This is a genomic window from Streptomyces sp. NPDC039480 (assembly GCF_055597165.1).
This window is the reverse complement of record NZ_JBVITX010000007.1, coordinates 1-55,840: the sequence shown is the minus strand read 5'-3', so window position 1 is coordinate 55,840 and position 55,840 is coordinate 1. Positions and strand designations below refer to the sequence as shown.

Sequence of the window (55,840 nt, the reverse complement as noted above, 5' to 3'; positions counted from 1 at the left end):
CCACGCCCTGGCCGAACTGCGGTCCCTGGAGCGGCGGATCAGGATCGCCGAGTCCTCCCTGGAGGGCGCGGACCCGGCCGCGTACGACCGTTATGCCGCCCTGGTCGCCGAGTTCGAGGCGCGCGGCGGGCACGACGCGGACCGGCGGGTCGAGGTCGGCCTGCGCCGCCTCGGCGAACGCGGCCCGCTGGACCGCGCCCGCCCGCTCGGCACGCTCTCCGGCGGCCGGCGCGCCCGCCTCGCCCTCGCCGGGACCCTCGCGGCCGCCCCGGAGCTGCTGCTCCTGGACGAGCCGACGAACGACCTCGACGACGAGGCCGTGCGCTGGCTGGAGGACCGGCTGCGCGCCCACCGCGGCACGCTGGTCGCCGTCACGCACGACAGGGCGTTCCTCGACCGCGTCATGACGACGGTCCTGGAGGTCGACGGCGACACCCGGACCGTGCGCCGCTACGGCAACGGATACGCCGGGTACCTGACCGCCAAGGCCGCCGAACGCGCCCGCCACGAGCGCGAGTACGAGGAGTGGCGCGCCGAGGTGGCCCGGCAGTCCGCGCTCGCCGAGTCCAACATCGGGCTGCTCTCCGCGATCCCCCGCAAGGCACCCGCCGCGTTCAGCGGCGCCGGTGCCTTCCGTGCCAGGTCGCGGGCGCACGGCGCGATGAGCCGCATCCGCAGCGCGCGGGAGCGGCTGCAGCGCCTCACCGAGCAGCCGGTGCCGCCGCCCCCGCGGCCCCTGCGCTTCACCGCGCGGGTCCGGGGCGAGGCCTCCGGGGCGGTGGAACTGACCGACGTACGGGTGCCGGGGCGCCTCACCGTGGACGGCACGCTGCGGATCGGCGCGGGCGAGCGGCTGCTCGTCACCGGGCCGAACGGCGCGGGCAAGTCGACGCTGCTGCGGCTGCTCGCCGGGGAGCTGACACCCGCGAGCGGGGAGGTCCGCCGGCCCGCGCAAGTCGGCCTGCTCCGGCAGGACAACTCCCTGTGGCAGGAGAGCCGTACGGTGATGTCAGTCTTCGGCGACGAACACGGACACCGCGAGGAGTGCCGCGACGAGCTGCTCTCCCTCGGGCTCTTCCGCGAGGCGGACCTCGACCGACCGGTGCGCACCCTCTCGGTGGGCCTGCGCCGCCGCCTGGAACTCGCCCGACTCGTGTCCCGCCCGCTGGACCTGCTGCTCCTGGACGAGCCGACGAACCACCTCTCCCCCGCCCTGGTGGAGGACCTGGAGGCGGCGCTCGCCCAGTACCGGGGCACGCTGGTGATCGTCAGCCACGACCGGCGGCTGCGGGAACGGTTCGAGGGCAGTGAACTGGCCCTGCGGGACGGCCGATTCGTGTCCTGAAGCCCCTGACGTGTTCGTGCCCTAACGCCCGATGCCGATCCCGGCCCCCGCGATCCGCACCCGGATGCCCTCCTTCTCCACCGTCACGTCGCGCAGCGCCATCGACCCGGTCCCCGGCAGCTTCGGCAGCTGGAAGGCGAGGGTGAGGCGGTCGGCGAGGACGGGGCGGGTGAGCTGGGAGAGCCCGTTCAGGAGGGCGGGGTCGAGGCCCAGCTTCTTGAGGAGCTCGGGGTGGCCCATCGCCACGTCGATGAGGTTGAGGCCCATCACGTCGTCCACGAACCGCGGTGAGCCGGTGAGGTCGTTGAGCTTCTCATCGCTCTTCAGGGCGCCGCGCACCACGTCCTTCGGGACGCCGAGCCGCTCGACGATCGCCGGGACGGAGAGCAGCGCCTTCGCCTTCGCCGTCTCCTCGGCGACGCGGTCGGCGGAGCTCTTCGACAGGTGCAGGCCCTCCTTCTCGCGCGTACCCGGGCGGTAGGTCGCCAGGTCGCCGAGTTGCAGGCTCATGCCGTCGATGTCGGTGGAGATGCCGCGGTCGCCGTTGCGCTGGATGCGGGCGTCGGCGCGCACCTTCAGGTCGTGGCCCGCGACGGGCAGCGTGCCGCGCGCGAGGACCTGGTCGGTGCCCCGCCCTGTGAACGTGACCTGGGAGGCCCCGAGTTCGCGGTTGAGGTCCTCGAAGGAGAGCAGGACCTCGCCGTCCATCTGCCCGATGGTGGCGCCGGTGATCGAGGTGGGTCCGTCGCCGTCGATGGTCACGTCCGACGCGGTCGCGGAGACCTTGGCGAGCGAGACCCGGTCGGCCGCGACGTCGGGGACGGTCACCTTCACCTTGTCCACGCGCTTGTCGAAGACCTGCGTGAGGAAGGGGAACCCTTCGATCTCGACCTCGGGCGCCGCGCTCAGGTTCAGCTGGTCCTTGAGCTTGTCCGCGGCCTCGTGCTCGGCGTAGAGCAGGGCCCAGCGGTCACCGAGTGCGAGGAACGCGGTGGCGACGAGGACGGCGACCACGGCCTTCGCGGCGAGCGGCAGACCGGCGAAGCGGTTGCGACGGCGACGGCTGCGGTTACGGCTGCCGCGGCGGTGGTTGGGCGGAGTCCAGGGAACGTCCGCGTCAAGCCCGGCCTTGTCTCTGTCCTCCTGGAGGAACTCCTCCAGCGGGTTGGGCGCGAGGGCGCCCAGTTCGTCGTACGGGTTGGTGTACGAGGTGACCGGTGGTTGTGGTTCCGAAGGCGGCGTGGCTATGCGGTGGGGGGAACGCATCGAGTGATCTCACCATACGTTCACACCCCACCCCAAGCCTTACACCCGGTAAGAACCGATATCGGCGAGTTCTTTAACGCGCTGTTTTCACTTCACTACGGTAATGCGGTCGGCCTTCGGCGGCGCGATCGGCCTGTCCGCCGAGGAGTTGGCGGCCAGATAGTCGTTGAACGCCTTCAGATCATCCGCGCCGACCAACGGCTTCGTGCCCTTGCCCAGCTCGGGGAGGCCGTCGCCGCCGCCCGCGAGGAAGGAGTTCAGGGCGACGCGGTAGGTGGCCGCCGGGTCGAGCGGCTTGCCGTTCAGCTTGATGGAGTCGGTGACGACACGGTCGGCGCCGGCCTTCGTCATGTCGAGGGTGTATGTCAGCCCTGCGGACACCTGAAGGATCTTCGGCGAGGCCTGGTTGGCCCCGCTGACCTGCTGCTTCAGGGCGGTGACGAGCTGCGCGCCGGTCAGGTCGACCAGGTTGACGGTGTTGCTGAAGGGTTGCACGGTGAACGCCTCGCCGTACGTGACGACCCCGTCCCCCTCGCTGCCGCTCGCCTTGTGGACGAGGTCGGAGCGGATGCCGCCGGGGTTTATCAGTGCCAGGTCGGCCTCGGGGTCGAGCGACTTGGCGTGCGCGAGCTGCGCGTCGGCGATCAGGTCGCCGAGCGGGGACTCGGGGGTGGTGGCGCCGCGGCCCGGGATGTCGGCGGAGATGTACCCGACCGCCTTGTTGGCGACGGGCGCGGCGAGCTTGTCCCAGCGCGAGATGAGCGACGTCATGTCGGGCGCCTTGGCCTGCTCACGGCTGACGACGTGGTTCGCCGACTTCACGCTGGTCCGCACGATGTCCTTGGTCCTGCGGTCGTACGTCAGCGTGGTGTCGGTGTAGAGCTTCCCGAAGGACGACGCCGAGGTCACCATGCGGGGCTTGCCCGACGGGTCGGGGATCGTGCAGACGTACGCGGCGTGCGTGTGCCCGGTGACGAGCGCGTCGACCTTGGGCGTGATGCCCTTGGCGATGGTGGTGATCGGCCCGGAGATCCCGTCGCCGGCGCCCGGAGAATCGCAGTCGTAGTTGTACGCCTGGCCGGCCGGGGCGCCGCCCTCGTGGATGAGGGTGACGATGGACTTCACGCCCTGCTTGTCGAGGATCTTCGCGTACTTGTTGACGGTCTCGATCTCGTCGTGGAACTTCAGCCCCTTGACGCCCTCGGCGGAGACGATGTCCGGAGTGCCTTCCAGGGTCACTCCGATGAATCCCACCTTGACGCCCTTTTCCTTCCACACCCAGTAGGGCTTCAGGATGGGCTTGCCGGACTTCTCGTTCGTGACGTTGGCGGCGAGATAGGGATAATCCGCGCCCTCGAACTCCTTCGGCTCCCCCTCCCGGTCCTTCTCGAAGCACCCGTCCTTGGGGTGACAGCCACCGTTCTGCATACGGGCCAGCTCGGCGGCCCCCTCGTCGAACTCATGATTACCGACGCTGCTGACGTCCAGGCCGAGCTTGTTCATCGCCTCGACGGTGGGCTCGTCGTGGAAGAGCCCGGAGAGCAGCGGGCTGCCGCCGATGAGGTCGCCGGCGGCGGCGGTGACGCTGTAGGGGTGGCCCTTGCGGGCGGTACGCAACGACGTCGCGAGGTACTCGGCCCCGCCCGCGTCGATCTTCTTCTCGCTCCCGTCGGCCTGCTTCTCCGTGACCTGCCCCGAAGATCCCGCCGGGGGCTGGAGATTCCCGTGGAAGTCATTGAACGACAACAACTGCACGTCCACGGTCCGCTTCTTGCCACCGTCCTTCCCGCCGTCCACCCCGTCCTGCCCCGCACTGGCGGGCAGCGAAGCGACAAGCGCCCCCACGGTGGCGAGCCCCGCCGCCACGGCGAGAACGCGAGTGGTACGGCGTCTGGGCCTTCGGTGCTTAGCTATGGCGGGCACGCGCTCCCCCGGGGAAGGTCTAAGAAAACGGGACGGCCCGAAGCCTAGAGTCAACGCGCGTAGCGCAACAGAGGTTCGCGGGTTACATCCTGATTGCTCCTCAACCAACATTCGACCTGCGCTTGAGGACGGGGCGGGAGGCCGGCTCGTCCTGGTGCGGGGGTTCCAGCCCGTCCGGCGTTTGAGGACGAGCGCGCAGCGCGACAACCCACCACCCGCCGCGGGTGGCAACGCACGGCAAGCCAAGAGATCAAGCCCGTCCGGCGCCTGAGGACGCGAGCGCGCAGCGCGATGCCCCACCCCCAAAGGCGCCCCGCCAGAATACGCTCGGGTCATGACTGACGACCGCCCCGCCGAGGCCTCCCCCACCCCCCTCCGCAAGATCGACACCCTCACCTCCCTCACCCCGGCGCAGGCCGACGCCGTGCTCGGGCTGCTCGCCGAAGCCGCCCGTACGGACGGCCAGCAGGCAGTCTCCGAGCAGGGTCGGCTGCAGCTCCGGGGCGACGCCCGCGAAGGCGTCCGGCACCTGCTGCTCACCGTCGACGACCAGCTCGTCGGATACGCGCAGCTGGAGGACACCGACCCCGTGGAGGCACCCGCCGCCGAGCTCGTCGTACACCCCTCGCGGCGCGGGCACGGGCACGGCAGGGCGCTCGGCACGGCGCTGCTGCACGAGTCGGGCCGGCGCCTGCGCGTGTGGGCGCACGGCGGACACTCCGCGGCCCGCCACCTGGCACAGGTGCTCGGCCTCGCCCTGTTCCGCGAACTGCGCCAGATGCGCCGCCCCTTGACGGACCAGACCCTGGACCTGTCCGAGCCGCCCCTCCCCGAGGGCATCTCCGTCCGCACCTTCGTGCCGGGCCAGGACGACACGGCCTGGCTCGCGGTGAACGCCGAGGCCTTCGCGCACCACCCCGAGCAGGGCTCCCTCACCCAGCGCGACCTCGACGACCGCAAGGCGCAGCCGTGGTTCGACCCGGCGGGCTTCTTCCTCGCCGTGCGGGAGAGCGACGGCGAGCTGGTCGGCTTCCACTGGACGAAGGTGCACGCGGAGGAGCGCCTCGGCGAGGTGTACGTCCTGGGCGTACGGCCCGGCGCCCAGGGCGGCGGCCTCGGCAAGGCCCTGACCACGACGGGCCTGCGCCACCTCGCGCAGGCGGGCCTGCCCACCGCGATGCTCTACGTGGACGCGGACAACAAGGCGGCCGTCAGCGTCTACGAGCGCCTCGGCTTCGTCACGTACGAGACGGACCTGATGTACCGCACGGAGACCTGAGCCCGACCGACGGAGTCCGGCCGACGGAGTCCGAGCCAACGAAAGTTCCGGGGCGGCGTCGCTTGACGCCGCCCCTTTCTTGCACCACCCTTTCACTACTCAATTAGTGAAAGGGTGGTGCAAGGCAGTGGTCGAATACCGCATCGACCGGCGCAGCGGCGTCGCCACGTACCTCCAGATCGTCCAGCAGACCCACCAGGCCCTCCGCCTCGGCCTGCTGGAGCCCGGCGACAAGCTGCCCACGGCCCGCGAGGTCGTCGAGGCCACGGCCATCAACCCGAACACGGTCCTGAAGGCCTACCGCGAGCTGGAGCGCGAAGGCCTGGTGGAGGCCCGCCGCGGCCTCGGCACCTTCGTCCGCAGAACGCTGGGCAGCGCGCCCGCCGACTCACCGCTTCGGGGGGAGCTCGTCGAGTGGACCGCGCGGGCCCGGGCGGCGGGCCTGGAGAAGGACGACGTGGCGGCGCTCTTCAACGCCGTACTGGAAGACCAGTTCGACCCACCGACCACAGCACCCGCACAGACCCCAGCAACCACCACACCCGCAGCACCCGCAGCAACCAAGGGGGACCCCGTATGACCGACACCGCCATCGAGGCGCACGCCTTGTCCAGACGCTTCGGCCGCCGCCAGGCCCTGCGCGACTGCTCGTTCCGCCTGCCGGTCGGGCGCGTCTGCGCGGTCGTCGGACCCAACGGCGCCGGCAAGTCCACGCTGCTCTCCCTCGCGGCCGCGCTCGACCGGCCCGGCGGCGGCACGCTCACCGTGCTCGGCACCAGCCCCGCGAAGGCCCGCCCCCGCGTGGCGTACGTCGCCCAGGACAAGCCGCTCCACCCGCGGCTGACCATCACCGACACGCTGCGACTCGGCGCCGAACTCAACCCCGACCGTTGGGACATGGCCGTCGCCGAACGCGTCCTGGCCGGCGGCGACCTCGATCCCGGCGCCCGCGTCCGCACGCTCTCCGGCGGTCAGCGCACCCGCGTCGCGCTCGCTCTCGCGCTCGGCAAACGCGCCGAACTGCTGCTCCTCGACGAGCCGATGGCCGACCTCGACCCTCCCCCAAGCTCTTAAGGAGCAGGGGGGACCCCCATCCCGCCACCAGCTCATGGGCACGCTCATGGCGGAGGCCGCCGAACACGGCACGACCGTCGTCATGTCCTCGCACATCGTGGGCGAACTGGCCGACGCCTGCGACCACTTGCTCCTCGTCTCCGAGGGCCGCATCCGGCTCGGCGGCGGCATCGACGACATCGTCACCTCGCACGCCCTGGTGACGGGCGCGCGCCCGGCCGCCGACCTCGCCCGGCACACCGTCATCGAGTCCCGCGCCACCGGGCGCGGCCTGACCGCCCTGATCCGCCCCGAGGGCCCGGTCGGCGACGGCTGGGACGTACAAGAGCCTTCCCTGGAGGAACTGTTGCTCGCCCACCTCCGCTCCCCGGATGCCCCACCCCTACTGACACCGAGCACGACCGCCACGTCCCAGCCGGGGGTGACGGCATGAGCCTGCCGACTCTGCGGGGCCCGCGCTGGGTGGACGTACGGGTGCACCGCACCGCGCTCCTCACGGCCGGTGCCGTCCTCGTCCTCGCGGTCGCCTACTCCGGCTGGCTGCGCTGGGCCGCGAGCGCCTATCCGGTCGCCGACGACAACTGTGTCGTGGGCGAGGCCTGCGACTCCTTCCTCGGCTTCGCCAGCGCCAAGGACCTGCTCGACGCCAGCATGGAGAGCGGCTCCATAGGCCTGCTCCTCGTCCCGCTGCTCATCGGCGCGTTCGTCGCGGGCCCGTTGGTGGCACGCGAGTTGGAGAGCGGCGTCCACAAGGTCTCCTGGACGCAGTCCGTCTCACCCGCGCGCTGGCTCGCCGCCAAGCTGAGCACGGCCGCCGCGCTCGCCGCGTTCGGGACGCTCGTCCTCCTGGTGGCGTTCCGGCTCGGGGCCTCCGACGTGCTCGGCGGCCGTTCGCCCCTCCACTGGGCCGACCGGGGCGTCTACGAGGCGATCGGCCCCGCCCTCGTCGCGTACTCCCTGTTCGCCGTGGCGCTCGGCACGCTCATCGGGTTCGCCGTACGCCGCACGCTGCTCGCGATGGCCGCCACCGGGGCCATCACCGGGCTCGTCCTGTGGAGCCTCGGCAGCATCCGCTGGCACCTGGTGCCGGTGGACACCGCCTCCGGGCCCGCCACCAAGGACAACACCTGGCCCACCAGGTTCCCGTGGGGCTCCTTCAGCATGGACCAGGGAGTCACCAACGCCGCCGGTGACCGCTTCATCGAGCAGGCGTGCATCCCGAAGCCGGACCCCGGCTTCTCCTGCCCCACCGACACTAAGGTCACCGGCTGGTACATGGACTACCACCCCCGATCCCACTTCTGGCACGTCCAGTTGATCGAGACCGGCATCGTCCTCGCCCTCGCCGCCCTCGCCACGTACGCCGCCTTCCGCCTCCTCCGCCACCGCACGGCCTGAACCGTACGACCGCCCGAGCGCCCTGAACCGTACGATCGACCAAGACCCCCGGCCCTGTAGACGCCCGGGGGTCTTCGGCCGATGTCCCGCACGTCATGTCGCCGTAACCACTGATTCAGACAGCCTTGCGACGCTCGCTCAATGCAGCCCGCCGCGCCCGACCCCGCCCCGGAGAACGGGAGGCTCCGCCTCACTCCCGCGCTCTCCGACGCGCCCATCGTCGTGCCCGGGCGGAACAATGGAGCCATGAGCCAGCAGAACACGCAGGGACGAGTCCAGCACCCCCAGCCTTCCGTGGGTTCCATCGCCGCGCACCGGCCCGCCACCATCGCCGCCACCGTCTCTGACCTGGACCCCGACATCGACGCGGATCTCGACGCGTACGACGAGGACGCCGCGGTCGGCCACGACGGCGCCGAGCTGCCGCAGGGGCGGTTCCTGGACCGGGAGCGCAGCTGGCTCGCCTTCAACGAAAGAGTGCTTGAACTCGCCGAGGACCCGCACACCCCCCTCCTCGAACGGGCGAATTTTCTGGCGATCTTCGCGTCGAACCTGGACGAGTTCTTCATGGTCCGCGTCGCCGGCCTGAAGCGCCGCATCGCGACCGGCGTCGCCACCCGTTCGGCCTCGGGCCTGCAGCCCCGTGAGGTCCTCGACCTCATCTGGAACCGCTCCCGCGAGCTCATGGCCCGGCACGCCGCCTGCTACCAGGACGACGTCGCGCCCGGCCTCGCCGACGAGGGCATCCAGCTGGTGCGCTGGCACGAGCTGACCGAGAAGGAGCAGTCCCGGCTCTTCACCCTGTTCCGGCAGCAGATCTTTCCCGTCCTGACCCCGCTGGCCGTGGACCCCGCGCACCCCTTCCCGTACATCTCGGGGCTCTCCCTGAACCTCGCCGTGGTCGTGCGCAACCCGGTCTCAGGACACCAGCACTTCGCACGCGTGAAGGTCCCTCCGCTGCTCTCCCGCTTCCTGGAGGCGTCCCCGCAGCGGTACGTCCCCATAGAGGACGTCATCGCCGCGCCCGCGCACCTCCAGGAGCTCTTCCCGGGCATGGAGATCCAGGAGCACCACATGTTCCGGCTCACCAGGAACGAGGACCTGGAGGTCGAGGAGGACGACGCGGAGAACCTGCTCCAGGCCCTGGAGAAGGAGCTCATGCGGCGCCGCTTCGGGCCGCCCGTGCGCCTGGAGGTCGAGGAGACCATCGCCCCGAACGTCCTCAGCCTCCTCGTGCGCGAGCTGAAGATCAGCGAGGCCGAGGTCTACCCGCTGCCGGGACCGCTCGACCTCACCGGCCTCTTCAGCATCGCCAAGCTGGACCGGCCCGAGCTGAAGTACCCCAAGTTCGTGGCCGGCACCCACCGCGACCTCGCCGAGGTCGAGTCGGCTTCCGCCCCCGACATATTCGCGGCCCTTCGCGAACGCGACGTACTCCTGCACCACCCGTACGACTCGTTCTCCACGTCCGTGCAGGCCTTCCTGGAGCAGGCGGCGTCCGACCCCGACGTCCTCGCCATCAAGCAGACGCTGTACCGCACCTCGGGCGACTCCCCGATAGTGGACGCGCTGATCGACGCCGCCGAGTCCGGCAAGCAGGTCCTCGTCCTCGTCGAGATCAAGGCCCGCTTCGACGAGCAGGCCAACATCAAGTGGGCCCGCAAGCTGGAGGAGGCTGGCTGCCACGTCGTCTACGGCATCGTCGGCCTGAAGACCCACTGCAAGCTCTCCCTCGTGGTGCGCCAGGAGGGCGAGACCCTCATCCGCTACTCGCACGTCGGCACCGGCAACTACCACCCCAAGACCGCCCGCCTCTACGAGGACCTGGGCCTCCTCACCTCCAACGCGGAGGTCGGCGCGGACCTGTCCGACCTCTTCAACCGGCTCTCCGGCTACTCACGCCGCGAGACCTTCCGCCGGCTGCTCGTGGCCCCCAAGTCCCTGCGCGACGGCCTCGTCTCCCGCATCAACAAGGAGACGCAGCACCACCGCGCGGGCCGCCCCGCCTACGTCCGCATCAAGGTCAACTCGATGGTCGACGAGGCAATCATCGACGCGCTGTACCGCGCTTCGCAGGCGGGCGTCGAGGTGGACGTGTGGGTGCGCGGCATCTGCGCGGTGCGCCCCGGCGTCGAGGGCCTCTCGGAGAACATCCGGGTACGTTCCGTCCTCGGCCGCTTCCTGGAACACTCCCGCGTCTTCGCCTTCGGGAACGGCGGCGAACCGGAGGTGTGGTTCGGCAGCGCCGACATGATGCACCGCAATCTCGACCGCCGCATCGAGGCGCTGGTCCGGGTCCAGGACCCGGCGCACCGGGCGGCCCTCAGCCGGCTTCTGGAGACCGGCATGTCGGACACCACCGCTTCCTGGCACCTGGGCGCGGACGGCAACTGGACCCGCCACTCGGTGGACCCGGAAGGCCAGCCGCTGCGGAACGTGCAGGAGATGCTCATAGACGCCCGGAGGCGCCGGCGTGGCACAGCAACACCATGAGATGACGGGTACGAAGACGGCCACGGCCCCCGGCACGGGTATCGCTACCGGTGCCGGTGGCGGTGCCGCGGGCGAGGTCCTCACGGCCTACTTGCAGGAGCAGGCCACCGACTTCCTCCGCTCGCTGCGGCTGCACCGGGAGTCCACGACGGACGCGCAGGGTGCGGAGGAGTCCCTGGAGGCGGCCTGCGCCCTGCGCCGCGCGGCGCGCCGCATCGGCGGCACGCTGCACACGTTCCGCCCCCTCCTGGACCCGGACTGGGCCTCCTCCCTGCGCGCCGAACTGGCCTGGCTGTCCGGCACGTTGGCCCAGGAACACGCCTACGCCACCCGCCTGGACCGCCTCTCCACAGCCCTCCACCGCCTCTCGGGCCCCCCACAACTCCCGTCCCCCAGCGAACCGGTACATGCCGATTCTGCTGTGGGCAGGCGTTCCGCACGGCGATTGGGGCGTCCCCTGCTCGAGCGCAGCCGAGAGCTTGGGGAAGGGTGGGCACAGCCCCCGGTGCCGGGTACCGAGAACGGAGGCACCACCCCGCGAGGCCTAGCGGTAGGCGCAGCCAAGGCCGCCGCGCTACTGGAACGGCAACTCACCCTCGCCAAGACCCGAGCCCACTCCACCGCCCTCCAAGCCTTCGGCTCCTCCCGCTTCCACGCAGTGGCGGACAACGTAGCCGTACTGGCCAGCGAGGTCCCCCTCCGCGACGCCGCGAGGGACGACCTCAAGGCCCTCGCGGAACAGGCCAGGACCACCCTGACCGAAGCCGTCACCACGCTCCCCCTCGGCCAGGCGGGCCACCCCTACAACGCCGGCGCCCTCGCCCACGGCCTCGCCCCCACGGACACCGCCCCGGACGCCCAGGACGCCCCGTGGCTTAAGGTCCGCTCCCTGCTGCGCCTGCACCGGTACGCCCAGGAGGTCCTGGGCCACGCGCACGCGGAGCCCCGTGTCGCGGAGGCGAGCCACGCCCTGAACGTCCACCGCGAGGCGGCATCCGCGGCGGCCGCTGCGGCCCACGCGGCACGGACCCCGCGGATCGCCCCGGCCACGGCGTACGCCCTCGGCGTGCTCCACGCCGACCAGCGCCACGAGGTGGAGGCGGCACGTTTCGCCTTCCATCAGGCGTGGCTGCGCGAGGAGGCGAGGACCCGATGACGTACGACGAGGAGAGCCGGCCCGGCGAGGAGGTCGTCCACGCGGCCGGCTGCGTCCTGTGGCGGCCCGCCCCCACCGCACCGCACGGCATCGAACTCGCCCTGGTCCACCGCCCCAAGTGGTCGGACTGGTCCCATCCGAAGGGCAAGCTCAAGCGCGGCGAGACGTCGAGAGAGGCGGCCGTGCGGGAAGTGCTCGAAGAGACCGGCATGACGTGCGAGCTCGGCCCGGAGCTCCCCGCGGCCCACTACAGGGACGCGCAGGACCGCCCCAAGGAGGTCCGCTACTGGGCCGCCGAAGCGCGCTCCGGCACCTTCGTCCCCAACTCCGAGGTGTCGCACCTGCGGTGGCTGGACCCCGACGCTGCCCGCCGCCGCCTGACCCGGGACAGAGACGCGGAACTCGTCACGGATCTGCTGGCCGCACTCACCGCGCGCTAGGCAGCCGTATCCCGCCGCTCGCGAAGAGCCTTGCAGAACTCCAGGCAGATCCAGACGCCCACGCCGGCGACGGTGAGCAGAACAGTCGTGCCCAGAAGGAACGGATAGATCATGCGCTGATCGTATCCCGCGCACTGGACCAGGCTCCTTCACCCTGCGTAGTCTGAGCGCTACTTTTTGTAGCGCATCGCCTAACCAGGCCGACCGCCGAGATTCACCCCCCGTTCACTCGCGTCCATCGGCCGCTTCACCTGCCCTGCCTAATTTCGGCCTTACAACACGACGCAAGTCATCGCGCGCCGCCAGCAAAGGGTCGGCGGCTCCCGGAAGGAAGACCCGAAAGTGAAGCTTCAGCGCAAGAACCGGCTCCGCGCCCTCTCCCTCGGCGCCCTCGCCGTCTCCGGCGCCCTGGCCCTCACGGCGTGCGGCTCCGACGACACGAGCTCGGGTGATGGCGGCAAGGAGACGAACGCCAACGCCAACATCAAGTGCGACGACGCCAAGGGCCAGCTCGCGGCCTCCGGCTCGTCCGCGCAGAAGAACGCGATCGACGCCTGGCGGAAGGTCTACACGACCAACTGCAAGGACGTGCAGCTGAACTACAACCCGACGGGCTCGGGCGCCGGCATCACCGCGTTCGTGCAGGGCCAGACCGCGTTCGCCGGTTCCGACTCGGCGCTGAAGCCCGAAGAGGTCGAGAAGTCGAAGAAGGTCTGCAAGGGCAGCCAGGCCATCAACCTCCCCATGGTGGGCGGCCCGATCGCCATCGGTTACAACGTCCCCGGCGTCGACGACCTGACCCTGGACGCCAAGACCCTGGCCGACATCTTCAACAACAAGATCAAGAGCTGGGACGACAAGGCGATCGAGAAGCTCAACCCCGACGCCAAGCTCCCCAGCACCAAGATCCAGGCCTTCCACCGCTCCGACGAGTCCGGCACCACGGACAACTTCACCAAGTACCTGAAGGGCGCCGCCCCGAGCGCCTGGCCGTACGAGCCGGGCAAGTCGTGGGAGCCCAAGGGCGGCCAGTCCGCGAACGGCTCCGCCGGTGTCGCGGGCCAGGTCAAGCAGACCGCGGGCGCCATCTCGTACTTCGAGCTCTCCTACGCCGGTGAGGGCGTCAAGACCGTCGACCTGAAGACCGAGGCCAAGGAGCCGGTGAAGGCCACCGTCGACAACGCCTCCAAGGCCATCGCCGAGGCGAAGGTCGTCGGCAAGGGCAAGGACCTCGCCCTGGAGCTGAACTACAAGCCGACCGCCGAGGGCGCCTACCCGATCACCCTGGTGACGTACGAGGTCGTCTGCGAGAAGGGCAACAAGCCCGACACGCTCGCCGCCACCAAGTCCTTCCTGACCTACATCGCCAGCGAGGACGGCCAGAACGTCCTCAAGGAGAACGACTACGCGCCGATCCCGGCCGAGATCATCTCCAAGGTCCGCACCACCGTCGCGGGCCTGAGCTAGCTGAACCGAGTGCGGCCGGCCCCGCAAGGCCGGGCCGGCCGCACCGTCCGGTGCACCGCCGCCACGGAGCGCCTGCGACACCCGCACGGCGCCTCCGCAGACCGGAGAACCCCATGGACATACCAAGCAATACGACCGCACCCCCGCCCGTCGGCGACGCACAGCCGACGGCCCCGGTGAGCAAGGCAGCCGCCCGCGGCGCCACCCGCCCCGGCGACAAGATCTTCCTCGGCCTCTCCCGGGGCTCCGGCATCGTGCTCCTCGTGATCATGGCCGCCATCGCGGCGTTCCTCACGTACCGCACGGTCCTCGCCCTCGCCGACAACACGGGCAACTTCCTCACCACCTTCGAGTGGGACCCGGCCGGCATGAGCACCGGGGGCAAGCCGTACTTCGGCATCGCCGTCCTGGTCTTCGGCACCGTGGTGAGCTCGATCATCGCCCTCGCGATCGCGGTGCCCGTCGCCATCGGCATCGCGCTGTTCATCTCGCACTACGCGCCGCGCAGGCTCGCCTCCCCCATCGCTTACGTGATCGACCTGCTGGCCGCCGTGCCCTCGATCGTGTACGGCCTGTGGGGCGCCCTCGTGGTCGCGCCCAACCTCACCGGCTTCTACAGCTGGCTCGACGACTACCTCGGCTGGACCGGCGTCTTCGAGTACGAGGGCGGCGCCCCGCGCTCCCTGATGACCGTCGGCATCCTCCTCGCGATCATGATCCTGCCGATCATCACGAACGTGAGCCGCGAGGTCTTCCTCCAGGTCCCGAAGATGCACGAGGAGGCCGCGCTGGCCCTCGGCGCCACGCGCTGGGAGGTCATCCGCATGTCGGTGCTGCCCTTCGGCCGCTCCGGCATCATCTCCGCCTCGATGCTGGGCCTCGGCCGCGCGCTCGGCGAGACGATCGCCGTCGCCACCGTGCTCTCCCCGAACTTCCTCATCAACGCGTCCGTGCTCGACTACGGCGGCGGCACCTTCGCGCAGAACATCGCCAGCAAGTTCAACGAGGCCAGTGAGTACGGCCAGGACGCGCTCATCGCCTCCGGCCTGGTGCTCTTCGTCATCACCCTGCTGGTCAACGGCGCGGCACGCCTGATCATCGCGCGCCGCAAGGAGTACTCGGGGGCCAACGCATGAGCACCACGACACCCACCCCGCCCGCGCCGCTCGCCAAGCGGCCGTCCACCCTCAAGGCCGCGACGCTGCCCCGCTGGTCGCCGCTGGCCGTCGCCGCTGGATCGGCCGCCGTCGCCGTCGGCATCGGCGTCGCGGCCGGCCTGGACAGCCGCATCCAGTGGGGCCTGATCGCCGCCGTCCTCTTCATCGTCGGGTCGTACGCACTCGCGGTGGCCGTCGAGGGCAGCCGACAGGCCAAGGACCGCCTCGCCACCTCGATGGTGTGGGTCATGTTCCTGCTCGCCGTCGTCCCGCTGGCCTCGCTGATCTACGAGACCGCGAAGCGCGGCATCAAGGTCTTCGACGTCTACTTCCTGACCCACTCCATGGGCGTCGTCGCCGACGAGGAGACGGGCGGCGGCATCTACCACGCGATCATCGGCAGCCTGCAGCAGGTGCTCCTGGCCTCCGTGATCGCCGTGCCGATCGGCCTGCTCACCGCGGTCTACCTGGTGGAGTACGGCCGCGGGAAGCTCGCCAAGACCGTCACGTTCTTCGTGGACGTCATGACCGGCATCCCGTCGATCGTCGCGGGCCTGTTCGTCCTCAGCTTCTGGATCCTGATCCTCGGCTTCGACTTCTCCGGCTGGGCCGGCGCCATGGCGCTCGCCATCCTGATGATGCCGGTGATCGTCCGCTCCACCGAGGAGATGCTCAAGCTCGTCCCGAACGAGCTGCGCGAGGCGTCGCTCGCCCTCGGCGTGCCGAAGTGGCGGACCATCCTCAAGGTCGTCCTGCCCACCGCGATCGGCGGCATCACCACGGGCGTCATGCTCTCGGTGGCCCGCATCGCCGGTGAGACCGCGCCGGTCCTGCTCCTGGTCTGGGTGACCCCCCTGATCAACACGAACCCGTTCGACGGGGCGCAGGGCTCGCTGCCGCTGTACATCTACCAGCAGTACGCGGCAGGCACCGACGCGTCGTACGACCGCGCCTGGGCCGCGGCCCTCGCCCTCATCGGCTTCATCATGATCCTCAACCTGGCGGCCCGCGGCGTAGCCCGCTGGAAGGCCCCCAAGACGGGCCGCTGAGCGGCCAATCAGCGACCCTCGCCATTAAGCCCCGAAAGAAGCAGTGATCCCCATGGCCAAGCGAATCGACGTATCGGGCCTGACCGCCTATTACGGCTCCCACAAGGCGATCGACGACATCTCCATGACCGTGGAGCCGCGCTCCGTGACGGCCTTCATCGGCCCGTCCGGCTGCGGCAAGTCCACGTTCCTGCGCACCCTGAACCGTATGCACGAGGTCACCCCCGGCGGCCGCGTCGAGGGCAAGGTGCTCCTGGACGACGAGGACCTGTACGGCAGCGGCGTCGACCCGGTGAACGTCCGCCGCACGGTCGGCATGGTCTTCCAGCGCCCGAACCCGTTCCCCACGATGTCGATCTTCGACAACGTCGCGGCGGGCCTGAAGCTCAACGGCTCGTACAAGAAGAGCGAACTGAACGACGTCGTCGAGAAGTCCCTCAAGGGCGCCAACCTCTGGAACGAGGTCAAGGACCGCCTGAACAAGCCCGGCTCCGGCCTCTCCGGCGGTCAGCAGCAGCGGCTGTGCATCGCGCGCGCCATCGCCGTCGAGCCCGACGTCCTCCTCATGGACGAGCCGTGCTCGGCCCTCGACCCGATCTCGACCCTCGCCATCGAGGACCTGATCGGCGAGCTGAAGGAGCGCTTCACGATCGTCATCGTGACGCACAACATGCAGCAGGCGGCCCGCGTCTCGGACCGCACCGCGTTCTTCAACCTGGCCGCCGTCGGCCAGCCCGGCAAGCTCGTCGAGATCGACGACACCGAGCGGATCTTCTCCAACCCGTCGGTGCAGGCGACCGAGGACTACATCTCGGGCCGCTTCGGCTGAGCCACCCCCCGACTCCCCGCGGTGCTGCATGGCGGTGCCACCGCAGGGACAACAAGAGAGGCCCGCCCCTGGCTCCCGGGGGCGGGCCTCTCCTATGTGTGACTGCGGGGGGTGCGCCCCGTAAGGGGCGCGGGGAACTGCGCGGCCAGCCACAGCGGGCCTGCGGCCGAAAAGCTACAGGAACGCGAGGTTGACCACCCAGAAGCTCACCGCGGCGACAAGCGCCGCCGCCGGCATCGTGATGAACCAGCCCAGGATGATGTTCTTGGCAACACCCCACCGCACCGCGTTCACCCGCTTCGTGGCGCCCACACCCATGATCGCCGAAGTGATCACGTGCGTCGTCGAGATCGGCGCGTGGAACATGAACGCGGTGGTGAACATGATGCCCGCGCCCGTCGTCTCCGCGGCGAAGCCCTGCGGCGGGTCCAACTCGATGATCTTGCGGCCGAGGGTGCGCATGATGCGCCAGCCACCCGCGTACGTACCCGCGGAGAGCATCAGCGCACAGGCGATCTTGACCCAGATCGGGATGGGCGCGTCCGCGCTCTGCACGTCGGAGATGACGAGGGCCATCACCACGATGCCCATCGTCTTCTGCGCGTCCTGGAGGCCGTGGCCGAGCGCCATGCCCGCCGCGGAGACCGTCTGCGCGATACGGAAGCCGCGCTTGGCCTTGTGCGGGTTGGACTTGCGGAACATCCACATGATCGCGCACATCACCAGATAACCGGCGACGAGGCCGACCACCGGCGACAGGAACATCGGGATGACGATCTTGTCGAGGACCCCGGACCAGATGACCCCGATCCCGCCGGCGAGCGCGGCGCCGACCATGCCGCCGAACAGCGCGTGCGACGAGGACGAGGGAAGCCCGAAGTACCAGGTGATGAGGTTCCACACGATCGCGCCGATCAGGGCCGCGAAGAGGATCCACATCCCCTTGTCGCCGTGCGGGGTCTCGATGATCCCCTCACTGACGGTCTTGGCGACGCCGCTGCCCATGAAGGCACCGGCGAGGTTCATCACCGCGGCCATGGCGAGCGCCGCGCGAGGCGTCAGCGCGCGGGTGGAGACGGATGTGGCGATGGCGTTCGCGGAGTCGTGAAAGCCGTTCGTATACGTGAAACCGAGCGCGACGCCGATCGTCACGATCAGAGCAAAGGTGTCCATGGCGAGGCCTCAGGACTCCTTGACCGCGATGGTCTCCACAGTGTTCGCCACGTGCTCGAAGGCGTCGGCGGCCTCTTCGAGGACGTCGACGATCTGCTTGAGCTTCAGCACCTCGATGGCGTCGTACTTGCCGTTGAAGAGCTGCGCGAGGAGCTTGCGGTGGATCTGGTCGGCCTGGTTCTCCAGACGGTTGACCTCGATCCAGTACTCGGTGAGGTTGGACATCGTCCGCAGGTTCGGCATGGCCTCCGCGGTGAGTTCGGCGGCTCGCGCGAGCACCTCGATCTGCTGCTCGACGCCCTTGGGAAGCTCCTCGACCTGATAAAGGACGACCAGGTCGACGGCCTCCTCCATGAAGTCCATGATGTCGTCCAGGGACGACGCGAGGTTGTAGATGTCCTCGCGGTCGAACGGCGTGATGAACGAGGAGTTCAGCTGGTGGAAGATCGCATGCGTCGCGTCGTCTCCCGCGTGTTCCGCGGCCCGCATACGCTCTGCGATCTCGGCCCGTGCGGAAGAGTCCGCTCCGAGCAGTTCCATGAGGAGCTTCGAGCCCGTGACGATGTTGTCCGCGGATGCGGCGAACATGTCGTAGAAGCTCGTCTCCCTGGGGGTCAGACGAAAGCGCACGTGGGGTCCTCGGGGTGCTTTGGATGCGGTCAGGCTGATGCTAGGCGCATCATCCGGCCACGGCTAACCGGCCGCCCCCCAGTGTCGCCCATCAGGCACAGTGATCAGCACACCCCCCGGGAAATCGGCTATCCTATACCCACCGGGGGTATACGGATCGGGTATATGGATCCACCGACCGGAACCACCGACCAGGAGGAGGACGCGATGACGACCACCGAGGCGGCCGACGCGGCCGTGCCGACCCCGGAGGCGCCCGAGGCGCCCTCCGACCACGAGCACGGCGTGCACGGCTACCACAAGCAGAAGGACGAGCACCTCAAGCGCCTGCGCCGCATCGAGGGCCAGATCCGCGGCCTGCAGCGCATGGTCGAGGAGGACGTCTACTGCATCGACATACTCACGCAGGTCTCGGCGAGCACGAAGGCCCTCCAGTCTTTCGCGCTCCAGCTCCTGGAGGAGCACCTGCGGCACTGCGTCGCGGACGCGGCGGTCAAGGGCGGCCAGGAGATCGACGCGAAGGTCGAAGAGGCCACGAAGGCGATCGCCCGCATGATGCGCACCTAGCGTCCGGCCGGCCCCGGGCGTCCGGCCCCGCGCCGCCGAGGGTCCTGGACAGGGCCCTCAGCGGCGGGCGTCGTCGCCGGGGGCCCTGCCGCCCTCCGGCACGTCGGTGGCCTTCAGGACCTCGTCGATCCGGTCGAAGCTCAGTCGCTCGGCCGCCGCGCTCGCCGCGATGATGAGTTCGCCGCACAGTTCGATCTCGGCGAGGGCGACGTGGTCCTGAACCGCCGTACCGCCACGCGTCGGAGCCACGTTCATCACCTCTTCCTGATGCCGACTTCCCAGGGTAGGGAGCGGTGCACGCGCCGCGCATGGCACGGACGGACCATTTCCACCAGTCGTACGCGACTACTGCCCGGCAATCTTTCCGGCGAAGATGTCCTTGTCGGCCGGAAGTCGCACCTTCGCGGGCACCCCGAAGTCGTAGAGCAGTGTGGTCGATGCCACGTTCGCCTCGGACACGGTGAACTGCTGCCGCAGCTTCCGCACCCGCCCCCGGTCGTCGAGATAGACGTCGAACGGCACGCCCCCCTTGCTGAACCCTTTCGCCGCCGCGACCCCCAGCGCACCGCGCTGACCTGCGGAGGCGGCCCGGGCCGCGGCGCGCAGGTCCGCGACGCCGCGGTAGTGCCGCACCTCGGTCCCGCCGACCCGCTCCTGCCCCACGAGCCCCACCTTGCGCGCCCCGCGCAGTAGTTCCGCCGCCGCGAGGGGGTCCGTGGCGCCGCCGGTGACGAGATTGCCGTCGGAGAGCGAACGTGTCTCGATCCGCACCCACTTGTCGGCGGGCACTCCGGCCCCGCGGTTCTTCATGTAGAGCGCGCCTGCGGTCATCAGCTCGGTGATGGGCCGGTGCTCGTCGGCGCCCGCGGGGTCGGGCGGCAGCACCACCTCGAACCGTCCGAGCTGCCGCCGGAAGTCGTAGACGCCCTTGCCGCGGATGGTGACGCGCGTCCCTCCGCTGGCCATCTCCATGGACGTGTTCGCCTTCGAACTGCCCGCCCTGACCAGCGCGTCGGCGGACCGCCGCACCACGTCGCCGGGATCGCCCGCGCCGCTGCCGTCGGCCGCGGCGCCGAGGTTCGAACACCCGGCGGTGACGGCCATCAACCCCATCACGGCGACCACGGCGGCCGCTCCGCCCGTGCGCCTGTGCCGCAGCACCATCGCCTGTGTACCCCCAAGCGTTTTCGCGCCTGACCGTTCCCCCGTCGTTCCGATAACGACCAGTACGTTGACCCGTCACGCGAGGTCGGTACGGTGACCGCGTGGCCGATCAGCAAGACCCCGCACCCCACCGCACGACGACGGTCGAGAAGGGGAGGTTCGTCGCGGCGCACTGCACCTGCGGCTGGCGCGGCCCGGCCCGGCGGGCCCGTAGCAAGGCCCGTACGGACGGGGCCGAACACGAGGCGGCCCCCTGACAGCCCTCGCGTACGGAACCCGGGTGCCCCGCACACCGTCTCGTTCTCCGGGAAGCGACGGGAGGCATCATGGAACGACGTACGTTCATCGGTACGACGGCGGCCACACTGGCCGCCGCCACGGTCGCGGGCTGCAGCAGCGGCCCGGACGGCGGGACGGGCGGCATGGCCTCACGCAGCGGCAGCGGTGACACCGCGGGCGGCGCCGGCACCTCCGGCGGCACCCCGATCAGGACGTCGAGCGCCTCGGCCTCCGCCCCCGCCACCCTGAAGGCCCTCGCCCGCGACCTGGACGGCACCCTCGTCCAGCCCGGCGAGGCCAAGTGGGCGGCGGCCCGCCAGCTGTACAACACGCGCTACGACAACCTGAAGCCGACGGCGGTGGCGTACGTCGCACACCCGGACGACATCCGTACCGCCCTCGCGTACGCCCGCGCGCACCGCACCCCCGTCGCGATACGCAACGGCGGCCATTCGTACGCGGGTTGGTCCTCCGGCAACGGCCGGCTGATCATCGACGTGTCGAAGCTGAACAGAATACGGTCGAGTGGTCGCACGGCCACCATCGGCGGGGGCGCCAAGCTCATCGACGTCTACCGCTCGCTCGCCGCGAAGGGCGTCACCATACCGGCGGGCTCCTGCCCGACCGTCGGCATCTCCGGGCTCACCCTCGGCGGCGGCCACGGCGTCGTCTCGCGAGCGTACGGCCTGACCTGCGACAGCCTCACCTCCGCGAAGATCGTCACGGCGGACGGCAAGGAGCTCACGGTCTCCGGGTCCGAGCACAAGGACCTGTTCTGGGCGCTGCGCGGCGCGGGCAACGGCAACTTCGGCATCGTCACCGAGCTCGGCTTCCGCACGCACGCCGCGCCCCAGGGCGTCTCCGCGTACATGACCTGGCCCTGGTCCAAGGCGGCGGCGGTCATCAAGGCCTGGCAGACGTGGGGCCCCGACCAGCCGGACGAGATCTGGTCCTCCGCCCACCTGGCGAACACCCCGGGCGGCACCCCGACCGTCTCCGTCGCCTGCTTCTCCCTCGGGACGTACGGCGAGCTGCAGAACGCCGTCGACCGTCTCGCCGACAAGATCGGCGCCCCCGCGCGCAGCGTCTCCCTCAAGAGGCGTACATACGAGCAGGCGATGGAGGTGTACGCGGGCTGCTCGTCCTTCGCGACGGACGCCCAGTGCCACCTGCCCGGCACGACGCCGGGCCGCAGCCCGCAGGGCGCCCTCAACCGCGAGACGTACGCGGCGAGTTCCGACTTCTTCGACCGTTCCCTGTCGGCGGCGGGCATCCGCGCGCTGCTGTCGCAGATCGAGAACGTGACGGGCGCGAGCGCCGGCAGCATCGCGCTCACCGCGCTCGGCGGCGCGATCAACCGCGTCGACCCGACGGCGACGGCCTTCGTGCACCGCCGCTCGCGGATGCTGGCGCAGTACATCGCGTCGTGGCGCGCGGGCACGTCGGGGACACCGGCACGCGCGTGGCTGAAAAAGGCGCACGGGGCGATGGGGCGGTACGCGTCCGGGGCGGCGTACCAGAACTACACGGACTCGACGCTGACGAACTGGCGCGAGGCGTATTACGGGGACGCGGCGCCGCGCCTGAAGAAGCTGAAGAAGCAGTACGACCCGGGGAGGTTCTTCGACTTCCCGCAGGCGCTGTAGCCGGTGGGGGCGGCGGGCGCCGGGCCCTGGGTGGGGCCTGAGGGCTCTGGGGTCCTGGGGGCCCGTTCCCACCCGTTCGGCCCCGCCGGCGCGCCCTCAGGTGGCCCGCCTCGCCGGACAGCGCTGCGCTGAGGGAATGACCCCTCTGCGCAGCACCTCTCGAATAGCCACCGGCACGGCGACGGCGGCGGCCGCTCTGGTCCTCGCCCTGACGGCCCCGGCCCCGGCCGCCACGCACCACCCCGTACACCATCCCCCGCACGTCACGGCCGAGGACGAGCATCCCGAGGCGGGCCCGCTGGCACTGGCTTCCGCGGCCGTGGTCGGGGCTTCGGCGGGCGTCGGGGTCTGGCTGCTGCGCCGCCGGGCGCGGGACACGGACGACAGCTGAGGACGGCTACGGTCGACAGCTGAGGACGCCTGAAGAAGACGAGTGAGCGCTACGCGGCGAGGTCCCGCTCGTCCGGGTCGGCCGAGGCGGCGCCCGACGGGGACGCGGTCCCGTTCAGCGGTGCCGCGACGGGACCGACTTTCCGGTCCCACACCAGCCGGCCCGCGCGCCCGGACGACCGCCCGATCATCTTGGTCAGCGGCGTGAGCAGCGCCATGGCGAGCGGCGAGAGGAGCAGGGCGACGGCGGTGCCGAGCGCGAAGCCGCCGACGACGTCGGTCGGGTAGTGCACGCCCATGAAGACGCGGCAGAAGCCCTCCAGGGCGGCGAGGCCGAGGCCGACGAGCCCGAACTTCCGGTTGGCGACGAAGAGTCCCGCGCCGATGGCCATGGCGAGCGTGGCGTGGTCGCTGACGAAGGAGTAGTCGTTCTTGCCGTCGACGAGGAGCTCGATGCCGCGGTGGTCGCGGAACGGGCGCGGCCGCTCCACGAAGCTCCGGATGGGGATGTTGACCAGGACGGCGATGCCGGCGGCGAGCGGTGCCCAGACGACGGCGGCGACCGACGACGCGGCCTCGTCGAGCGTGCCGCGCTTGCGCTGGCCCCGCCAGCACCACACCACGAGAAGGACGAGGGCGAGCAACAGGCCGTACTCCCCGACGAACGCCAGGGCGCTGTCGAACCAGGACGGGGTGTCCTTGGCGAGGCCGTTGATGTCGTAGAGCAGGCTGACATCGGGGTTCGACCCGGTTTCATCGAGTCCAGCCATGGCGCTGCGGCCCCTTGTCTCTAGCCCATGGGCACACCTTCCGTGCACCCTCTCCATCAACCCCCGTTGTCGGTCCAGTCAAGGGAACGCCCTGTCCCCTCTCCTACGTTCCACCCTCCACCGAAAGATCACTCAGACGTTACCGAAGAGAGATACATCGCCGCAGCTCAGGGGAGTGTTTTAACGGAGGGTTCAAGCCACATCACGCCACGCGCACGCGCCCACGTACCCCCGCGCGGGGCGCCTCAGACCTCCGACCGCTTGGCCGGCACGGCCTCGGCCCCGTCCTCGGTGACACGAGTCGCGCCAAAATAGTCCGGGGTGTCGATGGGGTCGAACCGAATCACGGCACCCGGCCGCGGAGCGTTGATCATGTAACCGCCGCCCACATAGATCCCGACGTGCCGGATGGCCCGGGAATTGGTGAGGTCGTCGGAGAAGAAGACCAGGTCGCCGGGGAGCAGCTCATCTCTCTTGGGGTGCGGACCCGCGTTGTACTGATCGTTCGCGACGCGGGGCAGGGTGATGTCGACGGAGCGGTAGGCGGCGAGGGTGAGGCCGGAGCAGTCGAAGCGGCCGCCCTGGTCGGCGGTTCCGTTGCCACCCCACAGGTACAGGGTGCCGAGCTTCTTCTGCGCGTAGTAGATGGCCCCGGCGGCCTGCCGCGAGGGCTCCACGCGGCCCACGGGCCGGGCGAAGCTCTTCGACAGGTCGGTGATGGTCTTCACGTAGTTCTGCGTCTCGCGGTAGGGCGGCACCCCGCCGTACTTGATGACGGCGTAGGCCCCCGCGTTGTACGCGGCGAGCATGTTCTTGGTCGGGTCGCCCGGGGCGTCCTTCACATACTTTGCGAGCTTGCAGTCGTACGAGGCGGCGGACGGGATGGCGTCCTGCGGATCCCAGACGTCCCGGTCCCCGTCCTTGTCCCCGTCGAGCCCGTGCGCGGCCCAGGTGCCGGGGATGAACTGCGCTATCCCGTGGGCGTTGGCCGGGCTCTTGGCCCGCGGGTTGAACCCGCTCTCCTGATAGAGCTGCGCGGCGAGCAGCGCGGGGTTGATGGCCTTGCAGAGGTTGCCCCACTTCTGCACGAGGGGCTGATAGGTCGCGGGCACGGCGCCTTTGGCGAGCCCCACGGACCCGCTGCTCCCGCCGCTCGCGATGCTCCCGGCCGCCATGTACGTCCCGACGACGAGCAGCGCGATGAAACTGAGGGCACCACCGATCCCGACGGACGCGACCAGCCACGTCTTACGCACCGTCAACCACCCCTCACCCGCCGGTAGTCCACCGGCGCTCAGTGTAGAGGCCGCGTACGACATCGAGAGGGGTCACCGCACGATCACCGCACAGTCACCGCACAGAGGAGAGGGATCACTGGCAGCCGTTATGAACCTATATAGAACACCATTCGACGAACCTCCCATTGGAGCCGACCAGCACTCCATCGATAGCTTGGTTCACTCCAGCGAACCCTCCCCCCTCAGGAGCCGACCGTGAACCGCCGCCCCGCCCTGCTCGCAGCTGCCGCCCTGACCACGGCCGCGACCCTGACGCTCTCCGCCTGCGGAGGAGGCGACGGAGGGTCCAAGGACAGCGAGAAGATCGCGGGCGCGGACTCGGGCACCCAGAGAGACAAATCCCCCTCCCCGAAGGCTTCGGACGACGGCATCGACCGCCCGGAGATCAAGCTCCCGAAGGACGTGAAGAACGTCTTCGAGGGCGAGAAGACCGGGGATCCGAAGAAGGATGCGGTGCTTGCGGACAATGAGCGGTGGCTCGACGCCCTGATCGAGGCCACCGTCGTCGAATCCGGCGACCACCCGGGGCTGAAGTTCTACGGGTCGGGCGACGCGCTTTTGTCGGCGGCGGACTACATCCAGGGGTTCCGGAAGAAGAACACGAGCTTCATCGGGACGATTCGGTACTACGACCGTCAGGTCACCTTCCTCAAGGATGGCGTCGCAGCGGTGTCCTACTGCAAGGACGGAACCAAGACGTACCCCAAGGACCTCAAGACCGGCAAGGTTGACCGGTCCATCCCGGAATCGGCAGCTGATTACGGCTTCTACAACACCCGTGTGCGGAAGAACGCCAAGGGCGTCTGGCAGACGGAATCCGTCACGTACGTGGAGGAGGCGACCAAGAAGTGCATGTGAGTGCGCCGAAGTCGTCCGCTCGCTGGGCCGCTCCTGTTCTCGCCATAGCTGTAACGCTGCTTCCTGGTACTGCCTATGCCGCCGGAGGCGATACCGATGGCGGCGGAGCCTTCGCGGGCGAGCAGCAGTCGAAGGGAACCCGCACCGGGAGGAACCTCGGCATTCAGACGAGGATCCAGACGAGGGTCGAAGGCAGCCCCCAGTCCGCGAAGACCGGCACGCTGACCCCCGCCAACAGCAACTGGGACCCGCCGGCCTGCTGGTACGAGCCCGCCTACACCCCGAAGCAGATCGAGGCCACGGTCAAGGCGATCCGGAAGATCGGGTTCTTCGGTCTCGGTGACGCGGTGGGCAACGTCTTCGACTCGTACTTCAAGGAGGGCAAGCCGTACAAGGACTACAACCTCGACAAACAGGGCGAGGGCCAATTCTGGGCAGCGGCTGTCGACGACGACCGCAAGGACGAACCCGGGGCGAAGGCCTGCGACAAACTGCCGTTCTGGGTGGATAAGAACGAGACCCCGAAGGAACCCCTCGCGGTGACGCCGAGGATCCTCGCCGAGTACGCGTACGGCCAGCTCCCCGTCCCGGACACCGAGGTCGAGATGGCGCCCGAGGGCGAGACGAAGGTCAACCTGCCCACGTGGGCGTGGCTGGACAAGGCCAGGTTCAAGGAGATCTCCGTCACCGCGACCCTGCCCGGGACGGGCCTCTCCGCGACGACGACCGCCAAGCCGGTCTCCCTGAAGATCGACCCGGGCACGTCGGACGCCGAGACGTACCCCTCGTCCGGCGAGTGCCCCATCGAGGACGGCCGCATCGGCACGCCCCGGGCGAAGGGCACCCCGGCGGACACGGACCCGCCGTGCGGAGTCCGGTACCTGCGGTCGTCGCGCGACGGTTCGTACGAGCTGAAGGCCACCCTCACCTGGGAGGTCAGCTGGACGAGCACGAACGGCCAGGGCGGCGGCCTGCCCCCCGGCGAGTTCGGCACGACGCAGGACGTCGTCGTACGCGAGATCCAATCCGTCAACCGCTGACCGCGCCGCGACCACGCACAGAAGACTGGAACGACAACATGAGCGACCTCCGTCTCGACGGAACGGTCTTCGAGAGCCTCAAGAAGACGTTTTCCTCCGTCAGCGACCGCATGGACGCCGCACGCCGGACCCTCAAGAACACGGATGGTTCGGTCGTCGGCACGGGCAAACTCGCCGAGGACGTGCAGGAATTCGCCGATGAGTGGGGTTACGGCGTCAAGCAGCTCGGCAAACACACGCAGGGTGCCGTGAAGATGATCGACAAGATCGACGAGGAGTTCAGCAAACTGGACCAGGCCCTCGCCGAATCGCTGAAGACGGCCAAGAAGAAGTCCGCGGAGAAGAGGGGCGGGGGTCACTGACGTGGGGACCAAACGGCCCGCTTTCCCCCACATAGGCTGGGACCCCACGCCGGGCGACGTCGAGGACACCCGTGAGCTCGCGAAGAAGCTGGGCGGACTGGCGACGGAACTCGGCACCGCGGTCCGGGACCTGGAGCGGATCGAGTGCGGGGCGTGGAAGGGCAAGGCGGCGCTCGCCTTCACCGAGTACATAGGTGAGGACGTCACCCCGCTCATCCGCAAGAGCCACCAGTCCTTCGACAAGGCGTCGCGCGCCCTGCACCGCTGGGCGCGGGAACTCCAGGAATTCCAGGACGAGGCCGACCGCCTGGAGAAGAAGGCCGGCGAAAAACTGGACGCCCGCTCCGAGGCGAAGCCGGACAGCAAGGAGTCCGCCAAGGCGTCGGGCGACGTCGACGGAGTCATCGGCGACGTCCACGACCTGGAGGACCGCTACAGCAAGGCTGCCGGGGCGATCAGCAAGGAACTCGACAAGGCGGGCGACATCGCGCCGGACGAGCCGGGTTTCTGGGACAAGCTCACGAAGGGCGTCAAGGAGGCGTGGGACGCGACCGGGGAGTGGCTGAAGGACCACGCCGACCTGATCAAACTCATCGGCGACCTGCTGAGCGACCTGACAGCCGTCCTGGGCCTCCTCGCCATCGTCACGCTCCCTTTCCCCCCTCTCGCGGCGGTCTTCGGCACAGCAGCGCTGATCACCAGCGGGCTGGCGCTGGGGGCGCACGGTCTGGCGAAGATGGGCGGGGCGGATGTGAGTTGGGCGCAGATGGGGCTGGACGCGGTGGGGCTCATGCCGGGGATCGGGATGTTCGGCAAGGGGATCAAGGTGGCCGGCAAGACCCCAAAGCTGGCGTTGAAAGCAGCCACCAGCAAAGCCGACGAACTCGGCAAGGGTTTCCAGGCAACCAGCATCGGCAAGTCTCGCTTGCTGCTGGCCACCGGAGAGCAGGCCGGCCTCGTCAAGGGAGGCGTCAAATTGCTCCCCGGCAAGGTCGTGCTGGGCGGCACGGCCGACAACGTCTACGAGGTTTCCCACGCCACCAGCGGTCTGGCCTCACGCATGGGCGGCCTCGCCAACCAGGGCTACCACTCCGGTCAATGGATTGGTTCCAAAGGCGCCAACTTCATTCCGGGCGTGAACATCAACCCCATGGGCGCGGGCATCGCCATGGACGCCGGACTCAAAATCTTCCCCAAGGTCACAAGCATCCACCAGCATGTGGGGGAAGCGCTCTTTCCCGGCGACCAGTTCGAGAAGTCCGCCTCAGGCGGCTGATATTTCCGATCAAGGGGCCGGCTGAGCTCACCACAACGGCGATGACACCCGATCCGCCGCACAGGAAGACGTACTCGGATATGGACATCTGGCAGCCCGAAGCAGGCGAGATCCTGCTCAGCCGCACCCTGATCACCTTCGCCACCGGAGCGGCCACACCTGTCCGGGGCATGCGGTGGTTCCGTGACACTGAGCGCAACGACATTCAGGGCGAGCTGCTGGGCTGGCCCGAAGGGCCCGAGTACACCCGTCGATCGACGGGGCGTTCGCTGGTACGGAACATCGGCAAGGGGGGAGCCGTCGCTCTGTACGCCGCCACCATGGCTGTCCTCACCGGTGGCGGCGGCAGCGGCCCCTCCTCCTCTGCATCCGGCACGGACACGCCCGATGAACCCGCCAACGAAGTAGAGGACTTCCCCGTCATCTGGGCTGCCCCGGGCACCGTCGCCCGCACCCTGCCCTGGCAGCTGGACCCCGGGCGCTCAGACGAGGACCATTACCGCACCCATGCGATCGTCACCGACCGCCGACTGGTCATCGTTGGGTTCCCGTATTCCAAGCGGAATGATGCGCTGATCGAGGACGAGGTTCTCTGGGAAATCCCACGCTCCCAGATCAGCCAGGTCGAACCGAAACCGTTCAAGGACGGAAACGACGTCAAAGTCGTCTTCATCGACGGCTCATGGTGCAGGCTGCGAGCCGTCACCCGTGAGAAGTTCGCCCGGTACCTACTGCGCCCTCTCGACCTAATCCCACGGTCTGCTCTCACTCCGGCACAGCGGACAACTGCCGATCAATTCGCTGCCACTTCGGGCGGGCCCGGCCAGCCGAATACCGGATCTCCTGTCGTCACCCGAAACGCTTGCGGTCACTATCGAGTGCAGCTCTTGACACCGGAGCAAGTCGACTCCTTTTTCGGTCTATCCGAAAACGACCTCATCATGGATGCCGACGGCAGAGAAGTGGAACCCGCGGATTACCACTCCGAAGACTTCTGACCCGCATAAGCACGAGCCCAGGGACGCCCCCATGACCTCCCCGACCAGCCTCCCAGCACCTTCGGTAGACCAGCTGGACCCCCCGCCCCTCTGGTTCAACGTCCCCGAGGGTTTCCACGCCCTCCCCCTCGCCCCCACGCCGGCCGAGCGCACCGCACGGGCCCACGAGTTCGTCCGCGGCCTCTACTCCCGCGGCGACGAACGCATCTGGGAACCCGCCGCCCCCTACTACGCCGGCCTCGCCGAACTCATGGCGGACACCGGCGTCTCCTTCTCGGCGATGGGCCTCTTCTCCACGGCGGAAGACACGGAGCAGGACCAGGACCAGGACCAGGACCAGGGGCAGGGGCAGGGGCAGGCAGGCGCATCCGCCGGCGTCGCCCAATGCGCCCTCACCGTCGCAGCCGTCCCGACCGACCAGGCATCCGGCGACACCGAAACCGTCGCCCAGGGAATCCTCACCCTCCTCTCCAGCACCCCGCACAACGACGCCCGCTGGCTGGACCTGCCCTGCGGCCCCGCGGTCTCCTGCGTCACCCTCACCGAGTACAAGCTGAACCCGGACATCACGGCGACCGGCGAACCGACGGAACTCCTCACCGGCCAGATACAGGTCCATGTCCCGTTCCCCACGGGCCCGTTCACCGCGATCTTCACGCTCCACACCGCGTCCACGGACTACTGGACCGAGTTCTGCAACATGATGGTGGCCATCCTCCAGACGGTCTCCTTCACCGAACCGACCGAGGACACGGACCGCTGACTCGGCCCCCGACCACGACCACGACCACGACCGCACCCCGCGCGCCCACCCCGGCCCCCACCCACAGAAGCGGCAAATGACCGACAACCCCCGCCAGGCCCCCCGCCCCGGAATCCCCACCGACCTCGACTGGATCCGCGCCGCCCCCGAGGGCGAGCAGGGCCCCGGCCCCTGGATCGAGATCGCCTTCGGCAAGGACGACGCCGTCCACCTCCGGGAGACCAGCGACCCGGACAACGTCGTCACGACCACACGGAAGAAGTGGGACGCCTTCGTACTCGGCGTACAGGCGGGCGAGTTCGACCACTTCGTGGAGGGCGTAGAGGGTGTAGAGGGCCTAGGAGACGTAGAGGGCGGCAACGGCGCCTGAGTTCATCGCCACCGCCACCACCGCCACCACCGCCGCCACCGCCACCACCGCCGCCACCGCCACCGCCCGCGCTACAGGGACATCTCCCCCACAACCTCGTCCCCGCTCATCTCCCCCGTAGGACGAAATCCGAGCCCGAGATAGAACCCCTCCGGCCCGCCCTCTCCCTGCGTCCACGTCACCGTCACCACCGACTCACCCCGCCGCCGCAGCTCCTCACACACAGCCTCCACGGCGAACCTCCCGTACCCCCGCCCCTGCCGCCCCGCCGCCACGTTCAACCGCCAGAGACCGGAGCGGCGGCGGTCGCCGGGTACCTCCGGGTTGAACTGGACCCCGAGAAACGCCATGACGAAGCCCACCAGCTCCTCCCCGTCGAAGATGAGCCTGGGCCAGGCGGCGTCCGGCGAGGCGTAGGCCTGGGCGAGCGACTTGGCGACCGGGGAGACGAACTTTGCCTGGTCGGGCCGGACTTTGATCTCGACCGCGGCCTCGACGTTGTCGGGCGTGATTTTCTCCAGGCGGAGGCGGGACGTCGTCATCCACGCACCCTAAACTCCGCCTGCCCACCCCCCTGTTACCGTCCGCCCATGCCCCACACCGGAAACTCCGCCGCCCGCGAACCCGCCCCCGTCACCGCCGAGGACGTCACCGCCGCCGTACGCCTGGCGGTCGCCACCCTTCGGGAAGCCCCCGTCGACGCCGACTGGAGCGTCAAGGCGGGCGGGCTCGAGTGGGACTGCTGGGAGACGGTCGAGCATCTCGCGGACGACCTCTTCGCGTACGCCGCCCAGCTCGGCCCGGAGAAGCCGCCGCTGGACACCGAGGTGCCGTTCCTCTGGTACCGCCGCAGGGACGGCGGCCCATCCAACGTCACCTTCGCCGACCGCGAGTCTGGCGTCGCGGGCCTGCTGCAGGTCCTGGAGTCGTGCGGCGCCCTGCTCACCGGCATGGTCGCGACCACGCCGCCGACGGTCCGCGCGCACCACGGGTGGGGCGCCTCCGACCCGGAGGGCTTCGCCGCGATGGGCATCGTGGAGACGCTGGTCCACACGTACGACATCACGGGCGGACTCGGCATCCGCGACGCCTGGAACCCGCCCGCGGATCTCTGCGCCCGCGTCCTCGACCGCCTCTTCCCGGACGCTCCGACAGACACGGAGCCGTGGCCCACTCTCCTGTGGGCGACGGGCCGCGGGGACCTGCCGGGCCGCACCCGCCCGGCCAAGTGGCGGTGGTACGGGGCCCCGAAGAGCGAGCGCTGAGCTGAGTCGAATTGAGCTGAGCTGAGCTGCCCCGCCGGTTCCCCCGGTCCCACCGGTTCCGCCGGGTCCGCCTGGTCCCCCTAGCCGACGAACTCGTCCGTCAGCACGCAACCCTCCACCAGCGCCGGCGCCGTCGCCACATCCCCGGTCGGCCGGAAGTTCGGGTTGCAGTTTAGGACCAGCAGGCCCGACGCCGACAGGTCGCGGATCGACCGTTCGTCGGGCGCGATCACGGCGAAGTCCTTGCCGATCGCGAAACCGCCCTTGATGGCGGCGCGCTCGTTCGTCTTCATGCGCTCGGCGACGTCCGCCTTGTAGGCGGTCTGGAACTTCTTCATGTCGCTGGTCTTGAAGACGCGGATGTAGCCGCGCGCCCCGTCGTCGCACGTGCCGCGGAACTGCACGCCCCACGTCTCGTCGAACTTCTCGTCCATGGGGTAGTAGCGCTCGTCCGACGGGTCGATGCTGTAGCGCTCGCAGGTGGTGAAGCGCTGGACGTACTCACCTGCCGCCATGACCATGCCGGCCTCCGGCATGTTGTCGAGCATCATCTTCTGCCGCACCTCGGGACCGCCGCTGGCGCCACCGTTACGACCGGGGTTGGCGTCGCCACCCGTCGTCGCACCCGGGGACCCCGAGGACCCTGACGAACCGGACACACCCTTCGCCCCGTCCTCGCCGTCCTCCTCCTCACACCCGGAGAGCGACAGAGCGAGAGCGCCGACCGCGACGGCGGCGGTGAGCATGCGGAGGGGTCGACTGGGTGCGCGCAGGGTCATGTTCATGATCGTAGCGTCCCATTGCGGCGTTCCAGGGAAGGGGCGTTTCAGCAGGTCAGAGGCCATGCGGGCGTTCCAGCGTCCCTGATCGTCCGGTACTCCTTGCCCCGCCCCGAGGGCACCCGCTTCGCTGTTCACCAGGCCGGACGACACGGCCTCGTACGGCCCACAACCCACGGCCCACCTCACCTCCACACCACACCTCACGGGGACCCTCATGAAGCACACGCACGCCACCAAGACGCTCCTCGCCGGCCTCGCGCTGATCAGCACCCTCGGCCTGAGCGCGTGCAACGGCGACGACACCGCGGGGTCGGGCACGGGGCCCGCGGACTCCGCGTCCAGCGCCTCGGCGGGCGGCGGCACCGGAGGCGGCTCGTCCGCCAACGGTGCGGGCGGCGACAACGGCACCGGCGGCAGCAGCAGCGGCAAGGGAAGCAGCGGCGAAGGCACCGCGGCCGGCACCGGCACCGGCTCCGGCTCCGGCGAGAACGGCAAGGCCGGCATCTGCCGCAGCGACGAGCTGGAGGTGTCCGCCGTCGACAACTCCACCGACAAGTCGGAAGGTGTCGTCACCGTCGTGTTCAAGAACGGCGGCGGCCGCGACTGCACCATCAACGGTTACGCGGGCGTCGACCTGAAGACGTCCGCCGGCGACAGCCTGTCCGTGAACCGCACCGGCGAGAAGGCCACCCCCTCGGTCATCAAAGACGGCGAGTCCGCCGCCTTCAACATCACGTTCCCGGCCAACAACAGCGGCGGCTCCGGCGTGCGCATCGCCAAGATCCTGGTGACGCCGCCGAACGAGACGAAGACCGTCACCATCCCCTGGCCCGCCGGCTCCCTCCCGGTGGACAACCCGGACGCCCCGTCCGGCGCGAAGCTGTCCATCAACCCGGTCGGCAAGGTCAGCGACTCCCCGGCGGGCTGACCCTCCCCGCTCGACCTCGCCTCTACGAGGCCGTCCGCTGCGGTACGACCCTGATCCCGAACTCGTACGACCCGATCGCCTGGGCCACGCCCATGAACAGCAGCGCGAAGTGTTCCTGCCCGCGCGCGGTACCGATGCCTCCCAGGTCCAACTGGGAGGCATCGGGCCATCCCAGGTCGGTGAGGAGCCCCTTCGTGGTCGCCTTGGCGGCGGCGTCGTCACCCGACAGGAAGATCGAGGCGGGCCCCTCCAGGCTTTCCGGCGCCGTCATCACGACGGAGTCCACGGTGGCGAGCGTCTTGACCACCCGCACCTCCGGGAACGCCGCCTGTATCTCCTCACTGAGGCTGTAGTTGGGGTGCGTGAGGTCCCTGTCCTCGGTGAGGCCGACACCGATGTCGACCAACACCTTCCCGGCGAGGTCGGCCGCGTCGACCGCCCTCAGGACGTCCACGGACGCGGCACCGGGCGTGGCGTTGACCAGCACCTCACCGTGCGCGCCCGCCTCACCGACCCCGACGAGCGTGAACCCCTTCAGCTCGTCCGCTTCCCGCCGCTCCTTCGGCGAGCGCGATCCCAGCACGACGTCGTGCCCCGCCTTGCTCCAGCCGGCCCCCAGCGCACGGGCCACATGTCCGGTCCCCACAATTCCGATTCTCATGGCCAGGACGCTAAGCGCCCACGCTCGACAAGGGAATCGGTCCCGAGCTCCACTCCGCATGGGCCCACCGACGTAGTCCGAAAGCCGGTCCGCCCCACGCCTGCCCCCTGCCACTTCGCACCCGCGAATCCTGCCGAAGTCCCGGCCCCCGCCCGTCACTGACGTCACGATGGACATCGAGCCCGAGACGACAGGTGACCGACCGAAGGCGGGGACAGCAGTGGCCGAGAAGCTCAGAGTCGACGCGGTCGAACTCGAACAGTTCATGAAGCTGCTCGACGGGTCCGTCACGTCCTTGAAGGGCCTGCGCGGCGCCCTGGCCGACGCGACGGTCGGCGGGCTGGGGACGGACGAGCTCGACAAGGCCTGCGAGGACTTCCAGGAGGACTGGAAGTACGGCGCGGAGCAGATCGGGGAGCAGACGGAGGATCTCTCCAAAATCATCGAGCAGAACAAGAACGCCTTCATGGAAGTCGAAGAGGCGCTGACCAAAGCCATGAACAAGGCCGGGAAGACCAAGAACGACACGGTGGAGATCCCGAAGTGACGAGCGCCGCCGCGTACCCGGACCTCGGCTTCGACCCCACGCCCGGCGACTGCGACACCGTAAAGGCCCTGTACAAGAAGTTGGACAGCTGCGTCACCGTCCTCCGTGACACCCGCAAGGTGGTCACCAAGCTGATGGACGGCAGTTACTGGGAGGGGGACGCGGCCGTAGCTTTCCGCGAGGCCATCGACGAGGGGCCGCTCTCCCTGAACCTCAAGAACGCCGCACGCTCCATCGAAAAGGCCGCAAAGCAGCTGGAGCGCTGGGAACGCGATCTCGACGACTTCCAGCGCCGGGCGAGGGAGCTGAACGGGAAGGCCAAGGACGCGCGAGAGGCGCTGAAGGCCGCGAAGGGGCACGCCGATACTGTCGGCGGCGATCCCGACCTGGACAAGAAGGGCAAGAAGCAGGACTACGCGAAGAAGGCCCTGAAGCTCGCCGACGGAAAGGTCGAGGACGCGCAGGCGGAGCTCGACCGGATTCTGGGCAGGGCGCGGAGTCTGCAGAGCGAGCACGGGGAGCGGTCGAAGTACCGCGCGGAAAAGATCCGCGACGCGACGGACAAACTGGCGCCGCACGAGCCGGGTTGGTTCGAGAAGGCGTGCGAGTGGGTCAAGGAGAATCTGCCGGACATTCTCAGCGCGGTCGCGGGGGTTCTGGCACTGGCAGCGATCATCGCCACCGGCCCGTTGGGGCTCGGGGTGGCGGCTGCGCTGATGCTGGCGGCGGCGGCCACGAGCGGTGTGGCGCTGGGGTTCCGGCTCTCGGAGCCGACGGTGCGGGCGTCCTTGCGGGACGGGTTCACCAAGGGCGAGTTCGACTCCGACTTCTTCGGTAATCTCGTTTCGGTCGGAGCCGACGCCGTAGGAGTGGTGCCCGGACTCGGGGCCGTCGTGAAGGGTGGCCGCACTGGCACGCAGGCGGTGCGGGCAGGAACTGGGGCCTTGAATCTCGGGCAGAAGATGGCCACCTACGGCACACACACCCTGGATGCGGGCAAGGACATCGCCCGGCTGGGAAATCCTTTGATCAACGCATTCGTCACCAGCGACGTGGCAGCTACCAACGTGGCCGCCACTTCAGGAGCTCTTGGAGCGGGGACCGCCGGCTACGGACTCATCGACGATGACGAAGGCAGGGCCGAGGCATCGACCAAGGTTGACGGAGGGCGTCTGCTGCTCGACTTGCCGGGCATTCCGACCATCGCACGTTTCGCCTTCTCTTAACCGTTCCCTGGAGAAAGAAGCGCCCCCATGAACCCTGCCGACTACCCCACCGCATGGCAGCATCCGCCGACCCGTCGCGCCTGGTTCCTGCTCATGGTCAAGAATGTGGCCGGACTCATCGGGTGGATCGGCGTCTGGATCGCACTCCTCGGGCTCTCCACCGAGAGTGACTGGGTGCTATGGATCTTTATCCCTTACACCATCTACGGCAGTTGGCGACTGTTCGTCCAGGTATTTGGCTACTTCCCCAACGCCATGCGCAAGCTCCGCGTCTTGCGCACATATCCGTGGCAGGTTCTCCGAGGAGTTCCGCACGGCCTGGACACCTGTCCCGATATTCAGGGTGATCAGTACGGTTGGTTCAAGTTCCCCAACCCCGCCCACCGCGAGCAGCAACTCCCGCTCGTCATCTCCAACCACCTCAGGGTGGGCTGGTGGCACCGCCGGATGGCACCCCGCGCCAAGCAGGAACTGAAGGCCCAGATCGAGACGATCTGGTTCGCCGGTGACCCCCGCATGATCGGCATCCTCGCCGCGCCGACACCGAGCGGTCAGGCGCCTCGCCGTTTCAAGATCCTCAGGCAGCGTCTTGCCGGGGCCGAGCACGCCCTCACCACCGAGTGGGGCGCCACCCCCGAGGATGTGCACCTCGGCCGTCAGGCCGGGTTCGCCCCCTACGTCGACCCGCGCAGGCCGAAGGCGAAGGCCCTGTGACCGCCACCAGGTTCATTCTCGATGCGTCGGCGCACAACCCTGACGCCGACATGTGGTTCGCCCAGCCCGAGGGCTTCACCACGATCCCCTTCCGTACGTTGCTGAATCCGCCGGGCTCCGCCGGAGCCGAGGCTCTGCGCGAGGCCCTCGCCCCCATCCTGGACTCCCTCAACGACGACCTCGCCCGCCAGCGGTTCCTGGCCCACCTCGGGCAGGGGCAGCACCTGCTGGCCGCTCTGGCCGAGGTCGGCACCACCCGCTGCGCCATCGGCCTGCACCGCGACGACATCTCCACCCCCGGCGAGGGCGGCGGAGGGTTTCTGTTCTCCCTCTTCACCGTGTCCTGGCGGGACATCGCCCCCGCCGCACCCGCCGTCACCGCCGCCAGGGCCGTCGCGGGTGCCGAGGGGCACACGAATGTCGAGTACCTCGAACTCCCCTGTGGCCCGGCATCCTTCAGTGAGACCGTCCGCACCCCGAACGCCGACTCCGGCCTCCCCCAGGACCCCGTACTCCAGGTCTTCGCCCACCTCCCGCACCCGGACGGCAAGCGCCTGGTGGTCCTGACGCTCGGCACCACCGCCGTACGCCGGCGCGCCGAGTACCGCAGCCTGCTCCACCAGATCGCCGAGAACGTCAGTTTCGAAGACCCCTTCCTCGAAATGGAGGCCCTCGCCGAAGCGGATGATGGCAGTCGACCCCCGCGCGGTTGACGCGTGTCCGACTTTCCCCGACCGTGAGGGAATTGGGCGCAATACGTCGCCCTGCATGCGGCGGCTGGGGGGAGCCGAAGATGCAACCTGGGGACAAGCACGACGCGGTACCGGGCGACGACGACCGAGTGACCGGCGCGTCTCAGCGAGGGCAGTTCGGGCCGCCGCCCTCCCATCCCACAGTCCCCCTGCCACCCCTCCCCCCAGGGCCACCCCCAGTAGCAGCCCCAGCTCCAGCAGCCCCCGACCCCCTCTCCACCGCCCTCCTCAACCTCAGTGGGCTCGGGATCGGGTACGTCCTGTTGAAGCGGTGGCTGTTGGCCGCGGTCTGTTGGGGCGCGACCGGCGCGCTGTTGTTCGTGGCGTTGCCCGCCGACGTGGACGGCGTCCCCGGCGGCGTCGTGATCGGGTACGTGGTCTTCCTGGTGATCGTGGCGGTCGACGGGGCGCGGCGCGCCGCAGGAGCTCCCGGAACCAGGCTGCGCCCGCTGCGCGCGCCCCTCGCCATCTCGCTCGGCGTCGTCCTGCTGGCCGTGCCCGTCGGCGGTGCCTTCGCGTACGAGGCCGCGCAGGACGAGGCCGTCGAGGAGATGCTGCTCGACCGCCTCGACAGGGCCGACCGTATCGTCGTCGGCCTCGACGGCCGCCCCTTCGGCGGCTCGACGGAGGAGCAGTACAGGAAGGCCCTCGGGATCTTCCGCGGGCTCGCCGAGGACCACCCCGGCTCGGACGCCGCCGACCGCCTGCCCGACAGCCTCGACGCCTACTACAAATCCGTCGCCGCCCCCTACGCCGCCGAGCGGTACTGCGACGCCGTCACCCCGCTCAAACACCTGCGGACCGTCCCCGGCACCCTCGGCACCGCCGGCGAGGACCGGCTCGGATCCCTCGCCGGCTGGCCCGACGACCGTCTCGCCACCTCGCTGTACGAGTGCGGGGCCGCCGCACTCGGCAAGGCCGACGCCAACGACCCGCTGAGCGAACTCCTCCGTACGTTCCCCGAGTCGGACCAGGCCGCCAAGGTCGAGCCCGCCCTGCGCGCCGCCATCGACAACCGGGCGGCCGCGCTCAAGGGCGCCGACCCCTGCCCCGGCGTCGTCGCGCTCCGCGCCCTCGGCGCGACCGCCGACGCCCTGCCCGGCGACACGGTCGACGCCGGCCCGCTGCGTGCCGCCACCGACCGCGCCGTGGAACGCGGCGTCTACGCCTGCGGTGTGGACGAGTTCAAGGACGCCGACTTCGCGCAGGCCGCCAAGACCCTGAACGACTTCGCCCGGCAGTACCCCGGCAACGACAAGCGGGACCGCGCCAAGGACATCGCCGTCCGCGCGGAGATCGCCGTCGAACGCCCGAGCGCGGGCCGCGGCCTGCCCCCCGCCCGCTCCTCCGGTGGCGGCACGGTCGAGCTGGTCGTCGCCAACCTCGGGCCCGGCGACCTCGAGGTCCTCTACACCGGCCCCACCACCGGCACCGTCAATCTCAAGGACTGCCCGTCGTGCCGCGTCTACGCCACCAAGTCCCAGGGCGACGCGGCCTGCCGAGCCGGCGTCGGGAAGTACCCCAAGACCACGCTCCGGCTGCCCGCAGGCGAGTACCACTTCCTCTACAAGCGGGCCACCGTACGCAATCGAGCCGACGGCGCGAAGCTCAGCACCGCCTACCGCTACACCGACTGCTCCTTCGTGACCCGCGGCACCGCCGGGCTCGGGCTTACTTAACACCTGGTCAGGGGCACGCCGGGCCGTCATTGCCCGGCGTCGTACCGCGTGATACACAGAGTCACCAGACCTCGCGTCCGAGGAAACGTACGAAGTCGGCCAACGAATGGCGCCAAGGCGACATGCGCGGACCCGTTTGTCGGCGACAATGAGCTGTCCTCTGCACCGAGGTGGGCAGAGGTGGCAGAACAACCCACTAGGGGCGGTGAGTTACACATGCTTATGGCAGCCGAAAAGGGCGATATCACCACCATCATCGGCGGGATCGCCCCCGACTGGGGTCCCTTCGGGAGCCTGGGCAACGAGGCACGCGTGATGATCGAGGTCGTGATGGCGATCGCCATCCTCCTCTGTCTCGGCATTGCGATCTGGGGCGCGGCGAAGCAGCGCATCGGCGCGACGGCGCTGCGCGACACGTTCAGCGCCGAGCAGGGCAAGGGCCTGATCATCGCGGGTCTGACCGGCGTCTTCATCATCGGATCGCTGGGCACACTGTTCACGATCGTCTACGGCATGGCGGTCTAGCGGTCCCACGCCGACCTCCGCCGTTCCCTCCCACGTCCCCCTCCCCCTGTCCCCCTTCTCCCCCACCCGTCCGTCGTGCCCACCGGCTGAGGTAGCAACTCCCTGATGTCGAGTCACCACACCGCGCCCGCGCGGGAACCAGCAGGGCTACCGTCATACGTGTCCTACGTGACGGTCCAGCGAGAGGTTGAGGGGGCGTACTCGGCATGAGCCTCGACGACGAGCGGGACGACGGCCTCTTCGGCGGCTCGGGTGAGACCCGGACACGGCTTCCCGAGGGGGAGGGCGGGGGCGACGACGTCTACGGGGCGCGCAGATCCACCCGGCCCGGGCGGACGTCCCCGCGCAGCCTCGTCACGGTCGTGGGCGTCGTGGTCCTCCTGATCGCGGCGATCGCCTTCGCGAACCGGGGAGGGGACGACACGTCTGCGACGGGCACGGACGCGAAGAAGCCGGACGCGGCGGCAACGGCCCCTACGGGGGAGAAGCCGGTCGGGGACAAGAGCGGAGGGATCCCTTCGGGGTTCGCCCGTGACGAGCAGGGGGCGCAGTCCGCAGCGGCGAATTACGCGGCTGCGCTGGGTTCTGACGGCATGTTCAACACTGCGCGTCGGCACGAGATCGTGAAGGCTATTGCTACCCCCAGCTCACTGGACAAGCTGCAGCGCGGTTTCGATGCCGACTACTCGCAGGCCTTCCTGAAGCGGATCGGGCTGAAGGAGGACGGCAGCGCGCCGGCAGGCAGCACATTCGTGAACCGCACGCTGCCCACAGGAACCAAGGTCAAAGACTTCAGCCAGGGCAGCACCACTGTCGAGGTCTGGTGCAGCGGGCTGTTCGGGCTCACCGGCGAGAACACCACCAATCCGGTGACGGGCAGCTGGTTCACCGTGACCATGGAGCTGGCCTGGAGCAACGGCGACTGGAAGGTTGTCAAGTCTCATCAGGAGGCCGGGCCCACCCCTGTGAGTGGCGACAACCCCATCTCCGGTGCCGAGGAGATCGGCAAGGCGGTCAAGGAGTTCGGAGGGTTCACGTATGCCCGGTAGTCCACGCCGCGCACTACGACTAACCGCTGTCGTCGCGGCCACACAGACAGCAGTAGTCCTCCTGAGCACGCGCGCCTTCGCCGCTCCGGAACCGAAGGATCCGGACGACCCGTGCAGTCTGATCGCCGGCCCCGCCAAAAAGTACTGCGAAAAAGGCCAGAAAGCCGAAGACAGCGGCGACGACAGCAAATACCCCACCGATAGTCCCTTCGGCGACTCCCCCGACCCCCTGAGCTCCCTGGCCAAGGGCTGTGCCGAAGCCGCGTCCTGGACCGTCGACAAGCTGTCCGACGCCGTGAAGGAGACGGCGAACGTCGACTTCACGAACCCCACGTTCCTCCAGCAGTACGCCGTCGTGTTCGCCGCGTCGACCATCCTGACCCTGCTCCTGTGGCTGCTCGCGGTCGCCAAGCGCGCCGTGCGCGGCGTCCCGCTGACCACCGCGATCTCCGAGGCCATCGGATTCCTGTGGCTCACCGTGCTTGCCTCCGCCTTCACGCCCCTGATCCTGTACACCGTCGTCTCGGCGACGGACGGCGTCACGGACGTGATCGCGAAGGCGACGGGCGGTGAGACGGACACCTTCTTCGGGAACTTCTCCGGTGCCCTGAAGAAGGGCGAGGACATCGGCGGCGGCCCGATCATGCTGATCGTCGTCTCGCTCGTGTCGATCCTCGCCGCGGGCGTCCTCTGGCTGGAGCTCGTGATCAGGGCGGCGCTCCTCTACGTAGGAGCGCTCCTCGGCACCGTCGTGTACGCCGGCCTCGTCGACAAAAACCTGTGGTCCCACGTCCGCCGCTGGGCGGGCATCATGATCGCCGTCATCCTCGTCAAACCGATCATCGTCATCGTGCTCGGCCTCGCCGGAGCGCTCTCCGCCGACGACGGGCCCGACTCCTTCTCCGCGGTCGTCTCCGGGCTGTCGATCATCCTGCTCGCCATCTTCGCGAGCGCCATGATCTACCGCTTCGTCCCCGGCTTCGGCGACGAGATCGCGGGCTCCCGCAACAACCGCATCATGCGCGGCGCCGAGAACAAGGCCGCCGCCGTGATCAGCTCCCCCGCCTCCCTCGTCTCGCAGGGCATCAAGACCCACAGTGCCCGCGGCAATGGGAACAGTGGAGGGGGCGGCCAGGGCAACAGCCAGGCGCGGCCCGCCAATCCCGCGAGCAGCGGCGTCGCCGCCCACAGCGGCCGCGGCTCCGGCCACGGCGCCGGCCCTGGATCCGGCGGCGGATCCGTCCCCTCCGCCGCCCCCGCGCCACGCAGCAGCAGCGCGACGAACACGCCGCACGCGGGCAACCGCGGCGGGTCCCGCAACATCAGCAACAGCAGTACCAACCGCACGGGAGGTGAAGGGCGTTGACGACCCAGTCCCACGTGTCCCAGCCGGTCGCGCCCCGCCGCACATATCTGATCGGCCGCGCCCGGCCGAACGCGATCGTCGGCAAGAACCGCGAGACGGGGGAGATCGCCCTCATCATCGTGGGGGCGTTCCTCGGCATGATGTGCGGACTCCTCGTCCCCGTCCTCTCCCTGCGCATCGTGCTGCTCACCGGCCTCCCGATGCTCGCCATCGCGGCGGTGTACGTCCCGTACAAGGGCCGGACGTTCTACAAGTGGTACGAGATCAACCGCAGTTACAAGCGCTCCCTGAAGCGCGGCACCGCCTACCGCTCCGCCGCGCCCGAGGCAGGCATCCGGCTGGACGGCAGGGAGGTCGAGGTCGGGCCGCCGCCCGGCATCGGCCGCATCAGCTGGCTGGCCGCGCCCTTCGGTCCGGACGAGATCGCCGTGCTGCTGCACGCGGACCGCCGCACCGTCACCGCCGCCATCGAGATCGAGGGCCCCGGTGTGGGTCTTCGCGACTCCGAGGACCAGGAGGCCCTCGTCGACCGGTTCGGGACGCTGCTCAAGCACGTCGCGAACGGCGACGGGTTCGTCACCCGCCTCCAGATGCTCGCCCGTACGCTGCCCGCCGACCCGGACGCGCACGCCAAGGACGTCAGCCAGCGCGGCGACGACCGTGCGCTGCCCTGGCTCAAGCAGTCGTACGACCAACTCCAGTCGATGGTGTCGACCAGCAGCGAGCAGCACCGCGCCTACCTCGTCGCCTGCATGCACTACTCCCGCGACCTGGCCGCCGAGGCGCAGGCGATGGCCCGCGCGGCCCGTCCGGTCGGCGGCAGGAAGCTCGACAAGGACGCCGGGCTCGCCGTCGTCATGGCCCGCGAGCTGACCGACATCTGTTCGCGGCTGCAGGAGGCCGACATCCGGGTCAGGCAGCCGCTCGGCCAGGGCCGGCTCGCCTCCCTCGTCCACTCCATGTACGACCCGGACCACCCCATCGACCACATCCAGGCGATGACGAAGCGCAACGCCTGGCCCGCCGAGCTCGACGCCATGGAGGCCACCTACCTCCAGGCGAAGACCCGCGAGTCCTCCACCCGCGCCCCCTGGTGCCACGCCACGGCCTGGGTGAAGGAGTGGCCGATGACGCCCGTCGGCGTCAACTTCCTCGCGCCGCTGCTCGTCCACACCCCGGACGTCATCCGCACGGTGGCCGTCACGATGGACCTCGAACCCACCGAGGTCGCCATCGAGCGGATGCTGACCGAGAAGACCAACGACGAGGCCGAGGCCAGCCGCCAGGCCAAGATGAACCGCACGGTCGACCCCCGTGACATCGCCTCGCACTCCCGCCTCGACCAGCGCGGCGAGGACCTGGCGAGCGGCGCGGCGGGCGTGAACCTCGTCGGGTACATCACGGTCTCGTCCCGTTCCCCGGAGGCCCTGGCGCGCGACAAGCGCACCATCCGCGCCTCCGCCGGCAAGTCGTATCTGAAGCTGGAGTGGTGCGACCGCGAGCACCACAGGGCCTTCGTCAACACGCTGCCGTTCGCGACCGGCATCCGACGCTAGAGCGCAAGAGTGCGAGCGCGCCATTGCGCTTGACGGTATCGACGTAGAGGCAGGCTGTTGTGATGCGGGATCCGCTGACCGTCCTCACGGACGCCTTCACCTCCTTCCTCTTCGGGAAGGTGGAGACGACCAGGCTTCCGGTGCGTACGTCGACGGGGCAGGCCCAGGCGGTCTACCTGCCGACGGCCGCGCCGGGCCTCGGCGACTCGGGCGTGATCATCGGGCGCGAGGTGTACTCCGGCAAGGGGTACATCTACGACCCCTTCCAGCTGTACGGGCAGCAGCTGCCGGCTCCGCACTGGCTGGTGCTCGGCGAGTCCGGCAACGGCAAGTCGGCGCTGGAGAAGACGTACGTCCTGCGGCAGCTGCGCTTCAAGGACCGCCAGGTCGTGGTCCTCGACGCACAGGGTGAGGACGGCGTCGGCGAGTGGAACCTCATCGCGCAGGAGCTGGGGATAACTCCCATCCGGCTCGACCCGACCGCCGCCCTCGACATGGGCATCCGGCTGAACCCGCTCGACCCCGCGATCACGACCACGGGCCAGCTCGCGCTGCTCCGGACCATCATCGAGGTCGCCATGGGGCACGGGCTCGACGAGCGGTCGGGCTTCGCGCTCAAGGTCGCGCACGCGTACGTGAACGAGACGATCGTCGACCGGCAGCCGGTCCTCACCGACATCGTCGAGCAGCTGCGCCACCCGGAGCCCGAGTCCGCCGAGGCGATGAACGTCGCCATAGACGACGTACGGGCGTGGGGTCTGGACGTGGCGCTGGTCCTCGACCGGCTGGTCGACGGTGACCTGCGGGGCATGTTCGACGGCCCGACGACCGTCGGCGTCGACCTCGACGCTCCCCTGACCGTCTTCGACCTCTCCCACATCGACCGGAACTCCATCGCCATGCCGATCCTGATGGCGATCGTCGGCGTCTGGCTCGAGCACACGTGGATCCGGCCCGACCGCAAGAAGCGCATCTTCCTGGTGGAGGAGGCGTGGCACATCATCAACTCGCCGTTCGTGGCACAGCTCTTCCAGCGGCTGCTGAAGTTCGGGCGGCGGCTCGGTCTGTCGTTCGTGGCGGTGGTGCACCACCTGAGCGACGTGGTGGACGGCGCGGCGGCCAAGGAGGCCGCGGCGATCCTGAAGATGGCCTCCACCCGGACCATCTACGCCCAGAAGGCCGACGAGGCGCGGGCCACGGGCCGGGTCCTCGGGCTGCCCAGGTGGGCGGTGGAGATCATCCCCACCCTCACCCCCGGCATCGCGGTCTGGGACGTCAACGGCAACGTCCAGGTCGTCAAACACCTGATCACCGAGACGGAACGGCCGCTGGTCTTCACCGACCGCGCCATGACCGAATCGTCGGCCGACCTCCCCGACGACACACCGGCCGACGACGCGCTGCGGGCGGCCGAGCTGGAGGCGGAGGAGCGGGCGGCGTACATGGAGCAGCATGCGGGATGAGTGGGAGGACCGTCGCAGGCGCCCCGAACGGGGCGTTCCGGACGGCCTGTTGGTGGGCTTCCTCGCCCTGCTGATCGGCGCCACGGTGCTCGTCTGGTCGGCCACGAACCTCGCGGGCCGCTTCGCGCACGGCTCCTGGCCGGAGGGCATCTCCTTCGGCCATACGCCTCCGGCGGTACGCCATCTGATCGGTGACCCCCAGGACGTGGCGGGCGCCTGGCCCCAGACCCCACCGGACCAGCTTTCGGGCTACGGCCTGTTCTGGGGCCTGTTCATCGGCCAGCTGATGATCCTCGTCGTGCTGACCGTCTTCGTGCTGGGGACGGTGACGCGGTGGCGGGCGGTACGGAGGGCGCAGCGGGGTGCGGTGGGGGCGGCGGCCGGGCCGGATGCCGGAGGCGCGGAGCCGGAGGTAGAGAGGGCGGGTGGGCGGGAAAACCGCGCCGAAGGCGCGGTGAACAGCACCCCGGCGCCGGGCACGGAGCACGAGGCACCCCGCGCCGGAGGCGCGGAGAACGTCGCCCCGGTGCCTCCGGTGACACCCCCCGTCCCCACCCCCCGTACGCCCCTGATCCTGGGCAGCCCCACGACCCGCCGCCCCCTCGCCGTGCAGGCCGTCCAGGACGCCGAGGGCGCGGCCCTGGTCCTGACCTCCGACCCCACCCTGTGGGCCGAGACGAAGGACGCCCGGGCCAAGCTCGGCCCCGTCCTGCTCTACGACCCCTCCCACCTCTGCGACACCCCGGCCCGCCTCCACTGGTCCCCCCTCTCGGGCTGCCAGGACAAGGCGACGGCGCACGACCGCGCCACCGCGCTCCTCGCCCCGATAAGGCCGGCCGCGAAGCTGGACGTCGCGGTCGCGGACACGGCTCAGACGCTGATGCGCAGCTTTCTGCACGCCGCCGCGGTGGCGGACAAGCCGATGAAGATCGTGCACCGGTGGGCGCAGGGCACGCAGGTCCAGGAGGCGGTACGTATCCTCCGTACCCACCCCAAGGCCGCGTCCGGCACCGCCGGTGAGCTGGAGGCCGCCCTCACCGCCCATCCCGAACGGCGCGACATCGCCCAGGAGTTGACCGCCCGAGCCCTCTCGGCCCTCTTCACGGTCCACGTCCGCGAGTCCTGCACACCAAACCGAACTGATGCGCTCTCCCTGGATTCCTTCGTCGATGAAGGGGGCACGCTTTTTGTGGTGGGTGAGGCGATCGAGGATCCCAAGTCCCGCCAGGGCCCGGGTGCCATGCCCCTGTTGACGGCACTCGCCTCCAGCGTGGTCGAGCACGGCCGGCGCATGGCCGCACGGTCATCCTCCGGTCGGCTCGACCCACCAATGACGCTCGTCCTGGACGACGTCGCCGCGGTGGCTCCGCTGCCCCAGCTGCCGGAGCTGCTCTCCACCGGGGCGGACCGGGGTCTGCCGACCCTGGCTCTGCTCCGGTCCCGGGAGCAGGGCAGATCCCGCTGGCCGGACAGCGAGCTGCCGGTCCAGTAGGGCCGCCCGACGCCCCCATCTCAGCGCTTCCCGCCGTCCACATCCAGCGTCGTCCCCGTGGTGAACGAGTTCTCCATCAGGTACGCCGCCGCGTGCGCGACCTCCTCCGCCGTGCCGGGGCGCCCCACCGGCAGGCGCCCCGCGATCTCGTCGCGGTAGGCGCGGTGTTCGGCGGGGCTCATCAGGTGTGCGTGCGTGTCGGTGGGGCCGGGCGCGACCGCGTTGACGCGGAGCGGCGCGAGCTCCATGGCGAGGGACTTCACGGCGGCCTCGACCGCTCCGTTGACGGCGGCGAAGGCGAAGTAGCCCGGGTCGGCCTTCCGGTAGAGGTACCCGGAGACGAGCGTGACCGACCCCGACCCCGACCCCGACCTCGGACCCGACCCCGGCCCCGGACCGGAATCCGCCCCCCGCCCCGTCGCCATGTACGGCAGCGCCGCCCGCAGGCACCGGTACTGCCCCCACCACTTGACCTCGAAGAACTGCCGTACCTCCGCCTCGGTGAGCTCTTCGAAGGGCGCGATGACGCTGCCGGACGCGCAGGTGAAGAGGTGGTCGATGGTGCCGACCGACGCCATGGCCTCCTCGACCGCGTCGCCGTCGGTGACGTCGAGCACGCGGAACTCGGCGCCGGATCCGGTCAGTCCGGCGATGCGCTCGGCGTGCGGGCGCACCACGTCCGCGCTGCGGTCGGTGAGGACGACGCGTGCGCCGCGCCGCGCGACGAGCTCGGCGGTGGCAAGGCCGATACCGCTGCCCGCGCCGGTGATCACGACGGTGCTTCCGGCGAGATCCATATGAACCACGCTCCCTTACTTCCTTTGATTCCCAAGCCCGTGCGGCCAGTCATCGCTAGTCTCACAGCGGGAAGCCGCTCCAACCTTGGAAATGCCGGTGCATAATCGTGCGATGCACGATGACGCACAGGGTCCGGATTCCGGCTGCCGGTGCACCGACACCGCCCAGGCGCCCTGCGCCGAAGGGCTGAGCCGCTACCGGGCCGCCGTCGTCAAGGGCTGCCTGCCGCGGGCGACGGCGCCCCACTGCCTCGTACACCTCGGTCTGCTGACGCCACCGCCGGACGACCCCGAGGTCCTCGTGCCGGTGTCGCCGAACGTCGCCGAGTCGGAGATCCTCCATCCCGTACGGGAGTTGCTGGACGCCCAGCGGGACCGGCTGCGCTCGATCAGTGCCGGGTTCTCCCCGGTCCACGCGATCTACCGGGCGGCCCGCCGCGAGTCCCAGGACTGGCTGACGGTCGTCGACGGCGCGGACGCCGTCCCCGTACTTCTGGAGCAGGCCGTGCGGGGCTGCCGCGCGGAGCTCATGGCCGTCCAGCCGGCCGGCGGGGCCCCGGTCCCGGCCGGCGTCACGCACCGGGCCCTCTTCCCGCACGCGGCCCGTACGCACGCCGCGCACTGGCGGCGGATCCAGGACATCGAGCGGGCGGGCGGCAACGTGCGCACCCTGCAGCAGCTGACCGGCCGCCTGCTCCTGTGCGACCGCAGCGTCGCCTACCTAGTCGACCAGGGCGTCGTGGAGATCCGGCAGCCCGCCGTCGTCGCGCACCTCGCCGCGGTCTTCGACGACGCGTGGGAGCGGGCCAGGCCGGTGGCCGAGCCGGCCGCCGCCCGCGTACGGGAGCCGCTGATCGTCGACGAGGTCCGCCGCGCGGTCATGAGGCTGCTGGTCTCGGGCCTCACGGACGACGCGGTCGCACGCCGCCTCGGGGTGTCACGGCGTACGGTGGCGGGCCATGTGGCCGCGATCTCCCGCGACTTGGGCTCGCAGTCCCGGGCACAGCTCGGCTACCTCATCGCCCGGTCGGAACCGGACCTTTAGGCTCCGCCCGGCTCCTTCCCCCCGTACAGCCGCAGAAAGATCCCGACCCCTTCCCGCACGAGTTCCTCGGCCTCTTCACGCGCCAGAGGCAGCGCCCCGAAGTACGTCTCGGTCGTCACGCTGCCGCCCACCAGGAACGCGTAATGGCGCGCCGCCTTGCGCGCGTTCGTCTCGTCGACGGCGAGCAGGCCCTGCCGCCCCAGTTCGAGCAGCCAGTGCCCCAGCTTCTCCTGGGACGCCCGCGGCCCGATCCGCTGCCACTCCTCCAGGACGTCCGCGGGCAGCCGTCCGCCCTCGGGGATGATCTGCCGTACGACGGAGAAGTGCCCGGAGTGCTCCTCGCTCTGCATCACCCATTCACGGGCCAGGTCGAGAAGGTCCTCCTCGACGTCGCGGACCTTGCGCAGGTGCTTCTCGAAGAGCACCTCCGCGGCCGCCGTCACCGAGGCGGCGCTCTCCAGCAGGACGGCGCGGAAGAGGCCCTCCTTGTCGCCGAAGTGGTTGTAGATGGTGCGGGTGGAGACGCCGGCCTCCGCGGCGATGGCGTCGATGCTCGCCCGCGTGTACCCCTCGCGCCCGAAGACCGTGCGGGCGCCGCTCGTGATGGCCCGGCGCTTCTCCACCATCCCTTTGCGCAGGGGCTTGTGCCCCTCCGTGTCCTGTTCCGTACCGCTCGCCATCTCAGCTCTCCCAGGAAAATTACAATGACCGTTGTAATTACTACAACGCACGTTGTACTTTACTCGCATGCCTCCCGAGTCCGCTCCGCAGGCCCCGCAGCCCGTCCGCAGGGGCCGACCCGTCCTGACCCTCCTCGTCGTCCTGCTCGGCATGTTCACGCTGCCGATGGCGATGTCCGGGACCACCGTGGCCCTGCCCCGCATCGGCTCCGACCTCGGCGCGTCCGGCGCGTCCCTCCAGTGGGTGGTCGTCGGCTACTTCCTCGCCGCCTCCTCCTTCATGCTCGTCGTGGGCTCGCTCGGCGACATCTTCGGCCGCCGCCGCGTCCTCACCGCAGGCGCCGCGCTCTACACAGCCGGCACGCTCGCCTCCGCCCTCGCCCACCACATCCTGCTCCTGGACGCCGCCCGGCTGCTCTCGGGCATGGGCGCCGCGGGAGTCATGGCGAGCGGCGGCTCCCTGCTCGCCGCCACCTTCACCGGGCCTGCCCGGACCAGGGCGTTCGCCGCGCTCGGCACCACGGCGGGCATCGGTCTCGCCATCGGCCCCACCTTCGCAGGACGGCTGGTCGACGGCCTCGGCTGGCGCCCCACGTTCCTCGTCTTCGCCATCGGCGGCGGCCTCGTCCTCACCGGCACGCGCTTCCTCACCGAGTCCCGCGCCGATGTCCCGCCGCACGTCGACAAGGCCGGTGCCGCCACCTTCATCGGCGGCCTCTCCTTGACCCTGTTCGCCATCACGCAGGGCTCCAAGTCCGGCTGGCTCGCCGTCGGTTCGCTCCTGCCGCTCACCGTCGGCCTGGCGCTGCTCGGCACCTTCGCAGGCGTCGAGAAGCGCCTCGCCGCGACCGGCGGACAGCCCATCCTCGACCTCTCGCTGGCCCGCGACCCCGCCTTCCTCGGCTGGTCCCTCGGCTCCTTCGGGCTCGCGGCGGGCACCACCGGCGCCCTGGTCTTCCTGCCCACCTACCTCCAGGGCACCAGCGGCACCACGGCGAGCGAGGCGGGCCTGATCCTGCTCCTGATGACCGTGCCCGTCCTCGTCCTGCCCCCGCTCGGCGCCCGCCTGGTCAACCGCGGCGTACCCGCCCGCCGGCTGCTCGTCCTCTCCCTGCTCCTGATCGCCGCGGGCAACGCCTGGCTGACCACCCTGCACCCCGGCATCCCCGCGGCCGCGCTCGCCGGTCCCCTGTCGACCATCGGCGTCGGCCAAGGCCTGTCCCTCGGCATCATCGACGCCCAGGCGCTCGGCATGGTCGAGCCCGCGAAGGTCGGCATGGCGTCGGGCTTCCTCAACACCGTCCGGGGCGGCACCGGTGCCGTCATGCTCACCCTCTTCGGCGCCCTGCTGCTCGCCCTCGTGGAGGCCCGGGTCGGTTCGGCGGAGCTCGCGGGCCGCGTCACGGCCGGTGCAGTCGGCCACGCCGACGCGTTCACCGAGGCCTGGCGCATCACCCTCTGGACCGTGGCGAGCGTCGTCGTCGGACTCACGCTCCTGGTCCACCGGTTGCTGCGGCCGCGTACGACGAAAGCGGAAATTCTGGCCAGCACGTCACCGGGCCTGCCCGAGCCCACTGCTGTCCAAGCGCGCTGAAGCACCCCAGCACACAGCACCCAGCAATCGAACCCCGTCACCGTCACGTCAAGGAGTACCCCCATGTCCAACACCCCCCTGCGCCTCGCCGTCATCGTCGGCTCCACCCGCGACGGCCGCTTCGGACCCACCGTCGGCGCCTGGTTCACCGACCTCGCAGGACGGCACACCGGCTTCACGCTGGACGTCATCGACGTCGCCGACCTGGAGCTGCCATCGGCCCACCCGGACTGGGGCACCGAGCGCCCCCCAGCCCTCACCGCCCTCGCAGAGCGGGTCGACGCCGCCGACGCGTACGTGGTGATCACCCCGGAGTACAACCACAGCTTCCCGGCGGCCCTGAAGCACTTCATCGACCTGCACCGCACCGAGTGGGAGGCCAAGCCCGTCGCCTTCGTCTCGTACGGCGGCCACGGCGGGGGCCTGCGGGCCGTGGAGCAGCTCCGCCTCGTCTTCGCCGAGCTGCACTGCGTGACCGTCCGCGAGGTCGTCAGCTTCCACAACGCCTGGGACCACTTCGCGGAGGGTGGCCCGGCGCACGCGGAGGACGGCGCGGTCGGCGCCGCCAAGGTGATGCTGGACCAGCTGGCCTGGTGGGCGAAGGCCCTGCGGACGGCCCGCACGGAGAACCCGTACTAGGGCCTGCCCTGCGTCATTGGGCCCTGCCCTGCGTCGCCTGCCTCTCAGGCCGCTCCAGCACCAGCTCGTACTCCCGCGCGGAGGGGTCGCCCGGCACCGGGACGACCCCTCCGCTGCGTACGAAACCGAACCGCCGGTAGAACGCCTGCGCCCGCGCATTGTCCTCATGGACATACAGCCGCACCCGGTCGAGCCCCTCCAGCGACCACGCCCACCCGACAGCCGCATCGAACAGCGCGTCCGTCACCCCGCGCCCGCGCCCCCGGTGCTCGGGCCGCACGAAGACCGCCACGAGATGCGCCTGCCGCCGCTCGATCGCCCCGCCGAAGACATCGTCCGCCCCGGCCTCCTCGACCAGCACGGTCACCGACCCCGCCCACACGCCGTGCGGCCCCTCCGCCACGAACTGCCGCACGCGCTCCCCGCGCGCGGCCCTCGCCGCCCGCCCCTGCCAGAACGAGTCCGGCTGCGCGGCGGCGTCCTCGTACGTCTCCAGAAAGGCGACCGGCGCCGCCGGATCCCGCAGCGCCGCCAGCCGCAACTCCCTGACCTGCGGCCACTCTTCGGCATGGACGGCTCGTACGACGTACACGCACTCCTGCTCCATGCGGTGATCCTAAGACGGCAGCCGGCGCGGCCCGGGGTTCCCTCGGGGTCACCGTCGTACCCGGGTACTACCGCCGGCCCGCTCTTCCCGCCCCAGGTCCGACGATCCGCGCCCCCACGAGCGGCAGCATCGAAGACATGATCAGGGCATACGGACTCACCAAACATTACGGCGGCAGGCCCGCCAAGAAAGCCGTCGACGACCTCAGCTTCGAGGTCCACCCGGGCACCGTCACCGGCTTCCTCGGCCCCAACGGCGCGGGCAAGTCCACCACCATGCGGATGCTCCTCGGCCTCGACACCCCGACCCGCGGCCGCGCCACCATAGGCGACCGCGCCTACGCCGCCCACCCCGCGCCCCTGCACGAAGTGGGCGCCCTCCTCGAAGCACGCTCCGTCCACCCGGGCCGCTCCGCCTACCACCACCTCATGGCGCTCGCCCACACCCACTCCATCCCGAAGAGCCGCGTCGACACGGTCCTCGAACTGGCCGGAATCCACGAGGTCGCCCGCAAGCGCGTCAAGGGCTTCTCCCTCGGCATGGGCCAGCGCCTCGGCATCGCGGCGGCCCTCCTCGGCGACCCGGCCACGGTCATCCTCGACGAGCCGGTCAACGGCCTCGACCCCGAGGGCGTCCTGTGGATCCGCAACCTCCTCAAGTCCCTTGCCGCCGAGGGCCGCACGGTCCTCGTCTCCTCCCACCTGATGAGGGAGATGGCGCTGACCGCCGAGCACCTCGTCATCATCGGCCGCGGCAGGCTCCTCGCCGACACCACCGTCGAACGCTTCGTACGCGAGTCGGGCACCGGCGCCGTCAAGGTCGTCACCCCCGAGGCCGGCCGGCTGACCGAGCTGCTCGCGGGCCCGGACGTACGGATCTCCGGTGACGCGCCCGGCACCCTCGACGTCCGCGGCACGGACGCCGAGCACATCGGCCGCACCGCCGCCGCGCACGGCATCCCGCTCTTCGAACTCACCCCGCAGGCCGCTTCGTTGGAGCAGGCCTTCATGGACCTCACCCGGGACTCGGTCGAGTACGTCACCCCGACGGACCCGAATCCGGGCTCGAACCCGGACCCATATGCCTCCCGTCGACCGGAAGGAGCGGCGGCATGAGCGCCCTCACCGCAAAAGGAATCGTCCGCTCGGAGTGGCACAAGCTGTGGACGCTCCGCTCCACCTGGATCACGCTGCTCACCGCGAGCGCGCTCGTCATCGCCGTCGGCATCACGATGGGCTCCACCTACGACGGTGACGACGCCGAGATCGACACCGTCGTGTTCACCCTCTTCGGCACCCAGCTCTCCCAGATCTGCCTCGCCGTCCTCGGCATCCTCGTCACCGCGGGCGAGTACTCGACGGGCCTGATCCGCGCATCGCTCGCGGCCGTCCCGAGCCGCCTGCCGGTCCTGTGGTCCAAGGCCGGCCTCTTCACGGCCGTCGCGTTCACGGTGTGCTTCGTGACGAACGTCGGCACGTTCCTCCTCGCCCAGATCTGGCTCTCCGGCACCGACAAGGAGCTCTCCCTCACCGACCCGGGCGTGCTCGGCGCCCTCGCGTCCAGCGCCGCGGCCGTCACCCTGCTCAGCCTCGTCGCGCTCGGCCTCGGCGCCCTGTTCCGCTCGGTGCCCGGCGCGATCGGCGCGTTCGTCGGTGCGGTCCTGATCCTGCCCGAGGTCCTGTCGATGGTGCCGTTCAGCGCCGTGGACACCGCCATGAAGTACTTCCCCGCCCAGGCGGCGAGCGCCCTCGGTTCGGTGTCCCGGGTCGAGAACACGATCGCGCCGGGCACGGCCCTGATCACGCTCGCCCTCTGGTCGGCGGCGGTCATCGCCGCGGCATCCGTACTGCTCAAGCGACGCGACGTCTGACCTTCGTACGCCCACGTATGACGTCCCTACGAACGCCTGTTGTACGAGGATGAGGCCGTGACCGAGCCGCCCAGCACGCCGACCACCGAGCCACGCACCGCCCCGCATCCGCTGACCCTGCTCCTCCAGCGTGCGACGCAGCGGGTGCGCGCCTTCGACAGGCGCCGCCCGCTCGTCTGGGACCTGCTGGTCACCGGCTTCTTCGTGAGCGCCGCCCTCGTGGACGCCGGCGGCGGCTGGCGCAACACCGCGCCCGTCACGACCGTGCCGGGCTGGCTCGTCTTCCTGCTCAGCACCGCGCTGTCGCTGCCGCTGCTGTGGCGCCGACGCCACCCGATGGCGGTCCTCGCCGTCATGGTGGCCGCGAGCCTGGTCAGCAGCTGGACCGGCGCGATGCTCCAGGCCTCGCTGATCCAGATGATCGTGCTGTTCAGCATCGCGATGTGGCTGCCTCTGAAGACGCTCGGCAGGGCGGGCCTCATGATGACGGCCCCGCTCGTCGTGGGCAGCGTCCGCTTCCCGGAGGGCAGTTGGGACCAGCAGATCATCCCGTACGTATGGGCGTACGCCCTGGTCGCTCTGCTCGGCATCGCGGTTCGCTCCCGCCAGGATTACACCGAGGCCCTCGTCGAGCGCGCCCGCCGGCTGGAGGTCGAGCGCGACCAGCAGGCCCAGCTGGCCGCCGCCGCCGAACGCACCCGCATCGCACGCGAGATGCACGACATCATCGGCCACAACCTCTCCGTCATCACGGGCCTCGCGGACGGCGGTTCGTACGCCGCCGCCAAGTCCCCCGAGCGCGCGGCCCAGGCCCTCGAAGCCATCGGCACCACCAGCCGCCAGGCCCTCGGCGAACTCCGCCGCCTCCTGGACGTCCTCCGCGACGACGCCCCCGCCACGGCCGAACTCGCCCCGCAGCCCGCCCTCACCGACCTGGCCCAGCTCATCGACGGCGTACGTGCCGCGGGCCTCCCGGTGCGCAGTACCGTGCACGGCCGCGCGGACGCGGTCCCCGCGGGCCGCCAACTCACCGTCTACCGGGTGGTGCAGGAAGCCCTCACCAACACCCTGAAGCACGCCGGCCCCGGCGCGACAGCCACTGTCGACGTTGACTACGGCGAGGACGGGGTGACGGTGGAGGTCACGGACACGGGGCTGGGCGAGGGGGCGAGCGGCAGCCCGCCCGCCGCAGGCGGCCGCGGCCTGACCGGAATGCGCGAGCGAACGGCCTTGTACGACGGCACACTTGAGGCGGGGCCGCTGCCTCACCCGTCGGGCGGCTGGCGGGTCCGTCTCCACCTCCCGAAGGACAGCGAAACACTGTGACGACCGTGCTCATCGTCGATGACCAGCCCATGCAGCGCTTCGGTTTCCGCATGCTCCTGGAGAGCCAGGACGACATGACGGTGGCGGGAGAGGCCGGCAACGGCAGCGAAGCGGTCCGTATGACGGCCGAACTCCATCCGGACGTCGTCCTGATGGACATCCGCATGCCGGGCCTGGACGGTATCGAGGCGACGCGCCGCATCGTCGCGGCGGGCGCCCGGACACGCGTCCTGATCCTCACGACCTTCGACCTCGACGAGTACGCGTATGCGGGGCTGCGCGCGGGCGCGTCCGGTTTCCTCATCAAGGACGCGCTGCCCGAGGAACTCCTCTCCGGGATACGCGCGGTGGCCTCGGGCGACGCGGTGGTGGCCCCGAGCCTGACCCGCCGGCTCCTCGACGCGTACGCGGACCAGCTCCCGGCGACCGGCGCCACTCCGGCGGACCTGGCGGACGATCCGCGCCTGAGTGCCCTCACCGACCGCGAACGCGAAATCCTGACGGTGATCGGCCAGGGCTGGACGAACACGGAGATCGCCTCGCGCCTGCATCTCGCGGAATCCACGGTGAAGACACACGTGGGCCGCATTCTCGCGAAGACGGGAGCGAGGGACAGGGTGCAGGCGGTCATTCTGGCGTACGACACGAAACTGGTGAGCCCGTCGTAAAGGCCCAGAACGCAGAAAACCCCCGCACCGAATGGTGCGGGGGTTTTCTCTACGATTAGTTCGGCGGCGTCCTACTCTCCCACAGGGTCCCCCCTGCAGTACCATCGGCGCTATGAGGCTTAGCTTCCGGGTTCGGAATGTAACCGGGC

General features: G+C 70.0%; 56 protein-coding genes, 1 rRNA gene and 1 pseudogene (1 of these 58 cut by a window edge). 43 read left to right on the top strand and 15 right to left on the bottom strand.

Annotated features, from left to right (window positions below):
• Window positions 1–1,345: the 3' portion of a ribosomal protection-like ABC-F family protein gene (gene abc-f / locus ACZ56E_RS22150; protein WP_471216550.1), read on the top strand. The gene continues 287 nt to the left of window position 1, outside the view; only the last 1,345 of its 1,632 coding nucleotides appear in the window; the start codon falls outside the window, past its left edge; its stop codon occupies window positions 1,343–1,345.
• Window positions 1,346–1,366: 21 nt separating this feature from the next.
• Here the strand turns inward: abc-f and ACZ56E_RS22145 are convergent, their stop codons facing one another.
• Entirely contained in the window at window positions 1,367–2,611 is a 1,245-nt protein-coding gene (locus tag ACZ56E_RS22145) for an LmeA family phospholipid-binding protein (protein ID WP_471216546.1), read from the bottom strand.
• Window positions 2,612–2,698: 87 nt separating this feature from the next.
• Window positions 2,699–4,534, bottom strand: a complete 1,836-nt coding sequence (locus ACZ56E_RS22140) for a bifunctional metallophosphatase/5'-nucleotidase (protein WP_471216542.1) — start codon at window positions 4,532–4,534, stop codon at window positions 2,699–2,701.
• A gap of 334 nt (window positions 4,535–4,868) precedes the next feature.
• Between ACZ56E_RS22140 and mshD the strand changes: the two genes are divergently transcribed.
• The 11 genes and pseudogenes from mshD (at window position 4,869) to pstB (ending at window position 16,876) form a co-directional block, all read left to right on the top strand.
• Window positions 4,869–5,813, top strand: coding sequence for a mycothiol synthase (gene mshD, locus ACZ56E_RS22135; protein WP_471216538.1), 945 nt, complete (start codon window positions 4,869–4,871; stop codon window positions 5,811–5,813).
• A 127-nt stretch (window positions 5,814–5,940) separates the two neighbouring features.
• On the top strand, window positions 5,941–6,393 hold the full coding sequence (locus ACZ56E_RS22130) for a GntR family transcriptional regulator (RefSeq protein ID WP_471216536.1): 453 nt from the start codon (window positions 5,941–5,943) through the stop codon (window positions 6,391–6,393).
• Window positions 6,390–7,320, top strand: a pseudogene (locus ACZ56E_RS22125) (ABC transporter ATP-binding protein). Before ACZ56E_RS22130 ends, ACZ56E_RS22125 begins: the two are co-directional and overlap by 4 nt.
• Window positions 7,317–8,285: an ABC transporter permease gene (locus tag ACZ56E_RS22120; protein WP_471216535.1), complete on the top strand. Its 969-nt coding sequence runs from the start codon at window positions 7,317–7,319 to the stop codon at window positions 8,283–8,285. The pseudogene ACZ56E_RS22125 and the gene ACZ56E_RS22120 overlap by 4 nt, the downstream one beginning before the upstream one ends.
• A 141-nt stretch (window positions 8,286–8,426) precedes the next feature.
• Window positions 8,427–10,778 (top strand): RNA degradosome polyphosphate kinase, encoded by a 2,352-nt coding sequence (locus ACZ56E_RS22115; RefSeq protein WP_471216534.1) that lies wholly within the window; start codon window positions 8,427–8,429, stop codon window positions 10,776–10,778.
• A gap of 1 nt (window position 10,779) precedes the next feature.
• Window positions 10,780–11,934: a CHAD domain-containing protein gene (locus ACZ56E_RS22110; RefSeq protein WP_471216532.1), complete on the top strand. Its 1,155-nt coding sequence runs from the start codon at window positions 10,780–10,782 to the stop codon at window positions 11,932–11,934.
• Window positions 11,931–12,374 (top strand): NUDIX hydrolase, encoded by a 444-nt coding sequence (locus ACZ56E_RS22105; protein ID WP_471216530.1) that lies wholly within the window; start codon window positions 11,931–11,933, stop codon window positions 12,372–12,374. The genes ACZ56E_RS22110 and ACZ56E_RS22105 overlap by 4 nt, the downstream gene beginning before the upstream one ends.
• A gap of 342 nt (window positions 12,375–12,716) precedes the next feature.
• Window positions 12,717–13,841, top strand: coding sequence for a phosphate ABC transporter substrate-binding protein PstS (gene pstS, locus ACZ56E_RS22100; RefSeq protein WP_471216527.1), 1,125 nt, complete (start codon window positions 12,717–12,719; stop codon window positions 13,839–13,841).
• Between the two features lie 113 nt (window positions 13,842–13,954).
• Window positions 13,955–14,977 (top strand): phosphate ABC transporter permease subunit PstC, encoded by a 1,023-nt coding sequence (pstC, locus tag ACZ56E_RS22095; protein ID WP_471216524.1) that lies wholly within the window; start codon window positions 13,955–13,957, stop codon window positions 14,975–14,977.
• Entirely contained in the window at window positions 14,974–16,047 is a 1,074-nt protein-coding gene (gene pstA, locus ACZ56E_RS22090; RefSeq protein WP_471216522.1) for a phosphate ABC transporter permease PstA, read from the top strand. Before pstC ends, pstA begins: the two co-directional genes overlap by 4 nt.
• 52 nt (window positions 16,048–16,099) lie before the next feature.
• Entirely contained in the window at window positions 16,100–16,876 is a 777-nt protein-coding gene (pstB, locus tag ACZ56E_RS22085) for a phosphate ABC transporter ATP-binding protein PstB (RefSeq protein ID WP_365354912.1), read from the top strand.
• A 174-nt stretch (window positions 16,877–17,050) separates the two neighbouring features.
• Here pstB and ACZ56E_RS22080 read toward each other — a convergent pair whose 3' ends face one another.
• Window positions 17,051–18,049, bottom strand: a complete 999-nt coding sequence (locus ACZ56E_RS22080) for an inorganic phosphate transporter (protein ID WP_471216516.1) — start codon at window positions 18,047–18,049, stop codon at window positions 17,051–17,053.
• Window positions 18,050–18,058: 9 nt separating this feature from the next.
• On the bottom strand, window positions 18,059–18,679 hold the full coding sequence (locus tag ACZ56E_RS22075) for a DUF47 domain-containing protein (protein ID WP_365354908.1): 621 nt from the start codon (window positions 18,677–18,679) through the stop codon (window positions 18,059–18,061).
• A 207-nt stretch (window positions 18,680–18,886) separates the two neighbouring features.
• Between ACZ56E_RS22075 and ACZ56E_RS22070 the strand changes: the two genes are divergently transcribed.
• On the top strand, window positions 18,887–19,246 hold the full coding sequence (locus ACZ56E_RS22070; RefSeq protein ID WP_468612598.1) for a metal-sensitive transcriptional regulator: 360 nt from the start codon (window positions 18,887–18,889) through the stop codon (window positions 19,244–19,246).
• Window positions 19,247–19,303: 57 nt separating this feature from the next.
• Here ACZ56E_RS22070 and ACZ56E_RS22065 read toward each other — a convergent pair whose 3' ends face one another.
• Window positions 19,304–19,501, bottom strand: coding sequence for a hypothetical protein (locus ACZ56E_RS22065; protein WP_471216511.1), 198 nt, complete (start codon window positions 19,499–19,501; stop codon window positions 19,304–19,306).
• A gap of 90 nt (window positions 19,502–19,591) precedes the next feature.
• On the bottom strand, window positions 19,592–20,410 hold the full coding sequence (locus ACZ56E_RS22060) for an SCO4651 family lipoprotein (protein ID WP_471216507.1): 819 nt from the start codon (window positions 20,408–20,410) through the stop codon (window positions 19,592–19,594).
• Window positions 20,411–20,511: 101 nt separating this feature from the next.
• Between ACZ56E_RS22060 and ACZ56E_RS22055 the strand changes: the two genes are divergently transcribed.
• From ACZ56E_RS22055 to ACZ56E_RS22045, 3 genes are all read left to right on the top strand, one after another.
• Window positions 20,512–20,667: a hypothetical protein gene (locus ACZ56E_RS22055; RefSeq protein ID WP_398302727.1), complete on the top strand. Its 156-nt coding sequence runs from the start codon at window positions 20,512–20,514 to the stop codon at window positions 20,665–20,667.
• A gap of 69 nt (window positions 20,668–20,736) precedes the next feature.
• A complete protein-coding gene (locus ACZ56E_RS22050; RefSeq protein ID WP_471216505.1) occupies window positions 20,737–22,335 on the top strand; it encodes an FAD-binding oxidoreductase in 1,599 nt (532 codons plus the stop codon).
• A gap of 136 nt (window positions 22,336–22,471) precedes the next feature.
• Complete coding sequence (locus ACZ56E_RS22045; RefSeq protein WP_471216503.1) at window positions 22,472–22,726, top strand: hypothetical protein; 255 nt, start codon at window positions 22,472–22,474, stop codon at window positions 22,724–22,726.
• 49 nt (window positions 22,727–22,775) lie between these two features.
• Here ACZ56E_RS22045 and ACZ56E_RS22040 read toward each other — a convergent pair whose 3' ends face one another.
• Entirely contained in the window at window positions 22,776–23,495 is a 720-nt protein-coding gene (locus ACZ56E_RS22040; RefSeq protein WP_471216502.1) for a phosphatase PAP2 family protein, read from the bottom strand.
• Window positions 23,496–23,740: 245 nt separating this feature from the next.
• Window positions 23,741–24,751, bottom strand: coding sequence for an NlpC/P60 family protein (locus ACZ56E_RS22035; RefSeq protein WP_471216500.1), 1,011 nt, complete (start codon window positions 24,749–24,751; stop codon window positions 23,741–23,743).
• A 237-nt stretch (window positions 24,752–24,988) separates the two neighbouring features.
• Here ACZ56E_RS22035 and ACZ56E_RS22030 point away from each other — a divergent pair, with 237 nt between their 5' ends.
• From ACZ56E_RS22030 to ACZ56E_RS22000, 7 genes are all read left to right on the top strand, one after another.
• A complete protein-coding gene (locus ACZ56E_RS22030) occupies window positions 24,989–25,651 on the top strand; it encodes a hypothetical protein (protein ID WP_471216499.1) in 663 nt (220 codons plus the stop codon).
• The gene (locus ACZ56E_RS22025; RefSeq protein WP_471216497.1) at window positions 25,648–26,691 is read left to right on the top strand and encodes a hypothetical protein; all 1,044 of its coding nucleotides are present in this window, start codon (window positions 25,648–25,650) and stop codon (window positions 26,689–26,691) included. Before ACZ56E_RS22030 ends, ACZ56E_RS22025 begins: the two co-directional genes overlap by 4 nt.
• 38 nt (window positions 26,692–26,729) lie before the next feature.
• Complete coding sequence (locus ACZ56E_RS22020; protein WP_398302716.1) at window positions 26,730–27,053, top strand: hypothetical protein; 324 nt, start codon at window positions 26,730–26,732, stop codon at window positions 27,051–27,053.
• Between the two features lies 1 nt (window position 27,054).
• Window positions 27,055–28,329: a putative T7SS-secreted protein gene (locus ACZ56E_RS22015; protein ID WP_471216493.1), complete on the top strand. Its 1,275-nt coding sequence runs from the start codon at window positions 27,055–27,057 to the stop codon at window positions 28,327–28,329.
• Window positions 28,330–28,370: 41 nt separating this feature from the next.
• Window positions 28,371–29,327, top strand: a complete 957-nt coding sequence (locus tag ACZ56E_RS22010) for a hypothetical protein (RefSeq protein ID WP_471216490.1) — start codon at window positions 28,371–28,373, stop codon at window positions 29,325–29,327.
• Between the two features lie 31 nt (window positions 29,328–29,358).
• Window positions 29,359–30,090: a hypothetical protein gene (locus tag ACZ56E_RS22005; protein ID WP_471216489.1), complete on the top strand. Its 732-nt coding sequence runs from the start codon at window positions 29,359–29,361 to the stop codon at window positions 30,088–30,090.
• 76 nt (window positions 30,091–30,166) lie between these two features.
• Window positions 30,167–30,460, top strand: coding sequence for a DUF397 domain-containing protein (locus tag ACZ56E_RS22000; RefSeq protein WP_471216487.1), 294 nt, complete (start codon window positions 30,167–30,169; stop codon window positions 30,458–30,460).
• A 71-nt stretch (window positions 30,461–30,531) separates the two neighbouring features.
• Here ACZ56E_RS22000 and ACZ56E_RS21995 read toward each other — a convergent pair whose 3' ends face one another.
• Window positions 30,532–31,002 carry a GNAT family N-acetyltransferase gene (locus tag ACZ56E_RS21995; protein ID WP_471216484.1) on the bottom strand — a complete coding sequence of 157 codons (471 nt, stop codon included), beginning with the start codon at window positions 31,000–31,002 and terminating at the stop codon, window positions 30,532–30,534.
• Between the two features lie 48 nt (window positions 31,003–31,050).
• Here ACZ56E_RS21995 and ACZ56E_RS21990 point away from each other — a divergent pair, with 48 nt between their 5' ends.
• Entirely contained in the window at window positions 31,051–31,725 is a 675-nt protein-coding gene (locus ACZ56E_RS21990) for a hypothetical protein (protein WP_471216482.1), read from the top strand.
• Window positions 31,726–31,805: 80 nt separating this feature from the next.
• Here the strand turns inward: ACZ56E_RS21990 and ACZ56E_RS21985 are convergent, their stop codons facing one another.
• Window positions 31,806–32,510: a hypothetical protein gene (locus tag ACZ56E_RS21985; protein ID WP_471216481.1), complete on the bottom strand. Its 705-nt coding sequence runs from the start codon at window positions 32,508–32,510 to the stop codon at window positions 31,806–31,808.
• A 211-nt stretch (window positions 32,511–32,721) separates the two neighbouring features.
• Here ACZ56E_RS21985 and ACZ56E_RS21980 point away from each other — a divergent pair, with 211 nt between their 5' ends.
• Window positions 32,722–33,435 carry a DUF4232 domain-containing protein gene (locus ACZ56E_RS21980; RefSeq protein ID WP_471216479.1) on the top strand — a complete coding sequence of 238 codons (714 nt, stop codon included), beginning with the start codon at window positions 32,722–32,724 and terminating at the stop codon, window positions 33,433–33,435.
• A gap of 22 nt (window positions 33,436–33,457) precedes the next feature.
• Here ACZ56E_RS21980 and ACZ56E_RS21975 read toward each other — a convergent pair whose 3' ends face one another.
• The gene (locus tag ACZ56E_RS21975; protein ID WP_471216477.1) at window positions 33,458–34,096 is read right to left on the bottom strand and encodes an NADPH-dependent F420 reductase; all 639 of its coding nucleotides are present in this window, start codon (window positions 34,094–34,096) and stop codon (window positions 33,458–33,460) included.
• 169 nt (window positions 34,097–34,265) lie between these two features.
• Here ACZ56E_RS21975 and ACZ56E_RS21970 point away from each other — a divergent pair, with 169 nt between their 5' ends.
• The 11 genes from ACZ56E_RS21970 (at window position 34,266) to ACZ56E_RS21920 (ending at window position 46,465) form a co-directional block, all read left to right on the top strand.
• On the top strand, window positions 34,266–34,643 hold the full coding sequence (locus ACZ56E_RS21970) for a hypothetical protein (protein WP_471216475.1): 378 nt from the start codon (window positions 34,266–34,268) through the stop codon (window positions 34,641–34,643).
• Entirely contained in the window at window positions 34,640–35,869 is a 1,230-nt protein-coding gene (locus ACZ56E_RS21965; RefSeq protein WP_471216473.1) for a putative T7SS-secreted protein, read from the top strand. The genes ACZ56E_RS21970 and ACZ56E_RS21965 overlap by 4 nt, the downstream gene beginning before the upstream one ends.
• Before the next feature lie 27 nt (window positions 35,870–35,896).
• A complete protein-coding gene (locus ACZ56E_RS21960) occupies window positions 35,897–36,583 on the top strand; it encodes a hypothetical protein (RefSeq protein ID WP_471216471.1) in 687 nt (228 codons plus the stop codon).
• Window positions 36,580–37,296 carry a hypothetical protein gene (locus ACZ56E_RS21955; RefSeq protein WP_471216470.1) on the top strand — a complete coding sequence of 239 codons (717 nt, stop codon included), beginning with the start codon at window positions 36,580–36,582 and terminating at the stop codon, window positions 37,294–37,296. Before ACZ56E_RS21960 ends, ACZ56E_RS21955 begins: the two co-directional genes overlap by 4 nt.
• 302 nt (window positions 37,297–37,598) lie before the next feature.
• Window positions 37,599–39,014 carry a hypothetical protein gene (locus tag ACZ56E_RS21950; RefSeq protein WP_471216468.1) on the top strand — a complete coding sequence of 472 codons (1,416 nt, stop codon included), beginning with the start codon at window positions 37,599–37,601 and terminating at the stop codon, window positions 39,012–39,014.
• Window positions 39,015–39,230: 216 nt separating this feature from the next.
• The gene (locus ACZ56E_RS21945) at window positions 39,231–39,539 is read left to right on the top strand and encodes a hypothetical protein (protein ID WP_055570172.1); all 309 of its coding nucleotides are present in this window, start codon (window positions 39,231–39,233) and stop codon (window positions 39,537–39,539) included.
• A 206-nt stretch (window positions 39,540–39,745) separates the two neighbouring features.
• The gene (locus ACZ56E_RS21940) at window positions 39,746–40,588 is read left to right on the top strand and encodes a DUF8175 domain-containg protein (RefSeq protein ID WP_471216466.1); all 843 of its coding nucleotides are present in this window, start codon (window positions 39,746–39,748) and stop codon (window positions 40,586–40,588) included.
• On the top strand, window positions 40,578–41,954 hold the full coding sequence (locus tag ACZ56E_RS21935; protein WP_471216464.1) for a hypothetical protein: 1,377 nt from the start codon (window positions 40,578–40,580) through the stop codon (window positions 41,952–41,954). The genes ACZ56E_RS21940 and ACZ56E_RS21935 overlap by 11 nt, the downstream gene beginning before the upstream one ends.
• Window positions 41,951–43,510: an SCO6880 family protein gene (locus tag ACZ56E_RS21930; protein WP_471216462.1), complete on the top strand. Its 1,560-nt coding sequence runs from the start codon at window positions 41,951–41,953 to the stop codon at window positions 43,508–43,510. Before ACZ56E_RS21935 ends, ACZ56E_RS21930 begins: the two co-directional genes overlap by 4 nt.
• 62 nt (window positions 43,511–43,572) lie before the next feature.
• Window positions 43,573–44,973, top strand: a complete 1,401-nt coding sequence (locus ACZ56E_RS21925) for an ATP-binding protein (RefSeq protein WP_468612567.1) — start codon at window positions 43,573–43,575, stop codon at window positions 44,971–44,973.
• Window positions 44,963–46,465, top strand: a complete 1,503-nt coding sequence (locus ACZ56E_RS21920) for a type IV secretory system conjugative DNA transfer family protein (protein ID WP_471216460.1) — start codon at window positions 44,963–44,965, stop codon at window positions 46,463–46,465. Before ACZ56E_RS21925 ends, ACZ56E_RS21920 begins: the two co-directional genes overlap by 11 nt.
• A 20-nt stretch (window positions 46,466–46,485) precedes the next feature.
• On the opposite strand, the gene ACZ56E_RS21915 is transcribed toward ACZ56E_RS21920, so the two are convergent.
• Complete coding sequence (locus ACZ56E_RS21915) at window positions 46,486–47,262, bottom strand: SDR family NAD(P)-dependent oxidoreductase (RefSeq protein WP_471216458.1); 777 nt, start codon at window positions 47,260–47,262, stop codon at window positions 46,486–46,488.
• Window positions 47,263–47,374: 112 nt separating this feature from the next.
• Here ACZ56E_RS21915 and ACZ56E_RS21910 point away from each other — a divergent pair, with 112 nt between their 5' ends.
• Window positions 47,375–48,307 (top strand): helix-turn-helix transcriptional regulator, encoded by a 933-nt coding sequence (locus tag ACZ56E_RS21910; RefSeq protein WP_471216456.1) that lies wholly within the window; start codon window positions 47,375–47,377, stop codon window positions 48,305–48,307.
• On the opposite strand, the gene ACZ56E_RS21905 is transcribed toward ACZ56E_RS21910, so the two are convergent.
• On the bottom strand, window positions 48,304–48,987 hold the full coding sequence (locus ACZ56E_RS21905; RefSeq protein ID WP_471216454.1) for a TetR/AcrR family transcriptional regulator: 684 nt from the start codon (window positions 48,985–48,987) through the stop codon (window positions 48,304–48,306). The genes ACZ56E_RS21910 and ACZ56E_RS21905 overlap by 4 nt on opposite strands.
• A 67-nt stretch (window positions 48,988–49,054) precedes the next feature.
• Between ACZ56E_RS21905 and ACZ56E_RS21900 the strand changes: the two genes are divergently transcribed.
• The gene (locus tag ACZ56E_RS21900) at window positions 49,055–50,581 is read left to right on the top strand and encodes an MFS transporter (protein ID WP_471216452.1); all 1,527 of its coding nucleotides are present in this window, start codon (window positions 49,055–49,057) and stop codon (window positions 50,579–50,581) included.
• Between the two features lie 63 nt (window positions 50,582–50,644).
• Complete coding sequence (locus tag ACZ56E_RS21895) at window positions 50,645–51,220, top strand: NADPH-dependent FMN reductase (RefSeq protein WP_471216451.1); 576 nt, start codon at window positions 50,645–50,647, stop codon at window positions 51,218–51,220.
• Between the two features lie 13 nt (window positions 51,221–51,233).
• Here the strand turns inward: ACZ56E_RS21895 and ACZ56E_RS21890 are convergent, their stop codons facing one another.
• The gene (locus ACZ56E_RS21890; protein WP_471216450.1) at window positions 51,234–51,827 is read right to left on the bottom strand and encodes a GNAT family N-acetyltransferase; all 594 of its coding nucleotides are present in this window, start codon (window positions 51,825–51,827) and stop codon (window positions 51,234–51,236) included.
• A 137-nt stretch (window positions 51,828–51,964) separates the two neighbouring features.
• Here ACZ56E_RS21890 and ACZ56E_RS21885 point away from each other — a divergent pair, with 137 nt between their 5' ends.
• The 4 genes from ACZ56E_RS21885 to ACZ56E_RS21870 are packed head-to-tail and all read left to right on the top strand — an operon-like array spanning window position 51,965 to window position 55,691.
• Window positions 51,965–52,942: an ATP-binding cassette domain-containing protein gene (locus tag ACZ56E_RS21885; protein ID WP_471216449.1), complete on the top strand. Its 978-nt coding sequence runs from the start codon at window positions 51,965–51,967 to the stop codon at window positions 52,940–52,942.
• The gene (locus ACZ56E_RS21880; RefSeq protein WP_471216448.1) at window positions 52,939–53,697 is read left to right on the top strand and encodes an ABC transporter permease; all 759 of its coding nucleotides are present in this window, start codon (window positions 52,939–52,941) and stop codon (window positions 53,695–53,697) included. Before ACZ56E_RS21885 ends, ACZ56E_RS21880 begins: the two co-directional genes overlap by 4 nt.
• 57 nt (window positions 53,698–53,754) lie before the next feature.
• Window positions 53,755–55,023 (top strand): sensor histidine kinase, encoded by a 1,269-nt coding sequence (locus ACZ56E_RS21875; protein ID WP_471216447.1) that lies wholly within the window; start codon window positions 53,755–53,757, stop codon window positions 55,021–55,023.
• Window positions 55,020–55,691: a response regulator gene (locus tag ACZ56E_RS21870; protein WP_471216445.1), complete on the top strand. Its 672-nt coding sequence runs from the start codon at window positions 55,020–55,022 to the stop codon at window positions 55,689–55,691. The genes ACZ56E_RS21875 and ACZ56E_RS21870 overlap by 4 nt, the downstream gene beginning before the upstream one ends.
• Window positions 55,692–55,749: 58 nt before the next feature.
• Here the strand turns inward: ACZ56E_RS21870 and rrf are convergent.
• A 5S ribosomal RNA gene (rrf, locus tag ACZ56E_RS21865) occupies window positions 55,750–55,840 on the bottom strand; the annotation flags it as partial.

Excerpts from the sequence above, each read along its gene's own strand:
- ACZ56E_RS22145 (WP_471216546.1), bottom strand. The coding sequence starts at position 2,611 with ATGCGTTCCCCCCACCGCATAGCCACGCCGCCTTCGGAACCACAACCA.
- mshD (WP_471216538.1), top strand. The coding sequence starts at position 4,869 with ATGACTGACGACCGCCCCGCCGAGGCCTCCCCCACCCCCCTCCGCAAG.
- ACZ56E_RS22120 (WP_471216535.1), top strand. The coding sequence starts at position 7,317 with ATGAGCCTGCCGACTCTGCGGGGCCCGCGCTGGGTGGACGTACGGGTG.
- ACZ56E_RS22115 (WP_471216534.1), top strand. The coding sequence starts at position 8,427 with ATGCAGCCCGCCGCGCCCGACCCCGCCCCGGAGAACGGGAGGCTCCGC.
- ACZ56E_RS22110 (WP_471216532.1), top strand. The coding sequence starts at position 10,780 with ATGACGGGTACGAAGACGGCCACGGCCCCCGGCACGGGTATCGCTACC.
- ACZ56E_RS22105 (WP_471216530.1), top strand. The coding sequence starts at position 11,931 with ATGACGTACGACGAGGAGAGCCGGCCCGGCGAGGAGGTCGTCCACGCG.
- pstC (WP_471216524.1), top strand. The coding sequence starts at position 13,955 with ATGGACATACCAAGCAATACGACCGCACCCCCGCCCGTCGGCGACGCA.
- pstA (WP_471216522.1), top strand. The coding sequence starts at position 14,974 with ATGAGCACCACGACACCCACCCCGCCCGCGCCGCTCGCCAAGCGGCCG.
- pstB (WP_365354912.1), top strand. The coding sequence starts at position 16,100 with ATGGCCAAGCGAATCGACGTATCGGGCCTGACCGCCTATTACGGCTCC.
- ACZ56E_RS22080 (WP_471216516.1), bottom strand. The coding sequence starts at position 18,049 with ATGGACACCTTTGCTCTGATCGTGACGATCGGCGTCGCGCTCGGTTTC.
- ACZ56E_RS22070 (WP_468612598.1), top strand. The coding sequence starts at position 18,887 with ATGACGACCACCGAGGCGGCCGACGCGGCCGTGCCGACCCCGGAGGCG.
- ACZ56E_RS22065 (WP_471216511.1), bottom strand. The coding sequence starts at position 19,501 with ATGAACGTGGCTCCGACGCGTGGCGGTACGGCGGTTCAGGACCACGTC.
- ACZ56E_RS22060 (WP_471216507.1), bottom strand. The coding sequence starts at position 20,410 with ATGGTGCTGCGGCACAGGCGCACGGGCGGAGCGGCCGCCGTGGTCGCC.
- ACZ56E_RS22050 (WP_471216505.1), top strand. The coding sequence starts at position 20,737 with ATGGAACGACGTACGTTCATCGGTACGACGGCGGCCACACTGGCCGCC.
- ACZ56E_RS22045 (WP_471216503.1), top strand. The coding sequence starts at position 22,472 with ATGACCCCTCTGCGCAGCACCTCTCGAATAGCCACCGGCACGGCGACG.
- ACZ56E_RS22040 (WP_471216502.1), bottom strand. The coding sequence starts at position 23,495 with ATGGCTGGACTCGATGAAACCGGGTCGAACCCCGATGTCAGCCTGCTC.
- ACZ56E_RS22020 (WP_398302716.1), top strand. The coding sequence starts at position 26,730 with ATGAGCGACCTCCGTCTCGACGGAACGGTCTTCGAGAGCCTCAAGAAG.
- ACZ56E_RS22010 (WP_471216490.1), top strand. The coding sequence starts at position 28,371 with ATGACACCCGATCCGCCGCACAGGAAGACGTACTCGGATATGGACATC.
- ACZ56E_RS22005 (WP_471216489.1), top strand. The coding sequence starts at position 29,359 with ATGACCTCCCCGACCAGCCTCCCAGCACCTTCGGTAGACCAGCTGGAC.
- ACZ56E_RS22000 (WP_471216487.1), top strand. The coding sequence starts at position 30,167 with ATGACCGACAACCCCCGCCAGGCCCCCCGCCCCGGAATCCCCACCGAC.
- ACZ56E_RS21995 (WP_471216484.1), bottom strand. The coding sequence starts at position 31,002 with ATGACGACGTCCCGCCTCCGCCTGGAGAAAATCACGCCCGACAACGTC.
- ACZ56E_RS21990 (WP_471216482.1), top strand. The coding sequence starts at position 31,051 with ATGCCCCACACCGGAAACTCCGCCGCCCGCGAACCCGCCCCCGTCACC.
- ACZ56E_RS21985 (WP_471216481.1), bottom strand. The coding sequence starts at position 32,510 with ATGAACATGACCCTGCGCGCACCCAGTCGACCCCTCCGCATGCTCACC.
- ACZ56E_RS21980 (WP_471216479.1), top strand. The coding sequence starts at position 32,722 with ATGAAGCACACGCACGCCACCAAGACGCTCCTCGCCGGCCTCGCGCTG.
- ACZ56E_RS21975 (WP_471216477.1), bottom strand. The coding sequence starts at position 34,096 with ATGAGAATCGGAATTGTGGGGACCGGACATGTGGCCCGTGCGCTGGGG.
- ACZ56E_RS21970 (WP_471216475.1), top strand. The coding sequence starts at position 34,266 with ATGGACATCGAGCCCGAGACGACAGGTGACCGACCGAAGGCGGGGACA.
- ACZ56E_RS21960 (WP_471216471.1), top strand. The coding sequence starts at position 35,897 with ATGAACCCTGCCGACTACCCCACCGCATGGCAGCATCCGCCGACCCGT.
- ACZ56E_RS21945 (WP_055570172.1), top strand. The coding sequence starts at position 39,231 with ATGCTTATGGCAGCCGAAAAGGGCGATATCACCACCATCATCGGCGGG.
- ACZ56E_RS21940 (WP_471216466.1), top strand. The coding sequence starts at position 39,746 with ATGAGCCTCGACGACGAGCGGGACGACGGCCTCTTCGGCGGCTCGGGT.
- ACZ56E_RS21935 (WP_471216464.1), top strand. The coding sequence starts at position 40,578 with ATGCCCGGTAGTCCACGCCGCGCACTACGACTAACCGCTGTCGTCGCG.
- ACZ56E_RS21925 (WP_468612567.1), top strand. The coding sequence starts at position 43,573 with ATGCGGGATCCGCTGACCGTCCTCACGGACGCCTTCACCTCCTTCCTC.
- ACZ56E_RS21920 (WP_471216460.1), top strand. The coding sequence starts at position 44,963 with ATGCGGGATGAGTGGGAGGACCGTCGCAGGCGCCCCGAACGGGGCGTT.
- ACZ56E_RS21915 (WP_471216458.1), bottom strand. The coding sequence starts at position 47,262 with ATGGATCTCGCCGGAAGCACCGTCGTGATCACCGGCGCGGGCAGCGGT.
- ACZ56E_RS21910 (WP_471216456.1), top strand. The coding sequence starts at position 47,375 with ATGCACGATGACGCACAGGGTCCGGATTCCGGCTGCCGGTGCACCGAC.
- ACZ56E_RS21905 (WP_471216454.1), bottom strand. The coding sequence starts at position 48,987 with ATGGCGAGCGGTACGGAACAGGACACGGAGGGGCACAAGCCCCTGCGC.
- ACZ56E_RS21900 (WP_471216452.1), top strand. The coding sequence starts at position 49,055 with ATGCCTCCCGAGTCCGCTCCGCAGGCCCCGCAGCCCGTCCGCAGGGGC.
- ACZ56E_RS21895 (WP_471216451.1), top strand. The coding sequence starts at position 50,645 with ATGTCCAACACCCCCCTGCGCCTCGCCGTCATCGTCGGCTCCACCCGC.
- ACZ56E_RS21890 (WP_471216450.1), bottom strand. The coding sequence starts at position 51,827 with ATGGAGCAGGAGTGCGTGTACGTCGTACGAGCCGTCCATGCCGAAGAG.
- ACZ56E_RS21885 (WP_471216449.1), top strand. The coding sequence starts at position 51,965 with ATGATCAGGGCATACGGACTCACCAAACATTACGGCGGCAGGCCCGCC.
- ACZ56E_RS21880 (WP_471216448.1), top strand. The coding sequence starts at position 52,939 with ATGAGCGCCCTCACCGCAAAAGGAATCGTCCGCTCGGAGTGGCACAAG.